The sequence below is a fragment of the Paenibacillus anseongensis genome (assembly GCF_009757995.1).
In the GTDB taxonomy this organism is placed as follows: Bacteria; Bacillota; Bacilli; order Paenibacillales; family NBRC-103111; genus Paenibacillus_E; species Paenibacillus_E chondroitinus.
Window position 1 is genome coordinate 57,672 of sequence record NZ_WSEM01000037.1, and the last position, 57,671, is coordinate 115,342.

34 protein-coding genes (2 of these 34 cut by a window edge) are annotated in these 57,671 nt (G+C 47.0%); all 34 read right to left on the reverse strand.

The window, feature by feature from the left end; all coding sequences use genetic code 11:
• A protein-coding gene (locus GON05_RS34550) for a glycoside hydrolase domain-containing protein (protein ID WP_157326060.1) crosses the window boundary here: on the reverse strand, positions 1-4,277 show its 5' portion. The gene continues 1,483 nt to the left of window position 1, outside the view; the window shows 4,277 of its 5,760 coding nt (coding positions 1-4,277); its start codon is at positions 4,275-4,277; its stop codon lies beyond the left edge, outside the window.
• Between the two features lie 26 nt (positions 4,278-4,303).
• Positions 4,304-5,977: an S-layer homology domain-containing protein gene (locus GON05_RS40010; RefSeq protein WP_157326061.1), complete on the reverse strand. Its 1,674-nt coding sequence runs from the start codon at positions 5,975-5,977 to the stop codon at positions 4,304-4,306.
• Between the two features lie 26 nt (positions 5,978-6,003).
• On the reverse strand, positions 6,004-9,474 hold the full coding sequence (locus GON05_RS34560; RefSeq protein ID WP_181646058.1) for a PA14 domain-containing protein: 3,471 nt from the start codon (positions 9,472-9,474) through the stop codon (positions 6,004-6,006).
• Positions 9,475-10,327: 853 nt separating this feature from the next.
• Positions 10,328-11,224, reverse strand: coding sequence for an alpha/beta fold hydrolase (locus GON05_RS34565; RefSeq protein ID WP_309491734.1), 897 nt, complete (start codon positions 11,222-11,224; stop codon positions 10,328-10,330).
• A 13-nt stretch (positions 11,225-11,237) separates the two neighbouring features.
• The gene (locus GON05_RS34570) at positions 11,238-11,678 is read right to left on the reverse strand and encodes a DUF1330 domain-containing protein (protein ID WP_157326063.1); all 441 of its coding nucleotides are present in this window, start codon (positions 11,676-11,678) and stop codon (positions 11,238-11,240) included.
• Between the two features lie 17 nt (positions 11,679-11,695).
• On the reverse strand, positions 11,696-12,307 hold the full coding sequence (locus GON05_RS34575; RefSeq protein WP_157326064.1) for a DUF2239 family protein: 612 nt from the start codon (positions 12,305-12,307) through the stop codon (positions 11,696-11,698).
• Positions 12,308-12,602: 295 nt separating this feature from the next.
• Positions 12,603-13,538: an iron-hydroxamate ABC transporter substrate-binding protein gene (locus GON05_RS34580; protein ID WP_157326134.1), complete on the reverse strand. Its 936-nt coding sequence runs from the start codon at positions 13,536-13,538 to the stop codon at positions 12,603-12,605.
• A 61-nt stretch (positions 13,539-13,599) separates the two neighbouring features.
• Positions 13,600-14,601, reverse strand: a complete 1,002-nt coding sequence (locus tag GON05_RS34585; protein WP_181646065.1) for a FecCD family ABC transporter permease — start codon at positions 14,599-14,601, stop codon at positions 13,600-13,602.
• Positions 14,602-14,615: 14 nt separating this feature from the next.
• The gene (locus tag GON05_RS34590) at positions 14,616-15,581 is read right to left on the reverse strand and encodes a FecCD family ABC transporter permease (RefSeq protein ID WP_157326065.1); all 966 of its coding nucleotides are present in this window, start codon (positions 15,579-15,581) and stop codon (positions 14,616-14,618) included.
• 151 nt (positions 15,582-15,732) lie between these two features.
• The gene (locus GON05_RS39575) at positions 15,733-17,412 is read right to left on the reverse strand and encodes a helix-turn-helix domain-containing protein (protein WP_157326066.1); all 1,680 of its coding nucleotides are present in this window, start codon (positions 17,410-17,412) and stop codon (positions 15,733-15,735) included.
• 280 nt (positions 17,413-17,692) lie between these two features.
• Complete coding sequence (locus GON05_RS34600; RefSeq protein ID WP_157326067.1) at positions 17,693-18,694, reverse strand: FecCD family ABC transporter permease; 1,002 nt, start codon at positions 18,692-18,694, stop codon at positions 17,693-17,695.
• Positions 18,687-19,706 (reverse strand): FecCD family ABC transporter permease, encoded by a 1,020-nt coding sequence (locus GON05_RS34605; protein ID WP_157326068.1) that lies wholly within the window; start codon positions 19,704-19,706, stop codon positions 18,687-18,689. The genes GON05_RS34600 and GON05_RS34605 overlap by 8 nt, the downstream gene beginning before the upstream one ends.
• Positions 19,696-21,666, reverse strand: a complete 1,971-nt coding sequence (locus GON05_RS34610; RefSeq protein WP_157326069.1) for an ABC transporter substrate-binding protein — start codon at positions 21,664-21,666, stop codon at positions 19,696-19,698. Before GON05_RS34610 ends, GON05_RS34605 begins: the two co-directional genes overlap by 11 nt.
• 355 nt (positions 21,667-22,021) lie before the next feature.
• Positions 22,022-22,573, reverse strand: a complete 552-nt coding sequence (locus GON05_RS34615) for a GNAT family N-acetyltransferase (RefSeq protein ID WP_157326070.1) — start codon at positions 22,571-22,573, stop codon at positions 22,022-22,024.
• Positions 22,574-22,591: 18 nt separating this feature from the next.
• Entirely contained in the window at positions 22,592-24,484 is a 1,893-nt protein-coding gene (locus GON05_RS34620; RefSeq protein WP_157326071.1) for a substrate-binding domain-containing protein, read from the reverse strand.
• A gap of 1 nt (position 24,485) precedes the next feature.
• On the reverse strand, positions 24,486-25,679 hold the full coding sequence (locus tag GON05_RS34625) for a response regulator transcription factor (protein WP_185157268.1): 1,194 nt from the start codon (positions 25,677-25,679) through the stop codon (positions 24,486-24,488).
• A gap of 22 nt (positions 25,680-25,701) precedes the next feature.
• Positions 25,702-27,486, reverse strand: a complete 1,785-nt coding sequence (locus tag GON05_RS40015) for a sensor histidine kinase (RefSeq protein WP_157326073.1) — start codon at positions 27,484-27,486, stop codon at positions 25,702-25,704.
• Positions 27,487-27,523: 37 nt separating this feature from the next.
• Positions 27,524-28,552, reverse strand: coding sequence for a galactofuranose ABC transporter, permease protein YjfF (gene yjfF, locus GON05_RS34635; RefSeq protein ID WP_127450416.1), 1,029 nt, complete (start codon positions 28,550-28,552; stop codon positions 27,524-27,526).
• The gene (locus GON05_RS34640) at positions 28,536-29,576 is read right to left on the reverse strand and encodes an ABC transporter permease (protein ID WP_246239705.1); all 1,041 of its coding nucleotides are present in this window, start codon (positions 29,574-29,576) and stop codon (positions 28,536-28,538) included. The genes yjfF and GON05_RS34640 overlap by 17 nt, the downstream gene beginning before the upstream one ends.
• Entirely contained in the window at positions 29,548-31,083 is a 1,536-nt protein-coding gene (locus tag GON05_RS34645; protein WP_127450418.1) for a sugar ABC transporter ATP-binding protein, read from the reverse strand. The genes GON05_RS34640 and GON05_RS34645 overlap by 29 nt, the downstream gene beginning before the upstream one ends.
• Before the next feature lie 85 nt (positions 31,084-31,168).
• A complete protein-coding gene (locus GON05_RS34650) occupies positions 31,169-32,200 on the reverse strand; it encodes an ABC transporter substrate-binding protein (protein WP_220138816.1) in 1,032 nt (343 codons plus the stop codon).
• A 598-nt stretch (positions 32,201-32,798) separates the two neighbouring features.
• Positions 32,799-38,477, reverse strand: coding sequence for a family 43 glycosylhydrolase (locus GON05_RS34655; protein ID WP_157326074.1), 5,679 nt, complete (start codon positions 38,475-38,477; stop codon positions 32,799-32,801).
• 210 nt (positions 38,478-38,687) lie between these two features.
• A complete protein-coding gene (locus GON05_RS34660; RefSeq protein ID WP_157326075.1) occupies positions 38,688-43,028 on the reverse strand; it encodes a 3-keto-alpha-glucoside-1,2-lyase-like domain-containing protein in 4,341 nt (1,446 codons plus the stop codon).
• Positions 43,029-43,154: 126 nt separating this feature from the next.
• A complete protein-coding gene (locus GON05_RS34665) occupies positions 43,155-43,748 on the reverse strand; it encodes a TlpA family protein disulfide reductase (RefSeq protein WP_157326076.1) in 594 nt (197 codons plus the stop codon).
• A 179-nt stretch (positions 43,749-43,927) separates the two neighbouring features.
• Positions 43,928-48,169 carry a PA14 domain-containing protein gene (locus GON05_RS34670; RefSeq protein ID WP_157326077.1) on the reverse strand — a complete coding sequence of 1,414 codons (4,242 nt, stop codon included), beginning with the start codon at positions 48,167-48,169 and terminating at the stop codon, positions 43,928-43,930.
• 303 nt (positions 48,170-48,472) lie between these two features.
• On the reverse strand, positions 48,473-49,507 hold the full coding sequence (locus GON05_RS34675) for an S-layer homology domain-containing protein (RefSeq protein WP_181646059.1): 1,035 nt from the start codon (positions 49,505-49,507) through the stop codon (positions 48,473-48,475).
• A 500-nt stretch (positions 49,508-50,007) separates the two neighbouring features.
• On the reverse strand, positions 50,008-50,292 hold the full coding sequence (locus tag GON05_RS34680; protein ID WP_157326079.1) for a chorismate mutase: 285 nt from the start codon (positions 50,290-50,292) through the stop codon (positions 50,008-50,010).
• Between the two features lie 26 nt (positions 50,293-50,318).
• Positions 50,319-51,215, reverse strand: coding sequence for a glycoside hydrolase family 43 protein (locus tag GON05_RS34685; protein WP_157326080.1), 897 nt, complete (start codon positions 51,213-51,215; stop codon positions 50,319-50,321).
• A gap of 66 nt (positions 51,216-51,281) precedes the next feature.
• On the reverse strand, positions 51,282-52,073 hold the full coding sequence (locus GON05_RS34690) for a sugar phosphate isomerase/epimerase family protein (RefSeq protein ID WP_157326081.1): 792 nt from the start codon (positions 52,071-52,073) through the stop codon (positions 51,282-51,284).
• Positions 52,074-52,451: 378 nt separating this feature from the next.
• A complete protein-coding gene (locus GON05_RS34695; protein ID WP_157326082.1) occupies positions 52,452-53,093 on the reverse strand; it encodes a YfbR-like 5'-deoxynucleotidase in 642 nt (213 codons plus the stop codon).
• 173 nt (positions 53,094-53,266) lie between these two features.
• Entirely contained in the window at positions 53,267-54,472 is a 1,206-nt protein-coding gene (locus GON05_RS34700) for a chromate transporter (RefSeq protein ID WP_309491735.1), read from the reverse strand.
• A gap of 493 nt (positions 54,473-54,965) precedes the next feature.
• Positions 54,966-55,874 carry a hypothetical protein gene (locus GON05_RS34705; RefSeq protein WP_157326083.1) on the reverse strand — a complete coding sequence of 303 codons (909 nt, stop codon included), beginning with the start codon at positions 55,872-55,874 and terminating at the stop codon, positions 54,966-54,968.
• Positions 55,875-56,073: 199 nt separating this feature from the next.
• Positions 56,074-56,973, reverse strand: a complete 900-nt coding sequence (locus GON05_RS34710; protein WP_157326084.1) for a DMT family transporter — start codon at positions 56,971-56,973, stop codon at positions 56,074-56,076.
• A gap of 151 nt (positions 56,974-57,124) precedes the next feature.
• A protein-coding gene (locus GON05_RS34715; RefSeq protein WP_157326085.1) for an O-methyltransferase crosses the window boundary here: on the reverse strand, positions 57,125-57,671 show its 3' portion. Its footprint extends 122 nt past the window's final position; only the last 547 of its 669 coding nucleotides appear in the window; its start codon lies beyond the right edge, outside the window; the stop codon is at positions 57,125-57,127.

The following is a 57,671-nucleotide window of genomic DNA, read 5'->3' on the forward strand; positions in this document are numbered from 1 at the left end:
TGAGCGCTCACCGTTTTATAGGTTCCCCAACCATTCCCGGAATTTGTCAAGTTGACAGTCCCGACCAGTTCACCATCCAGTGCGCCTAATCTGATTTCCAGCTTACTGTCCACTGGCACTTTATTCGTCGGAGCATCATACTCAACCGTGATCTGATTAGCGCCTTTGGTACCAAAATTAAATTGGTCAAAAGAAAGCCAAGCTCCGTTAAACGTGTTGGATACAACCGTCCCGTTATTCCCTGTTTCTGTTTTTAATGGGCCATTGTTAAAAGTATTAACATCCGGTGACCATTCGGTGCGATTCTCGAACTGGATCGTTAAGCCATCCTGTGTAGGCGGCTCTTCCTCATCCTCCGTTTTGTCCGGTAACGGAAGTGGGTCAGGAAGCGGCTCAGGGTCTACAACGACCGGAGGCTTCGGTCCTGAAGGAGTTCCAGGCTCAGGCTTCGAGATAATCGGTTCCGCCAGCCATAAGGAATCGTAGATATTCCCGTTATAGGCATCGACCAGATACACGTTCATCTGGAATTTACTTGCGTTCACGTTAAATTGCTGCGAAAGCTGGAAGCTTCCTTTTTCTACAGGCACGCTATTGGACATTAATGCCCGCTCATTCTCATCCATGAGCTGGAAGACAACAACAGCCGAATCGCCGTAATCGCCTTTCAATGTTCCAGTAACGTTGACAGCCATATTGCCATTCCGGCTTACATCTGCTTTGAGATCATAAACATCCCATTGAATATCTGATGTAAAGGCCGCCTGCGAGATCAATTCATGACCAAACGTTATATTCGAGTCTTCATTTGCTTTAACGCGAACTTGAATCTGGCCTGCTGCATAATCGAGCGGTCCTACAGTTTGCGGATTTGCAGTTGCCTGTTTCCACTTCACGCCGCCGTCGGTGCTGAACTCATAGTCAGCTGCTTGATTGAAGCCAGGGACAGCTGTCCATCCGAAGGTGTTAGCTTTATCATCCACGACAGCTCCTGTTGGCGCTGCTGGCTTCGTCATCTTTTTCACCGCTTCGAGACTAAACTCAAAGGCAATATCCGAGCTCGTTGCATTCACCTGATGAACCTCTGCGGACACAACGTTCGTGCCTTTGACCAGATACGAAGGATCAATCACGTAGCTATTGCGATCCCGCTCATCGCCTACGGTTGCATTTGCTTTGGTGTTGTAGCTCACTTCACCTGTCGGCATATTCGTACGAATAATTTCGTGTCCGTTCAGATATACAACTGCCCCGTCATCACGGATCAGACTAGCATCCAATTCAAGAATATCATTCACATCAGACATCTCGAACGTTTTTCTAAAATAGGTCGTCGGATATTTATTGTTCGCATCCGGACCATAGCTTGTTTTGGTTTTTACCCTGCCCAAACTGTCATACCCCAACAAAGCCTGCCCAGAAGCCCAAGAGCTATCGTCAAAAGCCAAGTTCATCCAGCCATCGCCTGCGTACTGGCCTTTATCATGGTATTTCCATACAGATTGTTCAGCAATCAATTTTTGATGACTTAATGTGTTGGTAATGTCGGTATTATAATCCATCGTCGGAGGTGCCGCGCTTGCCAATGCTCCCCAGCTTGTATTCGGTTTGGCATCCATTTCAAAAGCCAAGGTACCACCAGACATGATGTCGTCGTAAGTAATCCAGGCTTGATCGAAATTCTTGCCATTCAGCTGTGCAGATTTAATGAAACGATTTTGACTGGAAACGTTGTTCGCTTTGATGGTAAAAGTTTTACCATTATCCAGATGCAGCTTTAATTCAGAGAAAATCGGCGAACCTATCAAGTAATTCGCTTCCCCCGGATTTCCTGGGAACAAGCCCATGCTGCTGTAAACAAACCACGAAGACATACCGCCTGCATCATCATCCATCGATAGCAAATATCCTTCTGGATCATCACGATAGACACGGGATTTCATCGGGAATGCGTAAGGTCCATGGTTGTGGTATTTTTGCGTAACGACTTCCGTTGTATATTCTCTTGCATAATATTGCGTCAAATAAGGATATCCCAAGTAGTTGAACAAATAAGGAACATGTAAATCAGGTTCGTTAATCGCCATGTACTCGTTGATTTTGAAGAAATGTTGAAGCTCTTCCGCCATTTCTTTTTTACCGCCCATTAAGCTCGCCAGTCCATTCACATCCTGAGGTACGGACCAACGGTACGACCACAGATTGCCTTGATAAGCGTATTTATCGACGGCTAAAATATCTTGCTTATTTACGGTTTGACCATTCGGTGTGAAGAAGCCCCGTTGGTCGCCTTTCTCATCGACTTGAGTGGCGTTCCATAGGCTCTTATAAGACAAAGCTGCCTCTTTGTATTTCTCGTATGTTTCACGATCTCCGATCAACTGAGCTAACTTCATTGGGAAGGAAGCGCTGTTTGCCTTTTCCAGTTTCCCGGAAATCTCGGTGTCGCTGATCGAGAAATTGTCCGCATCAACAGCCATGCCTTTGAGCGCTTTGTACACATCGAAATTGGTAAATCCTTTGGCATAAGCATCGACAATAACGGCTCCATTAAACTCATTTCTTACCGTTGGGCTCGGCCAATATCCTTCCCCCCACTGCTGATAGGAACCACGGGTATTGTAGACGTCAACCATGGATTTCACCATGTTTTCGTATTTCTTAGGCTCTAGCAGTGAGAACAAGGAATATTTCCGGAAATCATCCCAAGTCGTCCAACCATTGTAGTAGTCAAAATCGTTACCAAACTCGGAGGTTTGACGAATCGTGTTCTCATCCCTTGCTGCCTTAAATGTCCCATTTGAGCTGGTCACATTATTCGGATGAAGGAACGTGTGATACAACTGCGTATAGAATACACGTTTGTTCGTTTCATCAGCATCGGTAATTTCAACCTTGTTCAGCTCTTTACTCCAGTTACTTCTGGAAAGGTTATGTTGAGCATCGAAATCCCAATTGGCAATATCATGTGTACGTTCATATTTCGCTTGATCTACACTGATTGTCGATAGACCAACCTTCGCTTGAACCACTTTATTGTCTTTTGTATTAAAATTTACCCATACGCCACTGTTGGAGCCGCTGCGTTTAGCTTCTGTTCCAACTGCATCTCCCTGCCAAGAACTGTAGGAGTCAAAATCATGGTCAAATTGAATAGAGTAGTACATGGTGTAATAGCCATGTCCGCACACATTCTTAGATTGAATCATACCTGAAATCTCGTTGTTATTTTCAACAGTCAGGTTAGCATCAATCATGCCCGCATAAGAGTTGGAAAGATCAACCAGTACAGAACCCGTATCAGCCGCTGGGAACGTATAACGGTGGAAACCAACATTATGAGAAGCAGTAAGTTCAACACCAATACCGGATGCAAGCTTCACGCCATAATAGCCGGGAGAAGCATTTTCGCTGCTTTTATCATACAACTGCTTATACTCAGCACTATTTTTTGTAAAAGAGCGTGTTTCCGGCATCATCAAGATGTTACCGCCCCCACCGCTGCAGCCTACGCCGCTAAAACGCAGATGCGAGAAACCTTTTAAATATTTATCCTGGTAATAATATCCGCTAAATGCTCCGCCATCGCTATCCGGTCCTAAGGAAACCAGACCAAACGGTGTGGTTGGACCTGGATTCGTCTGCCCGTTATCTCCCAATGTGTTGATAAACGGGTCTACGTAATCCACAGGGGAAAGATTAGTCGCCGGGTAAGCCGGAAGTTGATCGGCATCCACCCCGTATACTTCCAGCTCATACAGACGAACCGTGTTACTGTCGTAAGCCGCTTTGTCCACAAAGAACCTGATATACTGTGCAGAGAACGCCGGGACGTATCGGTTAAGAATCGTCTGCACGTTATTTTTTACGACATCGACATCTTCCCACGTTTGTCCGTCATTACTTTTTTGCAAACGGAAATCCTTGGTGTTCCAGAAGGGGAAATTCCCCGACTCACTGATTCCTGCGTTTTTTACAATCCATTCATTGATGTTATAGACTTTGCCTAGATCGAGTGCTAACCACTTATTGGCTACACCTGAATTATCGCACCATTTCGTGTCATTCTTGCCATCAACTGCGCTACTTGGACTCTCATTCACATTACATTGTCCAGATGCTGTTACTGTGGCATTCAAGGCCACATTTCTGGTTTCAATTCCTTGAATGGAGGGATTCGCAGCCGCAGCAACGGCTTCCAATGCTAACGGCGCCAGCAAGCTATATAAGAACAATACCGTCATTACAACTGAAATTATTTTTTTGCGTTTCCACATTACGATGGGGTCCTCCCGCTTTCGTTTTATAAAGAACCGTTCGGCAGCAACCGAGTGATCATGACCGCAACTTCAGCCCGTGTAACGGAACTTTTCGGATTGAAGCGTGCGCCATCTCCTTCAATTAATCCTTTTGACCAAGCTTGATTAACCGCAGCAGCAGCCCATGATGAAATATCATTTGTATCCGCAAAAGCTGGTTCAGCTTTATTCGCCCCCACTACGTTGAAATACTTGGCGGTTTGAACAAGCGCAACAACAGCTTCTTCACGTGTAATGATATCGTTCGGTCGGAAGGCTCCGTTATAACCGGAAACAATGCCTAGTGATGCAGCGCCAGTGACTTGTTCGGTGTAATAAGCATTAGCTGCAACGTCCGAGAAAGGATTTGAACCCGCTTGCGGAGTTGTATGACCGGACCATTTCAATGTACGCATTAACAGGGTAACGAATTCTGCCCGTGTGATGCTCCGATTTGGCTCATAATGCTGCTCATCTACGCCTTCAACGATCTGTTTGGCTGCAAGCGACTGAACAGACTTTGCCGCCCAATGTCCTGCGAGATCTGCAAACGTTTTGTTATACTCTAGAATCGTATAGTAGGAAAAGTGCTCAGCCGTGAAAGTGAAAGTCCCTTTGGAGACGGTTCCTCCCACATATTCAACGTTGGTTCCGTTCACGTGATACACACCTGCCAGGTCCGATCTGATTGCCTTCTCTTGCTCTTCCGTTAATGCCATTGTTACTACCGCTGGTTTGTCCAAGTGATGGATTTCAACTGCGTTGTCTCCGGTAATCAGTTTGATTTCAACGGAAAGGATAACGCCGGTTGACTTGTAATCCGGATTGGACTGAAGTGATTGATTCAACAAACTTTTCGCATCCGATGTTAAAGCTGTATTCAGATCAATGCGAATACGCGATTGCTGTTCACCTGAAGCCGAAATAGCGCTAGCCGGGAAACGAACCGTACTATTTTCATAGGTAAGAATAAGATCCAGGTTTTTATCCTTCAAATCCTGCAAGGATTTCGCCGGTAACTCCAGCGCCGTGCCTGCATCGCCAGTCGCTGCCGGCAGTTGAACTGTAACAGAATCCTTGGCTTGCTGGATGGCTTGATTCATTGTTTCGCTGCCGAGCAGGTAGCGTCCGTCCGTGGATTTCTCGGGCTGAACGATGCCATCTGCGGTTTTACCGGCATTGGTTGGGATGGTGTTCGGATCCGTTGGTGTGGATCCAGAGCCACTATCGTCAGGCTGAGTATCACCAGGGTTTGACGGATTTCCCGGATTTGTTGGATCCGTTGGATTTCCCGGATCTGTCGGATCCGTTGGATCTGTTCCGCCACCGTTCGGGTCGATGACTTTGAAATTCTTGGTTTCCGTTAAGTTATCACTACCAGCAACAACTTGGTACAAGCCAAAAGGTGCAAAATCCTTGTCATCCGGTATCGTAACCTTCGCCGTGTAGCTACCCTGTACCGGAGTTATTGCATTAATATAAAACGTCGTTTGATTAGGACGAATAATTTTAACCACTACATCTTTCGCATTGTTCGTAACCGTCCCGGACAGCTGGATTTCTTCGCCACGCTGCACTTCATCTACACTTAGGGCAAGTGTAAATGAAGCTGCTGCGCGAGCCGAAACCGGTGAGAGCACGAACAACAACGCCATAATGGCCGCTATATATTTTTTCACCGTCGTCAGTTCCTCTCTTCATTCCATTATTCGAACAACTTAGGTCTTGCTAATTGAAGCGGTACGCGAAGTTCACTGTCATATTGGTTGAAAATGAATGCTTTTACTTTGTATTCCTGTCCTACGACGTTAAAATACTGCTTAAATGTCAACTTGTTTTGCTTGATCGGAATGGCATTCATGAGAATCGGTTTGTCGCCTTCCAGTAATTCAAACACGATATACGCATCACTGCTATAATTAGCCAGCGGTTCCAGCGTCACATCGAGCTGCAATTGCTCTCCTCTTTTGAGTTCACCCGTGATTTTATACGTATCTTCAACGAAATTCGTGGTGAACGGCAGATTCGATGCTAGAGACAAACCTGCTGCTAAGCCTGATGTGGCGTTCGCTTTGATGCGTACCTGTACGGCACCTGCAGGATAATCGTTATCTCCGACCGGTTGTGGATTAGCCGTTACAGGCAGCCAATTAGCTCCGCCGTCAACGGAATATTCATAATCAGCTGTGTTCGCATAACCAGGAACATTCGTCCAACCGAACGTGTTGCGTCCATCATTAACCACAGGTGCAGTTGGTGCCGCTAAAGCTGTGTTCACTGTGCTTGCAACGGAGTTGTCCCTTTTATCAACGGCTTTCACTGCAAATTTGTATGATTGCCCCGGCTGTGTACCCGTTACAACATACTGATAATTTGCTTGGTCTTTGACAGCCGGCACGTAGGTACTCCAGTTCATACCTAATTTCCCGTCTATCTCGTAAATTCTAAAACCTCTGACTGCATCTTCCTCAGGGTTAGCAACTTGAGGTGCCATCCACGTCAGAAGCTCCTTGCCATCCGCCGTCTTGCTCGCCGCCAATTGTGCAACAGGAGCTGGCTTCGCGTCGTTTCTAACAATCGTATACGTATCAAAAGGCTGCTCCTGACCAGACTTATACGAATCAATCGTAAAGCTGTTCTCCGTCATACGGATCCCCGAATAAATCGGTTGATACGGCTGCTCGTAGACCGCAGCATAATAGCGATCAACGCCATTTTGGAGATCATAATATTTCGTACCGGCTGAGTTATTGATCATATACAGAGTACCGTCCGGATTGAGCGCATTCCCATTCTGATCTTTCTGCACATTCGTAACCGGTGCGTTGTTGTACATTTGATAAGATCTCATGAACGTGTGGTCATGTCCTTGCAAAACCACGTCGATACCAAGCTCATCAAACACAGGATAAAGCATCTGTCTCATACTCAAAATATCAGAATCAAGCGCATGGTTCCCGAGTGAATAAATGGCCTTATGGAAAGCCACGACCTTCCACTTCCGATCCGTCTCGGCTACTTCTTTTTTCAACCATTCCACTTGCTGTCTAAAAGATTCTTTCTGGCGGTCATCCCAACCAATATCCATCGTGTTCAGCACCATAATGTGGGCATCGCCATAGTCATAGGAGTACACGCTGCCTGGTGGCAGAGGATTTTGAATGGAATCATTCGGATAATTAAAATGATAATAATAATTGTCGTTATAAGGCCCTTCGTGATTACCGACCGCAGCCATGATTGGCAGCTTCAAAAACATGCTTTGCGGTTTTCCAAAATAATCAAGCCACTGGGACTCCAGAGAACCGGCATCCACTTCATCACCTGTCATCACCATAAACTTGGAGTTCGGGTAATGATCAAGACCTTGCTTCATCGTGTCTGCAAAAACTTCATAGTCATGTGAATTCGAACCCTGTGAATCCGTCATGTACAGGAATTCATAATCATTTTCAATCAGTGATTCCGTTGTAAAGCTGCCGGTTTCGCTCCAGTTGCCGTCGCTTCCCACCCGGTACTTATAGGCAGTTCCTGGCGTTAACCCCACTGCCAACGCTTTATGGCTAATAAACGCGCCATTCGTCGAACTCGTAATTTTGAGATTTAAAATTTTGGTTTCTTCCGGCTTTCCAGTGAAACGTTTCACATCTGATGAGCCAAAATCTTTATCAGCCGGTACAACCTCAACAATACTATCCGCTATGTTAGCCGGTGCATTATCCGGTTTTTCATAGCTTGTATACCAAGCGAACGAGCGGTTCGTTTTGGGACTTCCATTGAAAGACATCGCAATGGCAATCGGGGAGTAATCAACCACATCATTCACAGGAATGTACATGAAACTCCCAACAACCGTGCCATCTGCAAATTGCAAATTGGCTTGTCCATCATACGAAATTTTAACAACCTGATTAGGTTTAACTTTCGTTACCAAATTTAGCTTAAGCATGGATGGGGTGCTGCCTAATTCAACGCTAGGAACCTGAATGGGCTGATCGTCAGCCGTAAACGTCAGGTGCGCTCCTAGATTTGCTGGCAAGTTATTCATATCCGAGGACATTGTCAGATAAGCGCCAGAGCCATCTTTCAGAATGTTTCCTGCGATAGGCCCCGTGTAGTTTTGAGGTAAGTAGAAGACATTGCTCGGCACGATAATCTTGGCCATATTTGGCGTCGACCAACGCAGATACAAATTGGAACCGCCTGTATCTTCAAAGTATTCAATTTTGAAATTGTATTTTTTTCCACCTTCCAAGGAGACGACATTGCCCGTTTGCTCCTTGTCCCAGTCATTCACCCAGTGATCAATCACAATCTTATCATCGACCCATAAGCGAAATCCGTTGTCACCCATCATGTAAAATGTGTAATCTCCCGATTGGGGTGGCATAATTTGCCCAGTCCAGCGAACATTGGCATGGTCCTGTTGCCCCGTCCACGATTGCAGTATGGGATCCAGATTCGTGAAATTAATCTGAGGATCAACGGTTGTTGCTTTGTAAGCTCCAAAGCTAAAATCGCTGTTTCCTAAGTAATATTCACCAAGCAAACCCTGATTGCTGCCAGATGCAAGCGGAGTAACTACAGGAACAAGCGGTTTGGTTTCTACAAATCCAAAAGCCTGGAATTCATAAATATTAGCTGAATATTCACCCGTTGTTAGATCAGCACTGCCAGGGTCTGTAATGTTCAGTTTAAAATACCTAGCTGTAACCGGTGAGCTCAAATTATGGGTCGTTAGGCCGTATGTATTATTTGTAACCGATACGACAGGACTCCAGTGCACATCATCTTCACTGGTTTCAATCGTATAGTCCCGGGTATTGTAGATGTCAGGTGCTCCGCTGTAACCGGCATGTGCAATTACAAATTGATGTACAGTAGCTTCTGCACCCGCATCAACTTTCAGCCAATAAGGATTCTCCTGACTAGGCGGATTCGTATCCCCCTTGTAAACCCAGTTGCTGGTCGGATTACCGTCAATCGCATGTGCTGGGGCTGCTTGGTCTGACACATACCCATTTGCGGATACAGTAACTCCTGCTGTGGCAAAGACGTTCGTGGCATCTGGCTGTGCATAGGCTGGCTGCGCAGGAGCAATCCCTGCTGCAAACAACGAGGTCGCAATCATGACGGCTGCAAGCACACGAGATGTCAACGTGATACTCTTTTTCACTAGTTTCCCTCCTAAATAAAATTGGTTTTTTCCTAACGGTACTATACGGTCAATTAATCTTATATTCAATCGTTTTTGGGTTATTTAACCATGTAGTTATTGTAAAAGCGATAATGCTTGATCCGGCACTTTTGCTTTATTTTTCCTGAAAGCGTTAAGCATTTTAACTTCATTTTGTTAAAAAATGGCGTAAAATGGATGATACATTTTGCGTGAAATGTGCATTTTGTTTTCAATAAAACGCTATCAACTCAGCAGTGATGGGACTTCTTCTTTTCCACCTTTTGCATGCTCCTTTGGGAAAAATATCGCCCCATTTTTGGCGTAAATGAAATGTAAATGTGTTTTTTCTCGATTAAATGAAGGGGCTTTCAGGGGAGATGCGCCCTCTTGAACGTTACATAAGATGTAACTAATTTCCGCCTCGTCTTCCAAGGAGATTCGAAAATTCTATTAAGGGAACTGGAGGCCTCTATTATGGAGGAAATCGGCCTTTTTCCTAACAGAGGGGAACTACAGGGTCTTATATTGCCTCCATGACCCGCACCGCGGTTCTAATTGGCAAAATAGTGGACCGTAGTTCCCCTCACACCTGAAACCGTAACTTTTCAGCGAAATAGCGCCCTACAGTTCCCTCAAAGCTGCCGCATGAGCCTTTGGCCCCTCTTTCGTGAACACTACAAAAAGCCTAACGGCAAACCTCCGTCAGGCTTTCGTCCTAGCTACTTTACCTATCCTTCAACTTCCGCTCACCTAATTCACCACACAGCTAATCCCCCGGTCGCAAAAAAGCTATCCCACAGCCATATAAAAACAGCTGAGAAATAGCTCATAAATCCTTATTTAATGCTTGTCAATTGCGACGAGCCGTTCGCTCAATGGCATCAACGATTATATTGTACAATTGGTGCGGCAGGTCGTGTCCCATGCCCTCAACCAACAACAGCTCAGCGCCCGGGATGGCAGAAGCTGTGTCTTTGCCACAAGCCGGGACAAACAGGGGATCATCCACCCCATGAATGACAAGTGCTGGTACTTTTATGGTCGCCAGCCGCGGACGACGGTCACCGGAGACAGCGATCGCAGCAATTTGTCGTCCGACACTGCCCGGATCGTAGGCTCGCTGGACTTCCTCCAGAATAAGTGCTTGATAAGCGTCTTCTTCAAACGGGTAGCCTGTGCCGGCGATGCGTTTGGCAAAAGCGAGACTGTGCGCCAAAAATCCTGCTTCATTCTCAAAAGGGTTCGGCGCCGGTGTAGTCATCATCGCCATGACATCCGGGGATGTTTGTGGAAGAGTGGGATTCCCGGAACTGGACATAATGGAGGTGAGTGATAAAACTCGTTCAGGGTACTCACTGGCTGCAATCTGGGCGATCATTCCGCCCATCGACCTGCCAACGAGATGTGCCCGGTCAATGGAAAGGGCGTCGAGCAGTCCGATAACGTCGCCTGCCATGTCATCGAGCGTGTAAGGGATGTCGGGTCGCCGTCCTGACATGAGAGCAGTCGCCAGTGCTTCAAAATCCAGCGCCGGATAATGGCTAAAGTGTGTCGAACAACCTACGTCGCGATTGTCAAAGCGGATTACGCGGAAGCCCCGCGCTGCTAATGTCTGACAAAACGGAACCGTCCATCGGATCATCTGCGTTCCAAGCCCGGCAATTAGGATAATGGCCTCGTCATTTTCGTTACCGAAACTGTCATAGGCCAAATCAATGCCATTTATTTTTAGAGTGTTCATAATCATGTTCTCCTTCAATTTAATCAGGTATCGGAAGATCTGCCATAGGCAGAAGGCGTGAATCTTCGATCGCTGCAGTTCGATGCCCGATACCGGCCTGATAGTCTTGATGACTTGAAAAAGCAAGAAACGACTGCGCGCTGCTCTGGCGGATTAGCATTACAAGATCCCATCTTTCGTCTTCGGGTCCGATCAGAAACTCTCCACCATCGCCAAGAAACAAGATTTCACCTCCGCTTTCACGGAGAAATGGAAGGGTATGCTCAATATAGCGTTGGAAAGCTTCGGCACCGCTGATTGGGTCCTTCGGTGTTAGTTCAGGATTAGCTGTGTAATCGGCAACATCACGAAACCGCAGCAGGTTCAGCATGACGATGCTGCCCTCAATGCCTCGTTGTATGAACCTCATGCCAGCGCGTTGTGATGGCTCGATGTAACGTATAGATTTAAACTCTGTCATAGTGTCTCCTTTCTCAGTCATGAATTCCCTTCAGGGAATGCATTAGCAGCTAATTTTTTGACATGGTTTCTAATATCAGTTTCCCAGTCATTGATGAAATGGTAAAAACGATCCAAATCACTAGCATACAATGCCCGAAGAGCTTCTTCGTATTGAGGGAAGTCCCCGGCCATAGCTGTCATAAAATTATAAGTTGCTTCTTGCGACTCTCGGACATTGCTCTGTTCAACTCCAGCGCGGCGAGCCTCATCAATGAGTTTTCGTAAGGTTACCGACGCCCCACCAGGTTGGCTCTTGAGCCATTCCCAATGCCTTGGTAATAACGTAACCTCACCGGATATAACGCCCAACTTGGGTCGACCGACCCGTCCTGTAGGTTGGTGATCTTCTTCCTTACTGGGTAAGTTACCAAACTGTTCTCCCAATCGTTTGAGCACATCATCTGTCGTGCCACGAAAATCGACATCTAATGGCTTCCCCGTGGAATCGTTAAATAAAAGCAACTGTGTGAGGTCTCTGTCATCCAGAGTTTCCTTCACTGTAGTAACAACGTGCTCTATCAACCCATTGGCGATGACTCTCACACCCAAAAATGCCGTGCAGTACAAGCTCGTTAGGATAATACTCATGTTGACCTCCTCTTTGATTACCTCACCAATTATACCCGGGTAAAATTAAAAGGTCAATATTACCCGGGTATAATTAATTTTATCGTTCCCTCTTTCGTGAGCAATACAAATAGCCTAACGGGAAAAATCCGTCAGGCTCTCGTCCTAACTACTTTACCAACCCTTCAACTTTCACTCACCTAACTCATCACACAGCCAATCCCCGTCTCTATACAAGCCCTTCCCGTCACCTCACCAGACGCAAAAAAGCTACCCCCCAGCCATAAAAACAGCTGAGGGATAGCCTCATAAATACTTATTTAGCGAAAAGCTTTTCTGCCGCATCAAGCGCCATTTTGTTTCCAATGGCTGAGTAATCCAGCCAAGGCTGATCAGCAATCGGGTAAATGTGACCCGCTTTGACCGCTTTAAGCCCTTTCCAAATCGGATTAGATGACAGCTGTTCAAAGAGTTTCTTTGCCCCATCTTCATTGTTCACAATAACAAAAATCGCGTCGGCATCATAGTCAGGAAGAACTTCCTGTGAAATCGTTTCATACGCTTTGTTAATTTTCTCCACACCATTTGCCGGCTTTAATCCTAAATCTGTGAACAGAATCGGACCCAGCGGACGTTTCATCCCCATAACACGCAGCTCTTTCGCTGTTACACGAATCGCCATCACTTTCCCGTCGCCGATTTTAGCGTTAATAAGCCCTTTTACATTCGCAGCCTGTTTCTCGTAATCTTTAATGTAAGTTTCCGCTTGCTGCTCACGGTTCACAAGTTTACCGATTTTCTTCAAATGGTCGCGCCATGTGCCTTCATCCAAGTTAAACATTTCTGTTTTTGCGATTTTTTCATACTTCGCGACATCCTTGCCTGAGAACGCCTCATCCAAATAGATGACTTCAGGCTTCAAGGATAATAAAGCTTCCATGTCGGGCTCAGCTACAACGCCAAGCTTCTTGGTGTTCTGCAAACGGTCTGCGACGTGCGGCAGAAAGGCCTTAAGATCGCCACCCATAACGGAACCTACAGGCGTAATGCCTAGCGCAAGCAAGTCATTCGTTAAATGAATGGACAGCGACGCAATACGCGGTTCTTTCTCTACTGGCTTCGTTGTACTCGCCGCAGCAGCAGCCGATGCAGAAGGTGCGGTGGATGCGGCGGACGCTGCTTCTTTAGGTGCAGCAGATTGACCGCATGCAGTCAGGACGAATAAGGAACTGATCATACTCAGGACGACCATATTTTTCTTTTTCACGATAAAAACCCCTTTTTTATTTACGTTTTCGTTGTTTCGTGATTCGTTATTTCGTTCTCGCCAGCAAAAATAAAAAGTACGGAGCTCCAACAGCAGCTACAACAATACCTGCCGGGATTGCATTAGGCTGAAAGATAGAGCGCCCAATCGTATCGGAGGCCACCAGAATAACGAGTCCTACCAAACCCGCAATCGGCAGTACATATTGGTACATCGGTCCTACCAATCGACGAGCCAGATGCGGCGCCACCAAGCCAAGAAAGCCAATACCGCCGGTCATTGCCACGCTTGCGCTCGACAAGGCAACTGCCGTCAACAGTAGCAGCAAGCGTTCGCGACTCACGGCAATGCCAAGCCCCGAGGTCGTTTCATCCCCGAGTGAAAAGGAATTCAGAATTTTCCACTTGGTTAATGCGAAAGGAACGAACAGGCCAATCCATGGAAGCAGCGCAATGACATGCACCCAATCTCTCCCCCACACGTTGCCAACCAACCATCTAGCTGTAAAACTATACGTCGCATCATCCAATCGTAGCGACAGAAAGAGCGTCACAGCGCTAAAACCTGCTGCAACGGCAATACCAACAAGGATCAACCGTATGGGCACAATTCCTTTGTACCGGTCATAGGCCAAAGCCATAATCAAAATTGCGGTTATGACACCCCCGGCAAAAGCGAAAATCGGGATGAGCAAGGTCGGAGTTCCTTTCATGGAGTGAAAGAAACTAACGAATACAATGAGTCCTAATGCAGCACCCGAATGAAGTCCCAGAATACCCGGATCGGCTAGACCATTACGGGTTATCCCCTGCAAGAGAGCGCCGGATACGCCAAGACCGATACCCGCCAGCATCGTAATAAGAATCCGAGGCAAGCGGTACTCGAATAAGACGAGCTGATTATCCGCGCTCCCATATCCTAGAAAAGTTTGCCAAACTTCCAGGGGCGAAAGCCGAATCGAGCCTGTATTCAGACTGATTAAGATGACAGCCAAGCTTATGAGGAGCAAACAAATGCCGACCAAAATACTCTTGTTTTTGCGTGGAATGGGACGTTGCGATCTCACGACAAACTCCTCCTTTCTTTCCTGGCCAAATACAGAAAGAAGGGTACGCCTACCAAAGCAATCATTAAGGAGATGGCCAATTCTTTGGGCGGATGAACCATCCGAGCGGCTAAATCAGCTACTACCATCAAAATCGCTCCAAGCAAAGACGAAAGTGGAATGATAAAACGATAGTCCACACCAACGAGCTTTCTGGCGATGTGCGGAATAACCAGACCTACGAAGCCAATGGAACCTACCGCTGAAACCCCCACACCGGCAAGGATAATCGCCAGAACAATACCTAGTAAGCGGATTCTGTTCGTTTTGACTCCCAAACCAGCAGAAACATCTTCTCCCAGCGATATCAGCGAAACGGATCGGCTTATCGCTACAGCTCCTGCAATCGCCAAAAGAATAATAGGCACAAGCAGTTTGACATGCTGCCATTTCACTCCTGCAACGCCACCGGCATACCAAAAGGCTAGATCCTGACTAAGGTCATAATAGATCGCCACTCCCGTACTTAGAGAATGCAGCAAAGCCGCTACCACGGAGCCTGCAATTGTTAAACGCAGTGGAGTTAGACCGCCTGGCGTGGATGATCCCAGCAAGAAAATGAAACCGGTGCTGAGCGCTGCCCCCACAAATGAAACCGCCATGAGGCTCGAATACGGCAGATTCGGAAAAAATGCAAAGCTTAGAGCAACCATAAAGGCTGAACCGGCATTGATGCCCAGAATACCGGAATCCGCCAAAGGATTGCGCGTTATTCCTTGCATCAACGCACCTGCTACTGCAAAGCCGGCACCGATAACCGCCGCACCGAGAACGCGGGGCAAACGCAATTCGTGAATAATCTGATGGGTAGTTAGCTCGGGATTATACTGAAATACGGCTGCCCATACCGTCCGTAGGGTCAAATCCTTAGCCCCGAACGAAATTGCTGTAAACATGATGATGAATAAGGCGATTATAGCCATGGCACAAATCAATCCATATGTAATTCGTTTCATGCTTGAAAGACCCAACTTCCTGGACGTGATCCCTATCTCTCATTAATATTGATAATCATTATCAATAAATTCATTATAGGAATCTCCTCTGTATTCGTCCATGACATATTTATAGATTTTATCCTTGGATTATTTTCATATTGACAGGTGAACTCGTTAACGAAGAATCGCTTAGCAAGGATACCGCTCTCTCCAAAAGCTGCTGTATCGCTTGCGGCGCATAAACCATCCATTCATCCCACTGGAGCATGAAATAGCGCCCCTGCCTAATCGCCGGATGACGCAGCCAAACAGGATCCGTCATAATTTGCTGTGTAAGTTTAGCCGATGCTTGCTTCGTGGCATTCAAGAAGATGACATAATCGGACTCATATTGGGTCATATCCTCTGGTGTTACGTTAATCCAATTGAAGTTCGTACCTTCTCGATGTTGATTAAGTTCGTTCGCAATAAGACTAGGAGGAGACAACTGTAAAGCTCGATAGAAAATATGTCCGACATTTCTGGCACCGTACAATCTCATCTCCGTGTTCATCAAGCGGCATATCGCCACCGTCGGACTTCCAAACTTCTTGTTCACTTGTTTCTTGGCCTGATCAGCTTTGTAGGCATGACGCTCCATCCACTCTTTGGCTAACTGCTGGCGACCGACAAGTTCGGCTATTGCTTCCAAATGATCAAAGACATCCTGTGATGCCCAAGGAACAGAAATGATAGGAGCAATATCCCCAATATGTTCTCTGGCTTTCAAAACAACATTATCTTTACAGAGAATCAAACCCGGCTGCGCTTCAAGGAAAGTTTTTCTGCCTATTTCCCAAGAATCTGCAGCATGTAGCGGTAAAGTTAGCGAAATCGATTCCGTCGGCAAATAGGATTTGCGGTGAAATTGGGCTGCACTTGGAACAATCCCTAAAGTCATTAAGTGATCTGTATATGGGTACGACAGCGAAATAATGCTGCTTAACGGCTCATTCGCATACTGTGTGGGCGCATATCCGGAATTCTCTTTGAACCGGCGGCTAAAATAAAACTCATCGCGATAACCTACGCGTCCGCTCAAATCTCGTATCTGCGGGGCAGAGACAAGCAGAATTTCCTTCGCTTTGTTCATGCGTATTTGCGTGAGAAATTCGATCGGAGATTTATTCATTTTTTGCTTAAAACGCTGCGAATAATAGGCCGGGTGCATCCCAGCGATCTCCGCAAGCTTATCTAGATTGATGTCGGTATGGTAAGCATCCTGCATGTATTGAATCGTTAGCTGCAGCGATGCATCAGCATCTTTCGGTGTCGTAATTGAAGCCGGCTGATCCTTCAGAATCAACTCCACCAAAGCATACAAATACTGCTGCCGCAAGTGCTCCCTTACGCTGGAAGTCCCATAGGCGGAGGCAAGCAGCTGCATTTTACGCTGAAAAAGAAGTAAATCCGTCTGCAGATTCCCCTGTACGGGAAAATGAAGCTCCCTGTCATAAACTTTACGGGATTGTGTATTTTCCTTTATTCGAAACAGATCGAATTCCAGTTGATAAATCATACTATTCGCATTGCCTGACAAGTTCAGCCCTTGGACACTCATGCCAGGCAGAAGCAAGATGAGCGCTTTGCCATGGATCGGAATTTCATTCTGATTAATATGTAGCTGACCTCTCACCTTCACAAAAAATAGCAAAGTGTGATGAGCAACCTCCTCTGTCGTTCGCTTCCACTCGGCTATATCCGTTATAACATCAAGCTTGACCAGCTCAAGCAATGTCCCTTCTAAATACACATCGTGGTCCGTATCACGATTCACTCCGAATCCCTCCCGCGCAAGTGATAACCATTCTCACAATAATATACCACAAAAAGTGTTGCTTCGCTGATGTATAAAACTTCCTTGGAGACCATGTAACAATGCGTACAAGCTTTCGTACAATGAAAACCGCATTCGTAGTCACAACGCGCCATTTTAACAGTAGAAATTCCAGTTACTCCGCTTACGTACAGCAATAAAGGTAAGCAAAACCTACCCCAAAACAAATAAAAACCGTCAGAGGAATATCCTCATGACGGTTATAACTTAGCGGATCGTATTAGCCAACCCGCTTGCGTTTAAACAATAAGTACAGGAAAAACGGGGCTCCGATCCCCGCCGTGAATACCCCTGCCGGTATATCAAGCGGCATAAAGAGCATACGTCCGGCCAAATCCGCCAGCAGCAGCAGGATCGCGCCGGTCAAAGCTGCAACGGGAATGACGAGCGAATACGAGTTGCCCACAAGCCTGCGAGCAATATGAGGAGCCATGAGGCCGAGGAATGAAATCATCCCCGCTACCCCAACAGCTGCACCTGCGAGTGCTACGCTATAGAGCAGCAATATGACCCGGCTAAACTGCAGCCGGCTGCCTAGCCCCAGAGCCGTCGCTTCGCCTAGGGTCTGAATCGTCAGTTCCTTGGCATACAGAAGCGAAAGCGGGATAAAGACGGCAATCCAAGGGAAAATGACCTGCACATACTTCCAACTTGTCCCGTAAATGCTGCCGGTCATCCAATTCAACACTTGAGCCGCCAAATAAGCCGGCCCGCTAATCAGCAGAAACATGGTAAGGGCGCCCATCGCGGCCGAGAGACCAATGCCGATGAGCACCAACCTGTAGGTCGATACCCCTCTTTTCCAAGCAAGCAGGTAATTGATCAGGACCGCGAGAAGCGCTCCCACCATCGCAACAACCGGAACCCAGTGAATGCTGTAGCCAGTGAACAGCGTCATAAAAGCAACTGCCGCAGCCGATGCGCCACCCGTGACGCCCAGAATGTCCGGTGAAGCCAGCGGATTGCGAATGACTCCCTGCAGCAACGTGCCCGATACGGCCAGTGCCGCACCAATCAAGATGGCGGCAAGAATTCTCGGCAGCCGAAAATTCATTAGAATTAGGTCGGAGCTGCCCAAGTTCTGTCCGATCAACGAGAGAAACACTTCCTTCATCGGAATGCCTACACTGCCGATAGAGAGACAAAACATCGAAATCACAATCATCGCGAGAAATAATCCGATGATGATCATAATCGATCTGCTCGAGCGCAATTTAATCATTGGCCTTCCTCCTTGCCGTATGGATCAGAAACGGCACGCCAAGCATCGCCATGGCGATCCCGACGGGGACCTCTTTCGGCATCAAGACGAAGCGCGCAGCCAGATCCGCTGCCACCAGCAGCAAAGCTCCGCTTAAAGCGCAGCATGGCAGCAGCCAGCGGTGATCCTGGCCAATCAGCGTTCGGCACAGGTGCGGAACAATCAGTCCGACGAATGCGATCGGACCCGCCGCCGACACGGCACTTCCGGCGAGCAGAACGACCGCAAGTGACGAAAGCAGCCGTACGAGCGTCACCCGCTGCCCCAGCCCCCGGGCGCTTTCCTCGCCTAGCACCATAATATTGAGCGAGCCGGCCAGCAGAAACGCGAGGCCTAAGCCAATCGCCATATAGGGGGCTACGGACAGTAAATGGTCCAATTTCCTCCCGGAAACGGACCCGATCACCCAGAACAACGCCGCGTCCAGCGACTGCTTGTTAATTAGAATCAAGCCCGACGTGATCGACGTGGCAAACGCCCCCATCGCCGAGCCGGCAAGCGTAAGCTTAACCGGCTCGAACCAGCTGTCGCGCATCGCCATCGCATAGACGCAGACGGAGACGAAAATCGCGCCGGCAAAAGCGATCCAAATCATCGTATTCATCGTAAGAGCTGATCCATAAAGGACCAGCCCGATGACGATGAATAAAGAAGCGCCGGCATTAATGCCGAAGATGGAAGGGGACGCCAGCGGGTTTCGCGTCAACACCTGCATGACGGCGCCTGCTACGGCAAGCGACGCGCCAACTGCAGCTGCGACCAGAACCCGCGGTACCCGGGTAGTTCTAAGAATCAAATGCTCATTTGAACCGTCGAAATGCCTGTAACTCGTCCATAAATCGCCGAGCCGGAATATGTGCTCCCCCAGCAATACGCTCGCTACAGCAAGCACAAGCAATAACACAGCTCCCGCTGTCAATCCCGTCAGCTTTCTCTTGCGCGTGTCAAGTAAAGCGGCTGTATTATTTGACATCGAAGTATTTAATCAATTCGTCGAGCAGCAGGTTCGCTGCTTTATATCCGCCTGCGGAGTTCCAAATTCCCTCATCTACCTGAATCACTTTATTCGTTTTTGTTACGTTCAAGTTTTTGAATAGCGGATCATTTTGCCATTCCTTCACCACATTCGCTGCATCTGTCTTGCCTTTAGCTTCCGTGACAAAGTAGAACAGGACGTCGCCATCCATTTTGGCGATATTTTCTTTATTCAAGACTTCAATGAAGTTTTCCTTATCCTGTGACTCAGGACGTGCGATGCCTAATTGGTTAAGCAATACACCGGCGAATGTTTGTTTCTGATAAATACGCACTTGCGACGCCGAGAAACGGACCAGCGAAACTTTCGTTGCCGCTTTGCTGCCGAGCTTCCCTTTCACTTCCGCTACACGCTTGTCGAAAGCAGCCATCGCTTTCTCGCCTTCGTCCTTTTTATTTACAGCTTCTGAATAGAGCTTGAAATTGACTTTCCAATCTCCAACCAAGTCAGCCGCAAACACCGTAGGAGCGATTTGCTTCAATTGATCGTAGATTTTCTCTTGTCTCACTTTGTTCCCGATAATCAAGTCCGGCTTCAAACTGGCAATCAGCTCAAGATTCGGCTGTAATTCATCGCCAACGACCGTTACATTCTGCATATCGTTTTTGATATGGTCGTACCAAGGTTCACCCAGCCAAGACATAACAGCTCCCACCGGCTTTACACCAACTGCCAGCAGCGCTTCCGTCCCCTCATTGGTCAGGATAACGACACGAGATGGCGTACCTTTGATCGTTGTTTCTCCCATCGCGTGTTTAATGACCCGCGGAGCATCGGCTTCCTTATTAGCTGCTGGAGTTGAAGTGCTGCTAGCGCTTGGAATCGGCGTCACGCTGCTCGTCGCGTTCGGCGATGTCGTTGCCCCCGTTGAGCACGCGCTAAGTAATAATGTGAAACAGATGACGACCATGGCAGTCATCCAAGCTCTTGATTTCTTATACATCTGTGAATCTCCCTCTCCCCTGCTTTGATAATGATTCTCATAACCATTCCTACTATAGCGTCTAAGCCCACCTGCCACAATGGGATATCTCGACAGTAAGAATGGATTATTTCGACGCCATTCCCAAGCATGCAGCTCTTTGAATCTTTTGGGAGAGACACCCTCCTGCTTTTTGAAAATCCGGCTAAAATAGTAACTGTCCGTGTAACCGACACTCTCCGAAATCTCTTTCAACGTTTTGTCCGTATAAACGAGAAGTTCCTTCGCCTTGTTCAACCGCAGCCCAATTAAATACTCGATGGGGCTTGTATCCATTTGATTTTTAAACAAACGCAGCAGTTGTCTAGTCGTGCATTCCAGCGTATCGGCCAACTCTTCCAGTGTCACTGTTTCCTGATAATGTTCCTCCATATAATAAACAGCTTGGCTGACGAGATCGGGAGGGATGACGTCGACCCCTTGTTCGTGCAGCTGCTCGACCAGTTCATACAGCAATTGATAAAATAGCGTCTTCACCTTTAATTTATCGAGAGGGCTGGGCGCCTGCCAAATTTGATGCATATGCTCCAGCTTCTGCATCCAGGAAATCGGAAACTTAGGCGATAAACTATAGCGCAGCTGAAACGGATTCTCACGCTCCATCAGATTGACAAGCTCAAATCGGCTCGGAAGCGGCAAAGTTGCCTTGTACAGGACCATGAAATATTCCAGCGGCTCCACAGCCTCAATGTCCAGGCGAATTCCTTTCCCTACATGCAGAACATGGAATCGTTTCATAAGGCTTTCGACGCCATCTATGTGCAGCTGCCCACTGCCTCCTGTGACATATAGGAAAGCGCTTGTCGGCACACGATACCCGCGCATCACTTCACCAGGCTCAAGCAGCATACGGCGAACGTCCATCACTCGGATGAGAACATGATTCCACAAGACAATATGGTCGCTAATTCTCATTAATCAGTCATTCCTTTCATTCCTATCTATATAAAACTATTTTATCACAATTGAAAATAATTCTCATTATCATTTGAGTGTCCCCAAACGGATCATTAGGGGAACTGGAGTCCCCTATTTCCAGAAAAACGACCTGTTTCCTCTCTGAGCGGAACTACAGGCCCTTATTTGTCCTCGATTACACAGTTTTCAGGTGAGAAATCCGCAAAATAGAGGATCGTAGTTCCCCTCACCTGTGAAAAATGTGCATTAGCGGAGAAATAGCGGACGCTAGTTCCCTGGAATCCCTCCACCACATAAAACAACGAAAAAACCTAGCGAAAATCGCTAGGTCCTTCTGTCCTTTGCCAACGTGTTATTTCACCAAATTCTCATATTCGCCCTTCGTCAAGCCAAACAGGCATTCATCAAAGTGCTGCCCCTTCGTGAAAATCATATTCCGCAGCCTGCCTTCCTGGACGAACCCAAGCCGCTCATGCAGCGCCACGGAGCCCTCATTAAAGGCATACACATGCGCCGTAACTTTCTGATAGCGCAGCTCTTCGAAATAATACCGCAGCAGTATCTTTATCGCATCCGAAGCGTATCCCCTACGCCAATGTTCGCGAAAAATGGCTACGCCATATTTGAAAGTGCCATGCCGCCGATCGCAGCTGCTAGTGCTCATGCTCCCAACCAGCTCACCATCCAATGTTTCTATGGCGAGCATGACGTTGTCGCTGACCGGAACATTCGCTGCCTGATTCGCTGCCCAAGCTTTGGTCCCTTCTTCCGATCTGGGAAAATAGATGACGTCGCAGTGCCTCGCACCTTCCGAATCCAAATCATTCAGATGGAATTTCTCCCAATCCGAAGCTAGAACGGGGCGTAACCGGACTTTTTTACCTGACCACATATAGTTTTGCATCAGCCACTCCGTCTTCTATTAATATTTGCGTGTAGTAACATCCCGTTTAGCCGTTTCCTGAGAGAAAATACTTTCGGCTGTAATGATATTCACCGGAATTTCCTTGCCTGTGGCAAGATCCTTAGCCGCTTTAATAATTTGTGGCCCCAGCAAAGGGTTGCACTCCACGGACATGTTCAGCTTCCCGGCAAGCATAGCTTGAAAGGCAAGCTTCGTTGCGTCCACGGAAATGACAATGATGTCTTTGCCTGGCTTCAAGCCCATCTGTTCAATCGCTTTAATCGCGCCAAGTGCCATATCATCATTGTGTGCAAAAACAACTTGCGGTATCGCTCCCTGTTGAAGCACTTTACTCATTAACTGCTGGCCGCTTTCCGTCGTAAAATCCCCGACTTCGGAAGCGATCACACGAAAACCGGCATTCTGAGTGAGCACCTCTTCAAAGCCTTGTCTACGCTCAATGGCCGGTGCGGACCCTGCAGTTCCTTGGAGTTCTACAATTTGAGTTTCCCCGGACACAGGCTTGTGCTCCACAAGCCATCTGGCTGCTCGCCGTCCCTCTTCAACAAAGTCCGAACCGATAAACGTCGTCCATAAGGAGTCATCCTCCAGCTTCACCTTGCGATCCGTCAAAATGACCGGTATACCGGCAACCTTGGCTTCCGCCAAGACATCATCCCAGCCGGACTCCACAATCGGCGTGAAGGCAATAACGTCCACCCTTTGCTGAATAAAACTCCGAATAATCTCGATTTGCTTGTCTTGGCTGCCCTCGGCATTTTGCATAATAAGGTCGATGCCGAGATCTTGAGCCGCCGCATTCTTAATAGATTCGGTGTTAGCTGCCCGCCAGCTGCTTTCAGAGCCTACAACCGCTACACCTAACTTCATTTTTTTCGGGTTCACACTCATACGTGAAGCCATCTGTTTCAAACTAGGGTCACTGGCTGCCCCTAGCTCTCTGGTATTTTTTTGCGTAATAACATGGCTTGGCAAAATAATCTTTTTGGGAATAACCTTCTCACGGTTCAGAATATCGAGTGCGTATTGAATCGACTCTCTGCCCCCTGTTGGACTAGTAACCGTCCCGCTAAGAACACCTTGTTTGACTAAATCAAATCCTCCATTTACCGTGTCCAATCCATCAATACCGATAATTTGCACATTGCTCAAACCTAAAGCATCAATCGCGCGATATGCGCCTAACGCCATGGCATCACTATGCGCAAAGACGAGCTTGATTCCGGGAGAACTTGGTAAAATACGCTTCAACTCGTCCTCCGTTCGATCCCGCTGCCAGTCTCCAACAATCACTTTATCCACCTGAATAGATGGTGATTGCGATAAATAATCTCGAAACCCACGGCTCGTTTCTTCAACGGATCTGGAACTGACAGCTCCTTTGATCTCCACAACATCCGCTGGAGAGCCACCCAGTAAATCAGCAGCTAACTTCCCCGATTTTTTGCCAATCGACAGATTATCCGACCCGATAAAAAGCGAATAATCATAGCCGGTAACACCTCGCCCAAGGACAATCACAGGAATGTCCTTATAGACCTCCGTCACGATCGGCGTCAGTTTCTCTGAGTCATTCAGCGAAATAATAAGCAGATCGATGCCGTATTTCATCAGCTTCTGGACATCGTGAACCTGCTTCTCACTATTTTCAGCAGCATCGGTAAAAATAAGCTTAACATTCTTGTGCTTTTCGGCTTCTTTCCGTATTTCATTGTTCATCAGCAGCTGCCGGGGTTCATTCAAGTTCGGTTGGCTAATGCCAATTAAAAAATCAGGTTCATCTTTTACCGCTTTAAGGTGCAAGAGGCTCGCGACGAGCATGACCACAACCAGGCCAATCAAGCTAAAAGTAAGCAGCCAAATGTAACCTTTTTTTGAGGGAACCTTCATCCTAGTAGTCTCCACGCTTTCTATATTCCAGTGGCGAAACGCCTGTCATTTTTTTGAAAGTATGGCTGAAATAATGCTGCGATTGGTAGCCGACTTTTTTCGCAATTTCATACATTTTGGAAGTCGGATCATTCAAATATTGAATGGCTTTTTTGATTCGAATATCAGTAAGACAATCTACAAATGATTTGCCTAAATCTCTTTTTAACAATTTACTCAAGTACGTGGCATTGACGTTCATCTGTTCGGCCACTTCGGACAAAGACAAGTCTTCTTTATAATAGTAGGTTTCCAAATATTTCTTCGTCATCATAACAATAGGCGTCAAAGCGCTTTCACGAATCAATTCCTGATTCATTTCTTCATAATGCTTTGGCACTTGTTCAAGCTGTTCAACAACCGAATGCGTAAGCAGCATGCTGACTCCCAGGTAGGTCATGACTACACGTTCAAACTCTTGATAAATGGCTCGTATACTGTTAAGATCTGAAATTTGTGTAAGTGCAGCTATTCGGCCCTTTTCAGCACTAAAAACCGTAGAGATCGGCAGCTGCGGAAGCATTTCGCTTAAAATATTTTTGATGGCAAATTCAAGCAATGCCGGGTCCCAAATTTTGCTTGGGGCATTCGCTGTCACTTTGCCGAGCGGCTTTAGCAGCAGCATGCTGATTTTCCCGTGGAACTGCGGTTGAAAAAACAACCATTCTTCCTCAAACTGCTCCTTCGTTAACTTCCCAGTAATCCATTTGCTGAAAAATTCTTCCCGCATTGTTTCCGCATTGAACTCCAATTTATGGTTCATCCATTGCGTATGCTTTTGCTCCACTCTATCTTTCATCAGCACTTCGAGCGCTTTGTTGACAGCTGAGCTAAGCTCCGTTTTTTGCACAGGCTTCAGCAAATAATCAAAGGCATTGAGACGAACAGCTTGCTGGGCGTAAGAAAATTCATCATGGCCTGAAATGACGATCACCAGGCAATTCGGATTTTGATCATGCAATTTTTCGATCAATTCAAGACCGTTCATGAAGGGCATATTGATATCCACAAACATCAGATCAGGACAAGCTGAAGCCGCGATTTCCAGCGCTTCTTTGCCGTTTTCAGCCTCCGCAACAACCTCAATGCCCATATCAGCCCATGGAAGCGTTTTACATAAACCGTTTCGAATGCGTGGTTCATCGTCTGCTATCATAAGTTTCCACATATTCGTCACCTCATCCTGTCTTTTTCACTGCTTGCACCATTGGATGCTTGATTTCGACTGTTGTACCTTTGCCAAGAGCACTATAGATCTGAATTCCGTAAGCGGTACCATAAGTGAGCTGAATACGCTCATTTACATTGAACAAGCCGATTCCGTACTGATCTTCCCGCATTTTCTCCCCACGTAAAATTTGATTGATTTCCTCCAGTTTTTCCGGCGGTATGCCAGCTCCATCATCTGTGATTCGAAAGCAAATCAGATCCGACTCCAGCTCAGCGCAAATGCTGATCTTCCCCTTGCCTGTTCTTGCCTTAATGCCATGATAAATCGCGTTTTCAATTAAAGGCTGCAAAATAAGCTTCAGGACCTGATAGCTGTACAAATGTTCCGGAATATCGAATTTAAAATCTAATTTATCCATATAGCGGGACATTTGGATAATCATATAGCTCTCGGCGTGTTTAACCTCATCCCGTACCGGAATCCACTCATTTCCTCGATTCAAGCCAATTCGGAATAGATTCGTAAGCGCACCGATCACTTCAATAATATCGTCGGCTTCATATTCTTGCGCCATCCACTGGATGGTATCCAGCGTGTTATATAGGAAATGCGGTTTGATCTGGGCTTGAAGGACTTGCAGCTCAGCTTCCCGCTTTTTTTTCTGCTCCGCATAAACCACATTAATTAAATTATTAATTTCTTCCAGCATATGATTAAAACTGTTGCCCAGTTGTCCAATCTCATCTTTGGTTTCGGAGACGAAACGTTGATTGAGTTCACCGTTCTTCACATGACTCATCAAACTCATCAGCTTGCGGATGGGACGGATCAATGTGCCGGTAAAATAAGCGGACAACAAAGACGCTAAAACAATCGTTATGAAGGTAACGATTAGTGTGTACAGCTGAATATCCGTGATAACTCTCTGGTAATCGTCATTCGGAATAACCCCAATGAATCTCCACTTATTCGTTGCAGAATCATTGAACAAAATGCGATAATCGTGCCCTTTAATCTGCTGCGTTAAACTTCCTTGAGAACCGTCCGGCAGCCATTTGCTCTGAATGCGGTATACGATATCATTCGTTGGTGCATACACAATATTGCCTTTGTGATCCAGGATGTACATGAATCCAGATTTGCCGAGCTTCACATTTTCAAAGATGGATTTAATCATATCCATTCTTAAATCCATAAGAACGACCCCCAGCACTTCTTCCGTTTGGGGATCCACTACTGCGTGTACGAGCGATAATACATCGTAGGAGCTGTAATTTTGGGACGTAGAAACGTTACGCCCTATCGGATTACTAATGATCATTGTATCATTAGGTGCTTTCAGCGCATCCTGAAACCAGCTTTCTTCAACTAATGAATCGCGTGTAATGCGAAACATATCATGCGATGTAAATGACCCGCTTTTATTAACCAACATAATGCCCATGATTTCTTTGTTGCGCTCTGTGTACATGGTCAATGTCTTATCAATTCGTGCAACTTCATCTTTCGAAGGTTCTTGCCCCTTCATTTGCATAAACTTCTCGACTTCTGGATCCTGGCTTATGTAATGTTGAACATCTTTCAGATGCTCGATATAGTAATCCACATTGCTTTCTACCTGATGAATCATTTGCAGCGTACTTTGATCCGCTTGATTCTCGGAGTAACTGCTGTATGTTCGAATGCCCCAAAAGCTGAGCGTAAGAAGTGAGATAAGAATAATTAAGAGAAAGATGCAGTTTAGCTTAAAACGTATGCTGCGATCGTGCCACCAACGAAGATATGCTCTCACTGCGATCCTCCTCTTAATTGATCTGGTTCTTATAATATCACAACTGAACTACGTTTTGGACGGTACTTTTCGTTTTTTTCGGGTTATGCGGATTCCGCTTTCTTTCCCTTCTCGATACGATGGCCCGCTGCAGGGCGATGAAGGCAAATAAGAGAAAACCGATCACGATTTTCGTCCACCAGGAGCTTAAAGAGCCTTGAAACATAATCATCGTTTGAATAACGCCAGCGCTCAAAACACCAAGCATTGGACCTACGAAATAACCAAATCCGCCTGTTAAAAGGATGCCCCCAATAACACAAGCCGCAATTGCGTCCATCTCGCCTCCCATTAAATGAAGGCCATAACCGGACAGCATGTAGAATGTAAACACGATTCCGCTTAATGCCGAGCAAAATCCGCTAAGCGTATACACCGCTAGTTTGGTTACATACACCGGAAGCCCCATTAATTCCGCAGACTTCTCATTCCCGCCAATTGCATAAACATTTCGGCCAAACGCCGTATATCTTGAAACATAAACAGCTGCAGCTACGGTGACTAACGCGACAACAACCCCGATGGAGATAGACCCATCCCCTGGCAAAGGAATTCTGAAGTTGGAAATGGCGCTGTATATGGGATTATCAATCACAATACTCTCGGGACTGATCAAAAAGCACGTGCCACGTGCCAAAAACATGCCGCCGAGCGTGACAATCCACGGATGAATATGGAAGCGGCAAATCAGATAACCTTGCAATAATCCAAATATAGTGCCCAGCAGCAACACGCTTGGCATAACAACGAATGGATGAATGCCCGCTCTTAGCATAACGGCGGAAAGCACACTGACCAAAGCAATCAACGACGCAACGGAAAGATCGATTCCTCCTGTTACAATGACAAATGCAAGGCCCGTCGCAACAATAATCAGAAACGCGTTATCCACGAACAAATTTAAAAAGACCTGCATGGAGAAAAAGCTGTCAAACATCGCGGAGCCTGTTCCATATAGCGAAATGAACAATAGAATCGTGGCAAGAATGGTGATGTTGGAGGATGTAATTTTAAGCGGCATTTTCATGAACAAGCACCTTCTTTCCCGTTTTTCGGCTAAACGTACGACTGAACATACTTCTTAATACGTCAGATTGGACTAAGCTGACAAGAATAATAACGACGGCTTTGACAACCATAACAGACTCTGATGGCACGCCTAACGTGTAAATGGTCGTCGTTAAGGTTTGGATGAATAGAGCTCCTAACACGGTGCCGCCTAAGTAGAAACGTCCGCCTCGCATGGAGGTGCCGCCGATAACAACGGCCAAGATCGCGTCGAGCTCGAACCATAACCCGGCGTTGTTAGAATCTGCGCCTGTAATATTGGAGCTGACAATAATGCCGGCAAGGGCTGCGCAAAAGCCGCAAATCACATAGACAGACATCATAATGCGTGTAGAATTGATGCCGGCAAATTCACTGGAAACGCGGTTGGAACCAACAGATTCCAGGAATAACCCAAACGCCGTTTTCCGTGTAATGACATGTAAAACAACAAAAACAACGACAGCCAAAATGACGGCAAAAGGCAGTCCGAGCAAATAACCTCCGCCTACAAAGCGGTAAGCTTTATCGGAGATCGTAATGATCTTTCCGCCTGAAATTAGCTGTGCTATGCCTCGACCTACGGTTAACAAGATTAGTGTGGCGATCATCGGCTGGATTTTCAACTTCGCTACGAGCAAACCATTCCAGTACCCGCACAGTACGCCGATTCCCAAGCCTGCCAATAAGGCTAAAGCGAATGGAACATGTTTCTGGAGCAGAAATGCGGCCAAGGAAGCGGCAATCGCCAGCACGGAACCTACCGAGATATCAATCCCTTCTTTGGCAATAACCAGCGTCATGCCGAGCGCAATGATAAGGATCGGTGTTCCTCTATTTAAAATATCAATCAAACTTCCAAATAAGTGCCCGTCTTGTATCCGAATATTGAAAAATCCAGGAGTAAACAGGGCATTAAATAGCAAAATTACCGCGATCCCTAGTGAGGGCCAAAACAATTTGGAGCGAATCACATTATGAAACATGCTCTTTAGCGGCGTCATTTTCATACCCTCCCTCTGCAATCATCTGCATAATTCGTTGTTCACCGATTTCGTTCCCGTTCAACTCACCAATGATCTGGCGATCGCGCAATACCAGGATGCGGTCACAGCAGCCAACCATCTCTTCCCATTCGGATGTGATCATCAAAATGGTCATTCCCTCCGCTGCAAGCGATAAAATTAATTTGCGAATTTCGGCTTTGGAGCCAACGTCAATCCCGCGAGTCGGCTCATCTAAGATGAGGAGCTTCGGTTCTGTCGCTAACCATCTCGCCAATATCGCCTTCTGCTGATTCCCTCCGCTAAGCTGATCAATCCTTTGCTCCATGCTGGAAGCCTTGATGCTTAGCAGCTTCATATAATACTCTGCGATTTCTTGCTGCTTGCGAAGCGATAAATTATGCAAGATTCCGCGTTTGGCTTGCAGCGCGAGCACAATATTTTCCCGAACCGTCAATTCCCCGATGATACCTTCAACCTTACGTTCTTCTGGACAAAACGCTAAACCGTATTCGATCGCTTTCTTAGGAAACATGGTGCGGATCTTCTCATTATCGATCGTCATTGCACCTTCATCCGCCTTATCGATGCCAAAAATCAACTTTGCGATTTCCGTGCGCCCGGATCCGAGCAAACCTGCAAGCCCTAAAACCTCTCCTTTGCGAACCGTTATATCGAATGGCTCCATGGAACCTCGACGTCCTAATTGTTTGGCTGACACCCACACCTCGCCTTTTTTCATTCCGACAATCTTACTTTGCTGTTCTTCATCCGTCCATTCACGGCCAATCATCTTAGAGATCAGGTTGATTCTCGGCAATTCCTCGGTCAAATACTCGCCTACCAGCTCTCCGTTTCTCAGCACTGTAATGCGATCGGATACCTCATACACTTGATCCATGAAGTGCGTAACGAAGACGATCGCCATCCCCTCGTCCTTCAGCTTCCTCATAATTCGGAAGAGTTCCTTAACCTCTTGCTGATCCAGACTGGACGTCGGTTCATCCAGAATAAGCAGACCGGAAGAAATATCGACCGCTCGCGCGATCGCCACCATCTGCTGAATCGCTACGGAGAATTCGGAGAGCGGCTTCGTTACGTCGAGCTGAATGCTCAATCGCTCCAGCAGTTCCTCCGCCTTATGGTTCAAGGCGTGCCAATCGATGCTTCCTCCGCGCTTACGGGGTTGACGGCCGATGAACAAATTCTCCGCAACGGATAAATTCGGACACAGATTCACTTCTTGGTAAACCGTACTGATGCCTAAAGCTTGCGCATCCTTTGGAGATTTGATGTGCACTTGTTGGCCGTTCAAGGTAACGATGCCTTGATCCATCTCATGCACACCTGTCAAAACTTTAATCAAGGTGGATTTCCCTGCGCCATTCTGTCCCATCAAAGCATGAATTTCTCCTCTTTTAAGCTGAAAATCCACATTCGTTAAAGCTTTGACACCAGGGAAAAATTTACTAACGCCAGTCATCGTTAATACGGGTTGCTGCTGCATTCCTCTCCACTCCTTTATTCATTCTTGGATGAACGAAATCAAGAGCTCCGATTGACTCTTGATTTCGTTTAATTCTCTATTTATCTTAGTACTTACGGTTTGGCAGAGCGTCGATAGCTTTTTGGCCTGTGAACACATCTTCGTTAGATTTAATCCATTTTGGAAGCTGTTTTCCAGCTTTCAGATCTTTTGCCGCTTGGAACAATTGAGGTCCGAGAAGTGGGTTACACTCAACAACCGTATTCAGCTTGCCGGCTTTAACAGCTTCGAAAGCTTCTTTGATACCGTCAATGGAAACGATTTTCACATCTGTACCTGGTTTTTTACCAGCTTCTTCAATCGCTTGAATTGCACCTAGAGCCATGTCGTCGTTATGAGCGTATACGCCTTGAATATCTTTACCTTCAGGGGATTTCAAGATCGCTTCCATCACTTGTTTACCTGTTGCACGGTTGAAATCACCGCTTTGCGATTTTACGATTTTAATGTTCGGGTGTTTTTTCATCTCATCGTCAAAACCTTTTTTACGGTCGGTTGCTGCGCTCGCGCCAACGGTTCCTTCCAACTCAACGATATTCCCTTTGTCTCCAAGGTGCTCTGCCATTGCTTTGGCCGCGTTTTGGCCTTCTACGATAAAGTCGGATCCGATAAAGCTTGTGTATAGATCTTCATTCTTTTTGTCGATGCCACGGTCAACGAGGATAACCGGAATTTTCGCATCCTTCGCTTCTTTCAGAACAGCTTCCCAGCCTGTTTCTACGACAGGAGCCATAGCGATGACATCAACCTTTTGGGCGATAAAAGAGCGAATGGCTTTAATTTGGTTTTCTTGTTTTTGCTGCGCATCAGAGAACTTCAAATCGATTGTAGGATCAGCTTTGGCTGTATCTTGAATGGATTGCGTTTCCGCACCGCGCCAGCCGCTCTCCGCTCCGATTTGGGAGAAACCAACGGTAACTTTGCCATCTCCTGCTTTAGCTGCTTCTGCCGCCTTCGTAGCTTGAGGCGCTGTTGTAGCGGAAGTCGTTTCTGTTGTTTTAGCCCCGCAGCCTGCGACCAATGACATTAATACCGTTGCTGTTACAAGTGCCCCCATGACTCTTTTTCTTTGTACCATTTGTGTTCCTCCTCGAAATAATTATTTACAACCTTAGTGTAATATTTAACCAGGTAAAGGTCTTTACACGTAAAAGTCATTTTTTGCTTTATTCCGTCATAGTGGATGAAATTCAAGTGAAAGAGTGCGACTGCCAGGCAGCAGCCGAAGCTGGCGGATTGAACGTGGGGAATGACGGGCAGTACCGGAACGTCACAACGAGCGGACCACAGTTCCTCAGAACTTTGCCCGGCCTCCTCCCGACAAACGGAACTACAGTTCCTCAACACTTCGACCGGCCTCCCTCCTCCTGACAAACGGAACTAAAGTTCCTCAACACTTCGCCTGGCCTCCCTCCCCCACCAAACGGAACTACAGGGCGTTATTCCGGCTAAAATAGGCGGATTTAACGCTGGAGGGGAACTACAGGGCTCTGTTGGGTCGATGGAGCCCCACTGCAACCAATTAGGACAAAATAGCGGACCGTAGTTCCCACTACCGCAACAACTCACAATATTTAGTCCAAATAGAGGACCATAGTTCCCCAGCATGCTGCCAAGCACCCACCTCCCGCCGCCAAATACAAAAAATCCGACCAAGTGAATGGCCGGACTTTTGTTTATTGCATGATCGCTCTCGCAACAATGACAAGATCTGCGATATCGACTTTGTTATCCATGTTGACGTCTGCTTTCTTGCCTACTGTGTCCCAATCCGCATCGCCTTGCTTCTTGCCATAAGCTGCCGCAACGATCGCTAAATCGCCCACGCTAAAGCCTCCCGAATTAAGGTCGGCATTAATCTTCTTCGCTTCAAAGGCCGTAACCGCCTCTGCCAGCATGTTAACGGCTGCAATCAGCTGCTCCTCTGTTGAAGCACCATTGCCTGCAACAAGCGCTGCTTGATCGATGGCTCCTTGCAAGGCCGCTTTGGCGCCTGCCGTATAGAAGCCATCTTGCGCAGCTTCAACAGCTTGATCATGCTTCGTTTGCGCTGATGCAATCGCTGCCAAGAGAGCAGCTCTGTTCCCCGTTGGATTTGCCGCTTCCTTAAGCTCAAGAATAAGCCTGTCGACTTCAGCAAAGTTCGTCTTTTTAGTCAACTTAATCGTGTTTAATCCTTGATTCAACGTTACCGTTATGGAAGACGGATTGTAACGTCCCCAGCCGAACTGTTTGTAATCAATGACTTGATTAGCGCCATTGTTGACAAAAACATCGTGCTGGGAAATGACGGTGCCACCCGTTCCGTTAGAAGCCATAACCGTCATGGTGTACGTACCCGCTTCTTCTACGTTGACGTTAAATAAGATATAGTCACTGCCAGCTGTGTCTACATAACCGACCACTTTGCCGCCGGAAGCATCGTCCGAGCTATTGACTCTTGCATTTCCGCCAAGAACAGCGTCCTCTGCCTCATAGCTGTACAGAGAGACAGACGGCGTACCGGATGGTTCTTGAACCAACGCGCCATACGCCAACGGTGTGCCAAAGTTTGGCGTGCCATCTTGGTTCCAGGTGAATTTTTGCGCACGTACGCTTCGATTGCCCCAGCTTCCGCCAGATTTCAGATCAGCGTGGTACACGATCCAATCCTCCGTACCATCCGGGGACTTGGTGAAACTGTTATGTCCAGGACCGAAGGCCCCCGGAGTTTTACTGAATACAGGACCCGACTTCGTCCAAGAAGCAGGATTCAACACATCGCCATCCGTATTCGTCAACATGCCTAACGTATAATCATCCGTCCAACTGCCGCTTGCCGAATAGACGATAAAAATTTTATCATCTTTCATCAAAACTTCCGGAGCTTCATTAATGCTTGGCGGTGTGCCTTTCAGCTCCCAAGCCTGATCAGGCGTAGACACCCGAACTCTAGGTCCGCTAATTGTCCAAGGATTGCTCATTGGAGCGATATATAAATTTTGACTGACATTGGTGTCGCCTTCCCAGCCAGACCATACGAAGTACATGGAGTTGTCGCTTTTCGTTAAGACCGTGCCGTCAATAGCCCATTTGTCTGTGGCATCTGCAATCTTTCCTTTCATTGTATAAGTCCCTTGCGCGTCTTGCGAATCGCCTTCGATTACATACATTCGGTGATTATTATTGTTCCCATCATCCGCTGCGAAATAGATGTACCATTTCCCACTCAAATACTGAATTTCAGGCGCCCATAGTTCCTTCGAATACATTTGTCCGGCAGGCGGAGTATAGACCGTTACGCGAGGCGCGATTCCAATATCTTGCAGGCGCTTGGTTTTCGCCACTTGAATCGAACCGTCATTCTCCGATTTTACATAATAATAGTAGCCATCCTTAAATACAACGCTCGGATCTGCCGAACCCGCACCGCTGGAGACAGGTACGATCGGGTTACTGAACGTACCGCTATCCGTAACCGTCACCACGGCTGAAGCGCTAATCCCTCCCGCTGCCGTAACCGTAATGGTCGCTGTTCCTTTGTTAATCCCTTTCACGTATCCGTTGTTGTCAACTCTCACCGTACCTGTGTGGCTGGAGCTCCACGTCAACTGCAGGCTAGAAGCGTCTTCAGGCGCAATCGTAGCGGTCAGTTTTTTTGTCTCGTCCACTTTTACAGTCAATGTTGCTGCGTCCAAAGTAACAGACTGAACACTTTTGCCTGAGTAAACAGGTGTTAAGGCTTGTTTAATCAAATTCGCGTGCGACCATTTCACATGTAAGCTTGCGTCGCCCGTTGCATGCACATACTCGACTTTAATCGGGTACTGTTGCCCGGCAGTTAAGGTAATCGTCCCGGTTTTTTCTTCTCTTGTACCGCTTGTTTTATTAACGACCAGTGTCTCGCCAATCCATACTCTAGCGATGTTGTCGCTATCAACGTAGATCGTGTGCGTTCCTGTATTCGCAGGTTGCACCGTCCCCATCCATCGTGTTGAAAAATGGTCTTCGCCAATGCCTACGCTTGGATCGGAAGCTCCTGTCCCCTTCTCATCCCCAAGGTCAAAATCAATTTTTGGCGTGATGGAAGATTTGGCCAACGATGTGAATTGATCATCTTTGTAATAGTTCACGTTGAAAAGGGGCAGCGTGTCAAAAGCAGCACCTGTCAGCGCTTTAATATCATTGACATCCCAAGGATGTCCATCCGGATATGCGATTCCATGGAAAGGCATCGTCGGCTCCGAAGTCATCGGATTCGTGTCGGATCCCCAAGGGAAACGTGTGTTATCCCGGCCAATACCGAACTCCCACATGACGTAGCCAATGCCTTTATTCCCATAGTGTTCCACGATGCCCGGAACGGTTTGTGTCGATCGGTTCATGGCTTCATCCGCAAGAATTCCCTTGCTGACCCCGTAAGGAGTCGGATAGTCCGCCTCATAGGGATGCCAAGTAATGAAGTCCGAAGTAGCTTCACCGCTAAATTGGCCGGCTGTTGAAGAAACCGGGTGCACGGTGTCGATTTCTTTGATCCAAATCCGCGCATCGTTCATAATTTGCTTCGTGATTTGATCCATAGGACCGGTCTCGCCATTGCTTGGTTCATTATAAATGTTCCAGAAAGCAATTCTCGGATCGTTTTTATGCGCTGTTACGATGCCTCGTACGTACTCCTTCAAATCTTGCTTGTTAGCCTCATAGTTCGCTTTCACCGTATCTCCCGGGCCTTCTACCCAACGGCTGTTATGCGCACCGTATCTAGGTGGCAACTGAGGCCCCATGACCGGATAGTCATCCCAACAATCGTCGAAGAAAGCAAGCTCGACCTTAATGCCGTGTTTGTCGGCAAGGGCCAAGAAATCTTCCAGATTAGCAAGCAGCTTGGCGCTGTTATCTTTCCACAACAAGTTATGTACGAAAACCCGCACAAAATTGATGCCATACATTTGCGCATATCCTAATTCACGATCGTTGATGTCATGATCATATTCATTCCATTGTTGAATCTGGTTCACCACATTCGTTGGCACGAATACTGCGCCTTTTACCCAAGACCAGTCATAGGTTGGCATCTGAGCTTCGCCCAAGTCTTTGACAAATAGATTGTCATAGCTGGTCGCAACATAGTGTGCTCTGACACCGATAGCTCCCGTCGTATAAGAAGTATCTACCGCGCTTACGATATGCTCACCATCGATATAAATATCGATATGGCTGCCTACTGCCGTCACCTTCATATGATAGGCTCTATTTTGCTGGATCGGATATAAAATGGAGGCAAGTTCTTTCCAGTTGTTGTTGAATTTACCCAATTGAACACGGCCATTCGAAGTGATTCCTGCATAATAGCCTTTTAAATTATCTCCGCCATTACTAGGATCCGTAACACGGAAGATTAAACCCGCGTTATCGTTATTTACGCCGTCTTTCATTGTGATGTCCGCTTCGTATTCAAAATTGCTGAACGAAGTGCCATCTACGACGGATTTGTAGCCAGGACCTTTATCTGTTATTTGATAAGCTTTGCCGGATACATTCCATGTGCCTTGGTACGTCTTCCAGCCGTTCGCATTGTCGTCGTTGAAATCATCCGAGAACGTACGGCTGACTAACGTAAACGTAGCGCTTTGCACCGCTGAATCGAGCATGCCGCTTTTGGTCGCGTAAGCTTTCACCGTCGTTGTTGCCGTCAAAGTGATAGGTCCACTGTAAACAGGCGATGCAGCTGTAGGGAAACTGCCGTCTAAAGTGAAGTGGATATCGGCACCTGCGGTCGAGCTCGTCAATGTGACGATTTGCGTATTAGGGAACGTACCCGATGCTGGACTAATGACCGGTGCTGCAACTGGCAGCACAACCGCCGTCAAACGCTGCAGCGAAACATTGTCGTAGGTAACCGCTTTATCATCGTTCCAAGCTCTCAGCCCAACAGTACCTGATGCGTACGTTGCGTCTGTAAAATCAAATGCAAGCTTATCATTCACATAGATGTAAAAATGCGTCCCAACACCAATCACTTTCAGATGATTGTAGGCATTCGGGTTGACACCGCTCACAACCGTTGACGCGATTTCCGTCCAGGTGCCGGATGCGCCCGCTGTGCTCATTTTGCCGACTTCAAGCTTTCCGGCAGCGTTCATGCCTGCGTAGTACGCATTAACTTTATCTACGCCGTCAGCCGGCCCCGTCGCCCGGAAAATAACTCCGCTATTATTCGTAATCGCGTCCTGCGGATTCACATCCACTTCAAACACAAAATTTTGATAAACCGCATCCACGACCGACTTTGCACCTCTTGGATTCACAGCCATATAGCTGTAAACGCCTTGTGTTACTGACCAGGATGTCGGGGTACCTACTGCCGCACCCATATAATTCGTCCAGCCGTCCGCAACGCCATCGCTGAAATCATCCGTGAAGACTTGCTCACTCTGCGCAATGATATACGAGGCTGTCACCACATCCGAGACCATTTCCCCTGCTTTTTCCGCATAGGCTTTAAGGATCGTATCCGATGTTACCCCAATCGGTGACGTGTAGATGGGAGAAGTCGCATTCGGCAGTGTGCCGTCAAGCGTGTACCGAATCGTCGCCCCGTCTGTCGCCGAAGTCATGGCAACGTGCTGCGCACTGTCGTAAACCCCGGACGTTACGCTAAACTCAGGCGCAAATGTCGCTGCAGCGCTATACTCTTTGGCTTCAAGATTATCGAAGGTCGCCCCACCCCACCATGTTCGAAGACCAATCGAACCGGAGGATGTAATCTGCTTACCGTCGGTATCGATAAAATCAATCTTAGGGGTATTCATATCCTCAACGAAGATCTGAATGTGATTGCCTACCGCGACTACTTTCATATGACCGCTCGCATAAGGATACGGCACTTTCTGCAATTCCTTATATTCATTGCCACCCGCCCCGGTTACCCTCGAAAGCATAAGTGTCTTGTCCACACGCAGTGCGGCGAAGTAACCATTGTACCCATCCGGCACGTTACCTGTTGGCGTTGTGACCCGGAACAAAAGCCCCGATTGATCATCATTGATCCCAGAAACTTGAAGATCCGCTTCATAGACCAGATCTTTAAAATTTGTGCTTTCATACACCGTCTTTAAGCCAGGTGCGCCAGTCGATTTATACTGCTTGGCCGCATTAACCGTCCAACTCCCTCTGTTCCCGGCATCCGCCGACCCATAGGTTGTCCAGCCATCTGCATTGCCATCGCTGAAATCCTCTCGAAATACAGGCAATGGATCTCCTGCCGCCGCCGAAACCGAGGCAACCGGCAAATACGTGACTGCCATGCACAAGAGCAGCATATACGCCCATACTTGTCGAATCTGTTTGTGTTGAAAAGCAAATACTCTGTTCAAACGAAATCCTCCCCCTTAAATCACCTATGTAACCATGCTGTGGTTATCTTCATCATGAAGGATACAGCACTTTTTGTATTTAGATTATTTGGTTTTCCTTTATACTTTTCAGACAAGAATCCGATTCAGCGTAATCCATCCATCCGGTTAAAAGAAAGACGCTCCGCACAGATCCACCTCGTGATCCGTCCGGAACGTCCCCTGTTACGCCTATTGCAGAATTTTTTGTGCCATGATCGCTAAATCTTTAATGTCAATTTGATCATCGTTAAACAAATCAAATGGTTTGTACTTCTCCCAATCCGCATCCTTGGAAGACTTCCCGTAGGCGGCCGCTAATATGCCTAGATCCGCGATGGAATATTTGCCGTCTCCATTCGTATCACCAGGGCTGGCCGTTATGACTGAATTCAAGAAGCTGTTCAAAGCTTCACGCAATGCCACGATCGCTTGCTCGACTTCACCTTGTGTCGATGCCGTATTATCAGCGACGGCTTTGGCTTGACTAATCGCAGACCAGAGAGCAGCCTTCGAGCCAGCAGGATAGTTTCCTGGACTTGAGCCTTCGGTTGCGGTTTGATGCTTATCTTGTGCCTGAGCAATCAAATTGTTCAAAGCTGCCTTGTCAACGACGGTAGCGATTTGCAAGCTGTGCGTAACACTATCCAGCTGTGTTTCTACGCCGTTGGCATCAGCTATAACAGCTTTCGTTAACGTGATGTTCGTGCTGCTCGGTTGGGTAATGGATTTGGCTTTCCACTTCAGCTTCAGCAAGTGATCATTGATATTACCTGCTCCCAAATTAACCATAATGATACGTACCTTACCAGGAGTTTGTAATTGATCTACAACCTTAAATCCTTCCTTCAGCTCATCTACACCTACATATTCCACTAGATTAGGGTCGTAGCTGATGTTCAAATCCTCGGCATACACACGCTCAGTAACACTTGTGAACCCAAGTTCAACGTCAAACGGATCACTCGCCTGAACTTCGGCAGGTCCCGTCAAGGTCGCAGAAGCTGGAGTAGATGGTTCGGTTACAGCGGCTTGCAGCGGTCTAACGACAATATAATCCAACTCATAGAAACCGGTGCCTTTCATGAACGTGATCGTGTTGGAGCCCTCGTTCAGCTCGACTTTCACAGGGATCGCCATAAACCTGCCCCAGTTTTGAGTACCTTGGAGCTTGAACGACTGTTCCTTGCCGTTCACGAGCATTTTACCTGTCGCAGCTGTAAAATCACTGCCATTGGCAAACCAGACATCAACCGTATACGTACCGGCTGCTGCGGCCTGAATATCCCCAAACTTCACATAGCTATCCGCATAGTCAATTTCACCTACATAGCTTTTACCGGATGCATAATTGTTGTTTGTATTCACTTTCGCTCTGAACAACTCAGCTTGCTCAGCCTCATATTTAATGGAAGCGACGGCGTCCGGATTCTCGGTTACCTCCGGGAAGTAACTGACCCGCAAGTTCTCCGCCCCATATGGAACCAGCGTAATGTTCTCCGTCGGCTCTGCCGAAAGCAGCGGCCCGATTGGCGGTTCGGAGGCTTCTACATTGTTGGCCGATTTGCCCCATGCAGGAATTTTCTTCGCTTTGGCAATGAGCTTGACTGGACTTGTCGCCTGGATGAAAGGATTCTCAGGCATTGGCCCTTGCACAACCTCAATGGATTCTTCCGGATGTTCACGGTCAATCAATAACCCGTAGTTCCATGGTGTTTTGGAAAGCACACGGAACTGGCTGAACCCAAGCGCTGTGCTATTAAATCCAGGCACGGCCGCAATCGGATTCGATTGTACTTGCCAATCTTCTTCCACTTGAAGAGAGAACACGAGTGGACCACGTTCGATCCCGACGGAGTTGTTAACCCACGTCGATGTTTTCAACTTCATCGGCACTGTCAAAACAACACGATCACCTGTCGCCCATGTTCTGTCGATCGTCAGATATTCTCCCGCTTTCACAATCGGCTGAGCTTGGCCGTTCACCGTAACCGTCGGTTGATCCGCCCATGCCGGAATTCTTAGCTTGAGTGGAAAACTTACGGATTGTGACGTGTTCACTTCAAATCCGATTTGATCTTCAAACGGATAGTTCGTAGTTTCTTCTACCGTTACATTGGCATTCTTAATCTTGGTCGAAACGCGGCTTGGCCCGTAAGCAATAACGCCAAGTCCACCGTCATTCGTAGCTGCCCACATATTTTTCACAAAATACGGCCAACCCATATGCATATTAAAACGGCAGCAAGGGAAACCGGAAGTCGGGGAAGGCATCATCCCGTTATCATAGTTTTGTTTGAAGCCATGATCGGCAATATTGCTTTCGACCTGATTTGGCAATGAATAATACTGATGAAGCTTCAAATCCTTATCCATCGCGCCTGGCAATGAATTGAAGGCAATTTTCTCAAGTGCATCGCCAATGTGAGGATCCCCGAGAATCATGGCCGCCTCTTCATTACTTTGCATCCGCTCGGTAATTGCACAGAGCTCTACGCCCTGCGTAGATGCAATACCGGCCAACATCTCTGTACCGGATGGCATTCCCGTAATTTGTGCATGCTTGGTCAAATTCTCAACGCCTGCTTGGAACGCATCACGATCCACATTGTCATGTGATCTTTGATAATAAATAGCCGGCATTTTAATCGCTTCATTCACGTTAACGGAATGAGTCGGTTGGAAGTCATTGCCGAAATTCTGGAAACCGTCGTTCGTAAACGTATCCGTGATCGGATACCCTTGTCCGGCCAGTGTATCAGCCAACTGCAATAAGAAAGCGTCATCCGTCCGGTTGTACAACCAAAGTACCGTATCAATATTATCGCCTACACGCACTTTACCCCAATCTCTGAGTGGTCGAGCTGGTAATTGAGCGGCTTGGTAGTGGAAATAGTTCGTCATGAACGTAAGCACACGAGCATCATTCGTAGCTTCATAGTAATCCTTCATGACATAGAGCGCGACCATGCGTGGCCACCAATCATCGCTGCTTTTGGGACCAAAGGAACCGTCCGCTTGCTGGCTCGCCAAGATGGCTTCAATCCATTTTTGGGATTTGGCAATTAAGTTCGGATCTTTCAGCGTGTAAGCTAGAGGCACTAGTCCCTTCAAATAATAGACAGGACGCTCCCAGTCCGAATCCGGCGCTGTGCCGCCAAGCCAAGCAGCGTTCGTACTGAGTTCTCCGTATAAATCCTCAGCATATCCTGTAGCCCCGTCGCGCTGAAGTTCAAGCTGCTTCAGCAGCCAGCCTTTGGCTTCAACTGAACCAAGCGGCAGCGGAATAAAAGGCGTTTGCACTAGCGGATCCTTGTTCGCTACAGGGGAGGTGAACTCTTTGTCCGGCACCACATATTCGCTTGCGATGACATTATCGTAGCTCGCCTGTGCACGGTAACTTCGTAAACCGATTCCGCCTTTCGTATATTTCTGCGGGCTGTCGTCCGTGAAGGTAAGGACGGGTTTTTGGGAATCGTTTACATACACTTTAATATCATTCTGATACGTGACGACCTTCATGTGATAGTAACGATTCGAATCGATCGTATCGAACACTTTGACCTGCTTCAGCGGGGTCCAGTTATTGTTCATGCGGCCAAGTGTAACCTTGCCATCACCGCTTAACCCGGCGTAGTAGCCCTTCACATTATCGGCCCCAGGTGTTGCGCTTTGTGTCTTAAAGAGCAGTCCTGCATCTCCTGTACCTGTATCGCTCGGCAGTTTGATATCGCTTTCCAGCGTCATATCCTGGAATTCAGCGTCCTGAGCCAGCATTTTGTAACCGTCACCTTTATTGACCGTAATGGCTCCGGATTGCAATTTCCAGTTTCCATCCACCACATTCCAATGCTCAATCGTTTGTTCTGCCGGCGTATCGAAGTTATCCGATAACAACGTATCGCCTCCCACGGATTTCACTACAATATTGTCGTACGATGGCGTTGAATTGTACATTCTAACGCCAACACTACCTTGTGTGTACGTGCTGTCAGTTTGCTGCAAAACTAACACATCATTGACATAAACGTTGATTTGGCTGCCTACTGCAGAAACTTTCAAACGATAATCCGTATTTGGATTGATGGTTACATTGGAACGCTTCAATTCCGTCCAATTGTTGCTCATGCGACCAAGCATAACCGCTCCTGTTCCGGTCGCGCTAAGCCCAGCATAATAACCACGCACATTATCAGCGCCTGGTGTTGCGCTCACGGTTCGGAATAAAAGGCCGGCGTCTCCGTTACGATCAGCCACACGAATGTCTGACTCTATCGTAAAGTCACTCATGTCATCCTTGTTGGAGATCGCCTTATAGCCTTGGCCTTTCGTTACCGACAGCCTGCCAGCATCAATGGACCATGGGCCTTCAATAGCATTCCATGTATCGTTTATCTTCATTTTATCGAAATGATCTGCAAAATAGCTAGGTATTTTTTCCACTTCCGCTGCTTGCACCGGATAAGGAGATAACATGGTCAAATATAAAGCAAAAATAAGCAATTGGACGATTACCGTTTTTCCTTTTAACATAGGACACCTCTTTTCCTAAAATAAATCAAATCTTACCCCTTGTACTTAGACACAGCCACGTTGTTATGTAAGTCGTAAATTGCCAGCCGTCAAGCTGTCTCCTCCTTTCCATAAAGTCGAAAGCTGTTAAGGCTCCGCAAGATGCTTGATCTTTTCTTCCAGTTCCAGCGGATCTACCATGTGAAATGTATCCATAACATAGCCGTTTTTATCGATTAGAAAAACAGTCGGCAGCGCATGGAGCTGGTACAAATCAGCGGCATGTCTATGCTCATCCAGCAGGATTGGATACTTGAGATTGTTCTGCTTGACGAACTTCTCAATATTTTCCGGCTTTTCTTCGGTGGATACGTTGATGCCCAGAAAATCAACTTGATCCTTGTACTGTCCATACAGTTTACGCAGCGTGGCCACCTCAACTGAGCAGGCTTCACACCAGCTGGCCCAGAAATGGATGACAACCGGCTTCTCCCGTTTGCCCCCAATCGTATGATACGAACCGTCCAGTGCTTTTAAGGTAAAAGAAGGCGCTTTGACATCATTGGTGCCTGCCTTCTCCCCTGAGCTTGCCAAATTCACGATGCTCTCCAGCTTGTGGACATCCAAACGCTGCCCGTCGCCGCCTGAATCAGGTTCCGTACTTTTGTGTGCGAAATGCAGATACAATGGCAAGCAGCTTAGCAGTAGAATGCCAACTAGCACACTGATCATCTTTTTCATGTGAACCTCTCCCTGAACGTTGTTTACCCTGATTATATCCATGTGAAAAAAGGGCGTCTTTACGCGATTAGGCGAAACTTTGCGCGATTCTGACAAAAGTTCAGGACAAGGCATTTTATGGCGCAAAAAAAGTCGCCCAACCCCAATAAATCCTGAAGTTAGGCGACTTTCCTATCCGTTTATTCTAAAATTCTTTGTGCCAACATTGCCAAGTCTTTAAGATCTACAAAACCATCGTTATTGATATCTGCTTGTTTATAAAGATCCCAATCTGCGTCTTTCGACGTTTTGCCATAAGCAGCGGCAACAATAGCCAGATCGCCGATTGAGTACTTGCCGTCGCCATTCGTGTCACCGGAATTACCAGTAACAACCGACTGGTTAAAGGCTTGCAACGCTCCATTCAGTTCAGTAACCGCTTGTGCAACCTGCGCATTCGTCGCATTCGCGTCGTTAGCAACCAACGCAGCTTTGTCGATAGCCGCTTGCAACAGCGCTTTGGCGCCAGCAGGATACTGACCAACGGCTGTACCTTCCGTCGCACCGTCATGCTTGCTTTGCGCAGTAGCGATAAGAGAGTTCAACGCTGTTTTATCGACATTAGCAAGTATGCGAATGCTTTGCGTGGTACCATCTACAGCCGTTTCTACGCCTTCACCGTTCGCCAATACAAGATTAGAAAGTGTAATCGTGCTGGTGATATCCTCACCAGTCGTCTTCGCCTTCCAATGAAGCTTCAGCAAATCGCCGTTAATACTCGTACCGCTCACATTTACGGTAATGAAACGGACAGAACCCGGTGTTACTTTCTTATCAAGAAGCTCTAAACCGCTTTTCACGCTTTCTGCAGATACAAATTCGAGTTGATTCGCGTCATACGTAACGCTTACATCTCCCGCATACACACTTTGTGTGACACTGTTTAGGCCAAGTGTCGAATCAAACGATTGCTCGCTTGTGACCGATGCAGGTCCAGTTAACGACGCCGTAGGATCATTCACAATCGGGCCAGCCGAGAAGTAATCGAACTTAGCTGGGATGGACGTCCCGTCAGTTGCGGAGAATGCATAGAATCCTACTTTGAGATTCGATAATTGAACCGTAACAGGGTCTGCAGCCTGCTTCCAGCTGGAACCATCCCAATAATAGGTCGTATAAACATTACCTACCTTACGGATTTGCAGGTACGATGTATCGTAACCTGGATGTGTCGCCATATGCCCGGCTTTGGTGTATGTGGCATTTTTCTCGAAGGCGGATTCCAGGGATTTCCCTGTTGCGCCGTCTGTATCCCACACATGCCCAAACTTCACATAGTTATCTTCGTCCTGCCAAACGAGCAGCCCAGCTTGCTGGTAGTTCTTCCTTACCTGCGCATCAACCTTCGTTGTGATGACAAAATCGCCGTTAGGCGCGTTTTGCAAGAAGGCATTTTTCAGCGCATTAGAATTGCCAAAGCTATCGCCTGTAAGCGTTTGAATCGTTAGCTTGCCAGGGTTGGTCGTCAGACTCCAATTCGCGTTATTTTGACGGTAAATACTCCAATTGCTGTTTAGCGTAGTGCTGTCGAAGTTATCCACCGTGGAGCCTTTTGGAAGCGGATCGTTCACACTAGCGAAAACGCTATCCTTCTCAGCTTTCAGGTCATTTAGCGCTTGCTGGTAATTGCTCGCAGTGGCATTGCTGTCGGCAAGTACCTGCTTAGCGGATTGAATGACACCTTGGAAATGATCCACTACAGCTTGCGGATATTGTCCAGGCTTCGTACCTGCGGTGAGCTTACTGAAAAAGAGCTCAGCGTCTTGAATGCCGCTGGACAAATCGCCCGCCGTAACCGTGCCGATTAACTCGCGGTGAGCTTTGGCGATCCGGTCGAAATCGAGCTTTTCCACTTTGCGGTCATAGGATAGCAAGCCGTTAATCTCATATTCGACGTCGCTGATCTGCGTATAAACCGCTGCGCTCAAGCCAGGATTTCCTTTAAGATTTTTCAATTGATTAATGTAATCGATGTATTTGTCCGTAATCTCTTTTTTGCTTTTCATCTCTTGATACGAGAATACGAGCGGACTCCATTCATGTCCCGGTGTATGCAACCCGAGCCCACCATATTCCCCGAGTACAGCAGCACGTGTGTCCGTTGGCTTCGGTGAATTTGGAGCCGGGTAAGCATGCATATCAACCAAGTCACCTGCACCGGAATCCTGCCAGCCGCTTGCGTTGTTAATTAAACGCGTCGGGTCAAGGCTTTTTACATAATTGGTCGCATCCTTCGTCTGCTGTCCGCCCCAATCGAATTCGCCCCAGCCTTCATTAAAGACGGTCCATTCAATAATGGATGGCACACTGCGAAGCTGGTCGACCATTTCTTTGTATTCCTTCAGCCACTGCGTTTTGGCAGCTTGTGTGATATCCGCGCCATGATTATTTTGGCGATCCTCCAAGCTCGGCATATCCTGCCAAACGAGGACGCCCAGCTTATCCGCCCAATAGTACCAGCGAGCCGGCTCTACTTTAATATGCTTACGGATCATATTCATACCGACTCGTTTCACGGTTTGAATATCATATTTCAAAGCATCTTCCGTCGGTGCTGTATAAATGCCGTCCGGATAAAAGCCTTGATCCAGCGGCCCCATTTGGAAGACGAATTTGCCGTTCAACAGCGGTCTAGTAATGCCGTCTACTTTCCCTAGCTTGATCTCCCTCATCCCGAAATAGCTGTTAACTTGATCGACAACTTGATCCCCGTTTTTCAAGCGAACTTGCAAATCGTACAAGAAAGGATCATCCGGCGTCCATAACCTAGGATTTGGAACTGGCACTTTCAGCTCCGTTCCGGCAGGACCGCTGATTCTTCCAACTTCTTGACCGTCCTTCGTCGCAATGGCTTCAACGGTGAGATTGTTAGCGGCTCCCGCAGGAACGGTTAATTTTAACGTTTGATTCGTAAGATCCGGCGTCATATCCAACTTTTCTATATGCGCTGGTGCGACAGGCTCCATCCAAACCGTTTGCCAAATCCCGGAGACCGACGTGTACCAGATGCCGCCGAGTTTTTTCACCGTTTGCTTACCGACAGCCTGATCTTCACCCATATCCGTATTATCCAGCACATGAACGATTAGTTCATTATCGCCTGCTTTTAATTGATCAGTGACATCGAAGCTAAATGAGGTATAACCGCCTTTGTGCTCGCCAACCTTCACACCGTTGACATAAACCGTTGTCAAATAATCGGAAGCGCCGAAGTTCAGCATCACGCGCTGCCCGTTCCAATCATTTGGAACCGTAAATGAACGCTTATACCACATGAGATTTTCTACGCGTTTAATGCCCGAAAGCACCGACTCCGCAGCAAAAGGAACAACGATTTTCTCCTTCAATGTTTGCCCGGTTGGCAGTGCCTCCCCGACCTTAGCCGACTGGAATTGCCATTCTCCGTTCAAGTTCTGCCATTTATCGCGAACGAGCTGCGGCCTAGGGTATTCCGGAAGGACATGATCCTTATCTACTTGGCTTGCCCATGGCGTCGTGATTTGATATGTAGAATCGTTTTTCAACATTTTATCGAATGCTTGAACGACTCTGCCATCCTGATCTTCAAGGCCCGCCTGGCCGTCATAGCTTGCCTTAACTAACCAAACATCCTTCGAATACACCGGGTACTGGAAAGTAACCACGATGGTGCTGTTATCGCCTTGTTTGAGCGCTGCCGATGCGATCGGCCAGTTGCTGCCCATGACACTGACGTTGAAATGATTAACAAATCCCTCTGGAAGCGATTGCAAAGGTTTATCTAATTTAACTTCCGCTGTCGCTCCATTGACGGCTACGCTGCCCCCATAGGAGAAACCGCTTGGCGGAGTAAGCGCCTCAGTTGGTATCGCGGATTTCGGTGTGGATGGACTTGACCAACGCATGTGAATGTTAGATCCACCCGTATTCTCAAAGTATTCAACCTTAATCGCATATTTTTGCCCTGCAACCAGTGAAACCGGCGCTGCAACCTGCTCTTTATCCCAATCGTTGACCCAATGATCGATGACCAGTTTGTTGTCAATCCAGAGCCGGAAGCCATTGTCACCAATGATGGAGAACGTGTAGTCTTCGGAAAACTGCGGTTCAATGAACCCGCTCCAACGTACATTCACATTATCCTGCTGCCCGGTTAAAATCCCTAATGCCGTCTCCAAGTTGCCGAAATCCAAATTGGGATCAAGTACGGTTGATTTTAACGTGCCAAAGTTAAACTGCGGAGAACCCGAACTTGTGTAGTACTCCCCTTTTAAGCCATGAACGACAGGCTCATTCGCCACTTCCGCAGCTTGTGCTTGAAGCGTCATCAACGGAGCCGTTGAGATCGTACCGAATGCACAAGCAGCAATAAGCAGCATATTAAACGTCTTCTTTAACTTCATCCTATTCCAGCCTCCTGATTACATAAATGATGAATGGGTGAGAGCATTTAAAACTATTAGCCTCTCATTTTGCATATTAACTCCTTTCATCCTATTCATTGGAAGATTACAGATACATTATGTAACAATAGAGACAGGAAGTATTTAGGTTATTCCGCCTTTTTGTGCGTTTTCTTGCCATTTCGCTTCAGATGCTTGCGGCCATGTAAAGAACAAGCGCAAAGACAAAAAGGAGGCAGCTCTTAGGCATTCCCGCCAATCAAGCCCCTCCCTGATGCGATTTCACAGTCATTTTGCCGATAATTATTTCGTAGTCAACAGTTTATAAATCAGCATAGCCGCTTGAGCGCGATTCGTAAATTCCTTAGGATGAATGCCCTCGCCATAACCATCTACCAAGCCCATCTCCACTAAATTTGTAACACTTTGTATCGCATAATCCGAAATCTCCGAAGTATCGTTAAACGAATCAGCTAAAGATGTCCCTTTGCTTGCAGGGAGCTTATTCAGCGTTTTTAAGGTACGAGCCGTGAGGGTCATCATGTCCTCTCTAGTTACAGACTCTCTCGGATGGAAGTTATTATACTCGTCACCTTCTACAATACCTAAGCTTCTTGCAGCGGATAAATGCTCATCGAAATACTCACCCTGCTGCACATCGTCAAAGCGCTCACCAGATCCGCCTTTTACCTCCAAGGCTCTCATCAGAAGAACCACAAAATCGGCACGCGTAACAGGCTGGCCCGGACTGAAAGTGCGCTCAGCCGTTCCATTCACAATCCCCTTCTCAGCTAGGAAGGCAATCGCTGTTTTGGCCCATGTGAAATCGCCCAGATCATCGAATGGGAACAAATCGTTAATCTCAACGGCCACTTTGGCATTCGAGTCCTGATCCGTGCTTGCTAGAATGGAATCGACCAATTTGACCTTGCCGATCGCCAGCTCCGCCTTCCCCTCATCTATCGCTTCAAACTTTAACTTGTACAAAATCTGTTCGCCATCGTCGCCTTTCGTTCGGCCTATGCGTGTGTGCGCGAGCTGAATATGGTTATCTTTCACGATGGGAGGAACCGAGAATCCAGGAATCTCCGTCGTAGCTTCTTTTAATTTAAGCTGCTTCGGATTGAAATCCAAATTGATTTCATACGCATAGACATCTTTTAGCTGATGTCCTTTTATGAGAACCTCCACATTTTCTCCTTTGGACGGCTTATCCGTAAGAACTGTCAGCGTATACGAGGGTGTATCCTCTGCTGAAACTGATGCTGAACCCCCTACTATCATCGTTGCAGCGAAAACGGTCAATAAACTTCCTGTCATCATTTTTTTTACTTTCACGTTGGAGTGCCCCTTTCCATTCATTACCTCCAATATAAAAAAATCCGGCATCCATGTATTTAGACTATCAGGTGTAAATTTGCTATTTTCGGATATTTTGCGTAAAAGCCGTTGTCTTGCCCGGTTAAGCTTTGCGCCGACCTGATCTGCCTGATCTGCCTAGCCCAGCCCGACCTGCCTTGCCCGCCCCTTCCTCGCCCGCCCGCGCAAAATAAGGGAACTCCAGTCGCTTATTTTGCAAAAAAGCGGTGTTTGGCGTGCTGGAGGGAACTACAGGATCTTATTTGTCCGCCAAACCCAGTTTTCGCTCCGAAAGCTGAGAAATAGCGGCCCCTAGTTCCCTCTCCCTCGCTCAAACATCTGTTTTGAGCAGAATAACGCCTTGTAGTTCCCCAACAATATCGTGTAGCTCTGAAACCGACCGCCGCAGCACAAATCTACAGTAAAAAACCGGACACAGGAATTAACTTTCCATGTCCGGTTGCAGCTCACTTTTACCTCTATTTACATGTCGATTTGAGCAATTCTTCGTGCCGTGAAATGACGATATCGATGATACGTCTATAAATTTCCGAAGCATAATCAGGGTTCAATCCATATTGAGCCGAGAGCTTAGCAATCTTCTGAAACTGTTGATTTTCACGGCTGACATCTTGCGAATGCAAGTGATTCTCCGCTTTATAAATGCCGACTTCTTCTGTGTATTGAAATCTTTGAGCCAGCAGCTCAATGATCTTTTGGTCAACTTCGTCTATACCATTTCTTAGTTCGTCTAGTTTTGTCATCTGCTATAATACCTCCGCATTTAATCCTATGTGTGCCATTTATCCGTCATCGTAACGGGAACAATTGCGCCATCCTCAAAGTGCAGCCTTTCCATACATAAAACCCTGCTTCCAGGATCAGTATCGCCTATCATTCTACGATGATATACAATGATCCACACATCTGTTTCCGGCAAATACAAATAACCGTGATGGCCAGGTCCTTCGGCAATCGGTTCTTGTTTTTGAAGAATCGTGCCTTTATTCTCAAATGGCCCCAACGGACTATCGCTTACGCCATAAGCCACCCGATAAGTGCCATTCACCCAACTTCCCATAGACCACATGAAGTAATAAAGATCCCCTTTTTTAATCATGCAGGGGCCTTCAACATACCCTTCCGGCGTGATAGAAAGGAAAGTATCCCCATTTTCAAAAGAGACAAAGCCGGTCATGTCTTCATTCATTTTCGCAACATTACAGTGCCCCCAACCTCCATAATAGAGATAAATGGCACCGTCATCATCTTTAAAAAGATGGGCGTCAATCGGTTGAGCCGAGTGAATGAAACGATCGATCAGCGGTTTTCCCAAATATCCTCTAAAAGGCCCCGCCGGATTGTCGGATACGGCCATTTCCAATCCGCCGATTTCATCATTGGACTGGATATCGTTTGATGCAAATACGAGGTAGTATTTCCCCCTATTTTCAATGATCGTCGGTGCCCAAACAGCCCTCCACACCCATGGGAAATCTGACATTTCCAGTATGGCTTCATGCTTGTTCCAATGAATCAAATCCGTAGAGCTAAATGCATCCAGATTCATCTGGCTCGTATACTCCGTGATGGATCGGGTAGCGTAAATCCAATGCTTACCCTCATAGGTTCTAGCTTCAGGGTCTGCATAAAATCCGGGCACAATTGGATTTGTTATTTCAGGCATCTGCGTCAGCCTCCTTGTATTTATGACTTAAAAAAGAGCCGCATAGCGCGACTCCCCCACTACCTCTTACTCGTATGTTTTCCGAGTACGTTCAGCGATCCAGTGGTTCACTTGAAAAAGATCCGCCACAGGCTGACGTGTAAAAGGTAAAGTCGGCATATATCCTGGCGGGCCGAATTCAGGCGTGAACGTTGCAAATGGCTGCGCCGGGATGATTGGGTTGTGGAACATTTCATCCCACCATGTCTCGAATTGCTGCAAATGATTGGCATACTCAGGAGCTGCCGGGTGCGGCACTTGCGGGCCTTCCTCAAAGCCGACCCTTCCATGAACATGCAGAGCTCTGCTCTTAATCAGAGCAAGATCCTCTTGCTGATCGCCAAGCATGGATTCGCATACACATGTGAAATGGCTGAAATCTGCTGTGACTTTCAAATCTGGGAACAATTTCAGCACTCTGGCCGTAGCTTTCGGAGTGAACATCACACGACCTCGATGTGTCTCGTGAGCAACTTGAATGCCAGCCGCTTTTTCCACGCGCAATGCTTGTTCGAAAAAGCGATTTTGCTCATCTTCTGACATATAGTCTTTTCCGCTGTGAGAGTTAATCAGCACAGGAGAAAATTGCTTCGCCCGCTCAACTTGCTCTTGAAAGGATTCTTCATGATGATTGGAAGTGAAAATCTGAGGTATGTATGCCAGTTGCAGTTCGCCTAACAACTCAATAAATTCATTTTGCTGCTCTTGACTTGGCATAGGTGCTTCAATTCCCTCGTAGCCATGCTGCTTGGCGCGATGCAGCTGCTCACTAAGCGAACCTGTCATGCCCCATAGCGCGTGAAAAAGATGTAATTTCAACGTATTCCCTCCATTAATTATAAAAATGGCTGATCATCGACTAGTTCGCCTCTGACCGGCCAAATACCTTTAAAGGTGAAAAATTGAAGGGAATGCATAGCGGAAAAGGGGATGAATTGCGAAGCAGAGCGGCAGTCTTTATCGCCGCGGACCTGTATACGGTCAATAGCCATTACGGTTACTTTTAGAATGCGCCTTATTCATTAATATAATCATTTGCTTCATATATTTTGGGGATGACTCGATGAGATTTACGGATTGGGGAGCAGCGTTAATGGGGACTTTGAAATAATGAGAGGGTGAATAGAATGAAGTAAGAGGGGGAGAATACTAGCAATTAACATAAATACTCCCCCTTTTTTTGCCGGGAAGACTTTCTCACTTCTGATCACGATAAGATAAAGCTTCTTCTGTGATTCTTTTGATATCTACCGATGAAGTAATTTCGTCATTCACCATATCCGGCAGGATATTTTTCAAAAAATAATCAACGCAATGTAAAGAAATCGTATTTATTTTGATAAGAGCATCACGGTACATTTTAATGAATTCCTTCTCCGTGTTTCCCCTTTTAAGTTCAGCAAATGCTTCATACACCTGATCCATTTTATCGGCCACTTCCAAAATTAAACCTTCAATCGAATGATCTTTGCCCTCACGAAGCTGATTATGAAAAATCTCTTTAAACTCCTCAGGAATCTGCTCTTCAATAAAGTTATAGACCATGCCTTCTTCTACCTTCTGAATCAATAAACGAAGTTCAGGGGATGCGTGCTTGACAGGCGTTTTGATATCCCCAATAAATATCTCACCATAATCATGGCTGCTTGTGATTTCGTAAAGCTTTTTCCAGTCGATGCTAGCGCCGTTTTTCTCTTCAATATCTGCGAGTGTTTTGGCGTATTGGACGACTTTCCATGAGTGAGCCGCGACACTGTGTTCCTCAAACTTGAACTTGCCTGGACAGCGAATAATTCTTTCTAAATCATTTAAAGACCTAAAATAAGCATGGATTCCCATACGTTCAGCCCCCCATTATGTTAGAATAGCTCGTCCATTACATCTTTGGTCTTCACAATAATTAGTTTACAAGCTGCCTGTAAAATCTAGATTAAATATAATGCGTAATCAAGTTAAATGTCTGGAAGTTTGCAAATGCTAAAAAGCCTGATTGCTCAGGCTTAACTCTTAAATCAGCTAATCAGCATTCCGCCTAGGGCTCCAGCAATGACAACAACCCAAGGAGGCAGCTTCCAAAAGACAAGCATCACAAACAGAATCATGGCCAAAACAAAATCTACGGGAGCTAGGATAGCCGTGATCCAAAGGGGGTTATATAACGCAGCAAGCAAAATGCCAACAACGGCTGCATTAATACCAACTATTGCTCCTTGGACTTTAGCGCTCTTGCGCAAAGTGTGCCAGAAAGGCAGTGCTCCTACGACTAAAAGATACGCCGGAAGAAAAATAGCTGTCGTAGCGATAATCGCCCCTTTCACTCCGCCAATCATCGTCCCCAAATACGCCGCGAAGGTGAATAACGGTCCAGGGACAGCTTGCGCGGCACCATATCCCGCTAGAAAGTCCGACTTGCTGACCCACCCTGTCGGGACGACTTCTCTTTCCAGCATGGGGAGAACAACGTGGCCCCCGCCAAAAACAAGCGATCCTGACCGGTAAAAACTATCGAACATGGACAACCATTGGACATGAACCATTTGCCGAAGTGAAGGAGGCAGAATCAGCAGTCCAAAGAAAACACCCAAGGATAGCATTGCAACATTTCGGCTAATCGGAATGGAGAGGCTTGTCGTATTCGATGTCGGCGAATTTTTATACAAAAACATTCCTACAATTCCCGCAATGCCTATAAGCAAAACTTGGCTAATAGCTGTCTGCCACAGGACGGTAACAGCTGCAACAAGAACGGCAATCGTTGCTCTATTGCGATCAGGAGCAAGCTTCTGCCCCATGCCCAAAATAGCTTGCACGACGATAGCTACTGCAACGATTTTGAGGCCATGAATCCAACCGGTGCTGCCAATATCAAACCCTTGCAGCAGTAAAGCAAACAGTACCAACGCAATGACCGATGGCAGTGTAAAACCAAGCCAGGCTGTCAATCCGCCCAACATGCCAGCGCGAACGATCCCAACGGCTATGCCTACCTGGCTGCTTGCCGGACCGGGCAAGAACTGACATAGGGCAACGATATCCGCATAATCCTGCTCATTCAACCATTTGCGGCGACGTATGTACTCGTTATGAAAATAACCGAGATGCGCAATCGGCCCGCCAAATGAAGTTACGCCTAACTTCGCGGACACAGCCAATATTTCAAGGAGGGCCCGTGGTTTGCTTATAGGCGTCTGTTCCTTTGCGATCGTATCTTTTTCCACGAATTGTGATACCTCCGATTAGATCGTTCGATTTCTTGAAAGGAAACAAGGATAAACATTGATAAATTACCACCGTTTTGCTCGGCGGTCAATTACAAATTCTTAATAAAGCGAAATGTAGGCGCATTCGCACACCCTGCATGGCGGGGCAACGCTTGGCAGCGCTCCCCGACTTTCTAACGGACTCAGACGCTCTTATTCGGCGTAATATAGCCGTTTCGAAAATCTAACGGACTCCAGCGCAGCTATTTGCTTGTTTCTACCGTGATTTCGTCTCAAAATCGGCAAATAACGCTTCCTGTGTCCGTTAGATGTGAAACAGGGCGATATTCACGCTGTTAACGTCTGTGGAGTCCGTTAGAGTTGGCTGTCGAGTTGGTGCGCCAGGTAAATCCCCTGGCCGGCACGGGAAGCGGACTGGCGGGGCACGAAAGAAAAAAGCAAGCTAATTCCATGAGCTCTCTCACTCAAAGAATTAGCTTGCTTCCTTCTCTTATTGCGCAAATTCTCCGCGCAACCGATCTTCAAAATATTCATCCATATAGGATTTTATGAACTGGTTACGCACTTCAATATTTTCTTCTTTCTTGAATAAGCCAATCTTTCGAATCCGTTCATGTTCCGGCTTACGATTCCAATGCTCGAAGGCTTCCTTCTCAAGTGCCAAATTGATTCTGCGGATGGTGAGGTACTCATTGGTTCTTTCGCTGCGTTCTTTATCGAGATCTGGCGCTGGCGGAATCAGTTTTTGAATTTCCTCATTCTGACGCTTCAGTTCTTCATAATGCTGCTGCTCTAGCTTCTTTTGTTTTTCATGCAGCACCTTCACTTCATCTACGAGCTCTCGCTGCTGACGCTTCTCTTCCTCTACGTCCCGAGGAGCTGGAAGCATAGTTCTTAGCTCTTGATTTTGGCTTAGCAGCTGTTTATTCTGGCTGGTCAGATCCGCTACAAGACCGCTTAACTGAGTGACGCCTTCGATGAGCGGTTTCATCGCGGTATGGATGCGGTCTTCCAGCAGTATCGCAAAACCCTCCTCAAACTTCTGTTTGAAGACGTCTGGAGAACGCTCAGTTACCGCTTGGGATGCTTGAGGAGCAGCTGGGGAAACCGCTGGCGCCACAGGAACGGGTAGCGTTCTTGGGACGTTCTTGCGAACATGGTTCATCGTTGAGCTTGCCGCAGTCTTCATGCTTTGACCAGCATCCAGCCGTTGTTTCAGGATTTCAAAAATATCGATGTCATGTTGCGTGAAAATCCGATTGCCATTATCTTCTTTACGAAACTTATAGCCTCTCGCTTCAAGCGCCATCGCATATTTGCGTAAACTGGAATCGCTTACCCGGAGATGCTCATGCACCTGTTTTGGACTGTATACCAACTCTAAATCTAAATTTACCATATCGCCATCTCCTCACTATTTCCAAGGATAAAATGCTTTTAATAGTATTCTAGATTGATAGAGTTGCATTTACAGTCGAAATAGGAGTGTCGAAATCTGTTTACCTTTGCGTACAAGAATTTATGAATTATTTCCCAAGAAATAGTTTATCTCAAACAAAAACAAGCAGATACCCGACTGGCACCTGCTTGCTTATTTGCTAAATTCCCGCTCCTATTTCCCTGGGCTGACGGCGTTTCATATTGGCTATCATCACACCAGCCAGAATCAGGATGCCTCCGCCTACTTGGGCCGCTCGAATCGGATCGCCCAATAAGAAGAAACTCACGATGATCGCGATAAATGGCGGGATATTCATAAACATTGCGCTAGTAGACGGCCCGACGACGGCGATGCCCTGGTTCCACCAAAAGCCAGCCACCCCTTGGCCGATGACGGCTACGCCAATCAGCAATAACCAAGTCAGCAAGTGATGGCTCGCGTGAAGATGACCTTGAAGCGCTTCAACTCCTACCGCAGGTGACATTAAAATAGTCCCAATAACCGTTGAATATATCGTTACTTCGTAGGAACTCATCCCATTAGTTAATCTGCGAATGAACAACAAGCTGATCGACATACCCAGCATAGCGAGCAGCAAATATACATCGCCTTTTGAAATACCGAGTGTCTTTCCTCCGTAGAGGACTATACATACAACGCCAACTAAAGCTACGACAGATCCGCAAAGCTTCAGCCATGTGACTTCTTCTTTCAGAAACAAGCGCGATAACAGCAGTGTAGCTATGGGAGAAAGCGCAATAATGAGCGCTGCATTGCCCGCTGTTGAGTGCTGCAGCCCTGTAAAGTAAAACAATTGGTTGAATAAAGTCCCAAAAATACCGGCAAACAATAGAAGTCCCCACTCCCGCGAGGTTGGGCGTCTGATGGATTTGTTAATGACCGCTACAGAAATTAAAAACAGTGACATGACAACGAGTCGGGCGAATGATAAAAAAATAGGCGAGAAATCTCGCAGCAAATAGGCGCTTGCAACATAGTTGAAGCCCCATAGCAGCGATACTCCCCAAAGCTTCCATAAAACATTACGTTCTGGCATCTCTCTGAAATCTCCTTAACCTCTAAATCAAATTTGATGATTTGCCTGACAGTGACAGCAAACAGATCATTAAAAAGATATTCGCCCGGACTCCTGGAATTCCTCCCATAAACGAGAAAGCCGGACATGGAAAATCCCATGTCCGGTTTCATCATTTTACAATGCCTAATACAAAACCATCATATCCTTTACTGCCAACCGTCTGAATGGCCGTTGCCGAGATCCTCGGTTCATCCGCCAGCAGATCATAGAATTGCCTTACTCCCTGAACACGGGGATCTTGACTTTCCTCATTGATGACCTCGCCATCACGGATGACATTATCTCCAATAACCACCGTTCCAGGATGTGAAAAATGCAGCGCCCATTTTAAATAATGAGGATTATTGGGTTTGTCAGCATCTATAAATATCAGATCAAAAGGCTCAACACCTTCATTGTCCAACTGAGCTAATTGTTCTAGTGCGTCTCCTACACGAAGCTCGACAAGTTCACTCAACTGAGCATGGGATATGTTTTCACTCGCCACTCGAGCATGAATCGGATCCAGTTCCAGTGTAACTAACTTTCCGTCTGATGGTAATGCCCTCCCCATCCAAATGGTACTATATCCGCCTAATGTGCCAATCTCCAAGATCCGTTTAGCGCCTTTCATTTGAATCAACAAATTTAAAAACTTACCTTGTGTAGGTGAAACA

What these genes read in the sequence shown, in the direction of transcription:
- GON05_RS34605 (WP_157326068.1), bottom strand. Translation starts at nt 19,706, where the DNA reads ATGTCAAATAATACAGCCGCTTTACTTGACACGCGCAAGAGAAAGCTG.
- GON05_RS34620 (WP_157326071.1), bottom strand. Translation starts at nt 24,484, where the DNA reads ATGAAGGTTCCCTCAAAAAAAGGTTACATTTGGCTGCTTACTTTTAGC.
- GON05_RS34590 (WP_157326065.1), bottom strand. Translation starts at nt 15,581, where the DNA reads ATGGCTATAATCGCCTTATTCATCATCATGTTTACAGCAATTTCGTTC.
- GON05_RS34685 (WP_157326080.1), bottom strand. Translation starts at nt 51,215, where the DNA reads ATGCCTGAAATAACAAATCCAATTGTGCCCGGATTTTATGCAGACCCT.
- GON05_RS34710 (WP_157326084.1), bottom strand. Translation starts at nt 56,973, where the DNA reads ATGCCAGAACGTAATGTTTTATGGAAGCTTTGGGGAGTATCGCTGCTA.
- GON05_RS34695 (WP_157326082.1), bottom strand. Translation starts at nt 53,093, where the DNA reads ATGGGAATCCATGCTTATTTTAGGTCTTTAAATGATTTAGAAAGAATT.
- GON05_RS34565 (WP_309491734.1), bottom strand. Translation starts at nt 11,224, where the DNA reads ATGATTATGAACACTCTAAAAATAAATGGCATTGATTTGGCCTATGAC.
- GON05_RS34610 (WP_157326069.1), bottom strand. Translation starts at nt 21,666, where the DNA reads ATGAGAATTAGCGACCATATTGTCTTGTGGAATCATGTTCTCATCCGA.
- GON05_RS34645 (WP_127450418.1), bottom strand. Translation starts at nt 31,083, where the DNA reads ATGCAGCAGCAACCCGTATTAACGATGACTGGCGTTAGTAAATTTTTC.
- GON05_RS34575 (WP_157326064.1), bottom strand. Translation starts at nt 12,307, where the DNA reads ATGAGTATTATCCTAACGAGCTTGTACTGCACGGCATTTTTGGGTGTG.
- yjfF (WP_127450416.1), bottom strand. Translation starts at nt 28,552, where the DNA reads ATGAAAATGCCGCTTAAAATTACATCCTCCAACATCACCATTCTTGCC.
- GON05_RS34625 (WP_185157268.1), bottom strand. Translation starts at nt 25,679, where the DNA reads ATGATAGCAGACGATGAACCACGCATTCGAAACGGTTTATGTAAAACG.
- GON05_RS34660 (WP_157326075.1), bottom strand. Translation starts at nt 43,028, where the DNA reads ATGTTAAAAGGAAAAACGGTAATCGTCCAATTGCTTATTTTTGCTTTA.
- GON05_RS34580 (WP_157326134.1), bottom strand. Translation starts at nt 13,538, where the DNA reads ATGGTCGTCCTGAGTATGATCAGTTCCTTATTCGTCCTGACTGCATGC.
- GON05_RS34650 (WP_220138816.1), bottom strand. Translation starts at nt 32,200, where the DNA reads ATGGTACAAAGAAAAAGAGTCATGGGGGCACTTGTAACAGCAACGGTA.
- GON05_RS34570 (WP_157326063.1), bottom strand. Translation starts at nt 11,678, where the DNA reads ATGACAGAGTTTAAATCTATACGTTACATCGAGCCATCACAACGCGCT.
- GON05_RS34665 (WP_157326076.1), bottom strand. Translation starts at nt 43,748, where the DNA reads ATGAAAAAGATGATCAGTGTGCTAGTTGGCATTCTACTGCTAAGCTGC.
- GON05_RS34600 (WP_157326067.1), bottom strand. Translation starts at nt 18,694, where the DNA reads ATGATTAAATTGCGCTCGAGCAGATCGATTATGATCATCATCGGATTA.
- GON05_RS34640 (WP_246239705.1), bottom strand. Translation starts at nt 29,576, where the DNA reads ATGACGCCGCTAAAGAGCATGTTTCATAATGTGATTCGCTCCAAATTG.
- GON05_RS34680 (WP_157326079.1), bottom strand. Translation starts at nt 50,292, where the DNA reads ATGACAAAACTAGACGAACTAAGAAATGGTATAGACGAAGTTGACCAA.
- GON05_RS34670 (WP_157326077.1), bottom strand. Translation starts at nt 48,169, where the DNA reads ATGAAGTTAAAGAAGACGTTTAATATGCTGCTTATTGCTGCTTGTGCA.
- GON05_RS34705 (WP_157326083.1), bottom strand. Translation starts at nt 55,874, where the DNA reads ATGGTAAATTTAGATTTAGAGTTGGTATACAGTCCAAAACAGGTGCAT.
- GON05_RS34615 (WP_157326070.1), bottom strand. Translation starts at nt 22,573, where the DNA reads ATGCAAAACTATATGTGGTCAGGTAAAAAAGTCCGGTTACGCCCCGTT.